The sequence below is a fragment of the Enterococcus sp. S53 genome (assembly GCF_016516865.1).
Taxonomy (GTDB): domain Bacteria; phylum Bacillota; class Bacilli; order Lactobacillales; family Enterococcaceae; genus Enterococcus_D; species Enterococcus_D innesii.
On the sequence record NZ_JACVUH010000021.1, the window covers coordinates 1 to 43,050 of the forward strand.

Annotated in this window: 37 protein-coding genes, 1 tRNA gene and 1 other RNA gene; 17 read left to right on the forward strand and 22 right to left on the reverse strand. The window is 41.1% G+C overall.

Annotated features, from left to right (window positions below; translation table 11 throughout):
• Positions 1–491: 491 nt before the first annotated feature.
• The 8 genes from IAE45_RS16885 to dnaE all read right to left on the reverse strand — a co-directional run bounded on the left by IAE45_RS16885 (position 492) and on the right by dnaE (position 11,737).
• Entirely contained in the window at positions 492–1,997 is a 1,506-nt protein-coding gene (locus IAE45_RS16885; protein WP_034872519.1) for a HAMP domain-containing sensor histidine kinase, read from the reverse strand.
• A 14-nt stretch (positions 1,998–2,011) separates the two neighbouring features.
• Positions 2,012–2,698 (reverse strand): response regulator transcription factor, encoded by a 687-nt coding sequence (locus tag IAE45_RS16890; RefSeq protein ID WP_005229193.1) that lies wholly within the window; start codon positions 2,696–2,698, stop codon positions 2,012–2,014.
• A gap of 139 nt (positions 2,699–2,837) precedes the next feature.
• Positions 2,838–4,259, reverse strand: coding sequence for an NADP-dependent phosphogluconate dehydrogenase (gndA, locus tag IAE45_RS16895; RefSeq protein ID WP_005229192.1), 1,422 nt, complete (start codon positions 4,257–4,259; stop codon positions 2,838–2,840).
• A gap of 183 nt (positions 4,260–4,442) precedes the next feature.
• Positions 4,443–4,622 (reverse strand): 50S ribosomal protein L32, encoded by a 180-nt coding sequence (rpmF, locus tag IAE45_RS16900; protein ID WP_005229191.1) that lies wholly within the window; start codon positions 4,620–4,622, stop codon positions 4,443–4,445.
• A gap of 56 nt (positions 4,623–4,678) precedes the next feature.
• Complete coding sequence (locus IAE45_RS16905) at positions 4,679–5,239, reverse strand: YceD family protein (RefSeq protein ID WP_010749661.1); 561 nt, start codon at positions 5,237–5,239, stop codon at positions 4,679–4,681.
• 195 nt (positions 5,240–5,434) lie between these two features.
• Positions 5,435–7,219, reverse strand: coding sequence for a pyruvate kinase (pyk, locus tag IAE45_RS16910; protein ID WP_077454197.1), 1,785 nt, complete (start codon positions 7,217–7,219; stop codon positions 5,435–5,437).
• Between the two features lie 82 nt (positions 7,220–7,301).
• Positions 7,302–8,264 (reverse strand): 6-phosphofructokinase, encoded by a 963-nt coding sequence (pfkA, locus tag IAE45_RS16915; RefSeq protein WP_005229169.1) that lies wholly within the window; start codon positions 8,262–8,264, stop codon positions 7,302–7,304.
• 161 nt (positions 8,265–8,425) lie between these two features.
• Positions 8,426–11,737, reverse strand: coding sequence for a DNA polymerase III subunit alpha (dnaE, locus tag IAE45_RS16920; protein WP_200127442.1), 3,312 nt, complete (start codon positions 11,735–11,737; stop codon positions 8,426–8,428).
• Positions 11,738–11,884: 147 nt separating this feature from the next.
• On the opposite strand from dnaE, the gene IAE45_RS16925 reads away from it, so the two are divergent.
• Entirely contained in the window at positions 11,885–12,067 is a 183-nt protein-coding gene (locus tag IAE45_RS16925; RefSeq protein ID WP_008377814.1) for a YjzD family protein, read from the forward strand.
• A gap of 48 nt (positions 12,068–12,115) precedes the next feature.
• On the opposite strand, the gene IAE45_RS16930 is transcribed toward IAE45_RS16925, so the two are convergent.
• The gene (locus IAE45_RS16930; RefSeq protein WP_005231893.1) at positions 12,116–13,321 is read right to left on the reverse strand and encodes a multidrug efflux MFS transporter; all 1,206 of its coding nucleotides are present in this window, start codon (positions 13,319–13,321) and stop codon (positions 12,116–12,118) included.
• Positions 13,322–13,421: 100 nt separating this feature from the next.
• Positions 13,422–14,861, reverse strand: a complete 1,440-nt coding sequence (locus tag IAE45_RS16935; RefSeq protein WP_200127440.1) for an NCS2 family permease — start codon at positions 14,859–14,861, stop codon at positions 13,422–13,424.
• Between the two features lie 261 nt (positions 14,862–15,122).
• On the opposite strand from IAE45_RS16935, the gene IAE45_RS16940 reads away from it, so the two are divergent.
• On the forward strand, positions 15,123–15,926 hold the full coding sequence (locus IAE45_RS16940) for a Cof-type HAD-IIB family hydrolase (protein ID WP_200127438.1): 804 nt from the start codon (positions 15,123–15,125) through the stop codon (positions 15,924–15,926).
• A 51-nt stretch (positions 15,927–15,977) separates the two neighbouring features.
• On the opposite strand, the gene asnB is transcribed toward IAE45_RS16940, so the two are convergent.
• Positions 15,978–17,873: an asparagine synthase (glutamine-hydrolyzing) gene (gene asnB, locus IAE45_RS16945; protein ID WP_142425447.1), complete on the reverse strand. Its 1,896-nt coding sequence runs from the start codon at positions 17,871–17,873 to the stop codon at positions 15,978–15,980.
• Between the two features lie 465 nt (positions 17,874–18,338).
• Here asnB and IAE45_RS16950 point away from each other — a divergent pair, with 465 nt between their 5' ends.
• Together IAE45_RS16950 and IAE45_RS16955 are read left to right on the forward strand one after the other, a co-directional pair.
• The gene (locus tag IAE45_RS16950; protein WP_005229155.1) at positions 18,339–18,488 is read left to right on the forward strand and encodes a hypothetical protein; all 150 of its coding nucleotides are present in this window, start codon (positions 18,339–18,341) and stop codon (positions 18,486–18,488) included.
• Positions 18,489–18,965: 477 nt separating this feature from the next.
• Positions 18,966–19,625 (forward strand): Ltp family lipoprotein, encoded by a 660-nt coding sequence (locus tag IAE45_RS16955; RefSeq protein ID WP_200127436.1) that lies wholly within the window; start codon positions 18,966–18,968, stop codon positions 19,623–19,625.
• A 203-nt stretch (positions 19,626–19,828) separates the two neighbouring features.
• Here IAE45_RS16955 and IAE45_RS16960 read toward each other — a convergent pair.
• Both IAE45_RS16960 and IAE45_RS16965 read right to left on the reverse strand, forming a co-directional pair.
• Positions 19,829–19,916, reverse strand: a tRNA-Ser gene (locus IAE45_RS16960).
• Between the two features lie 84 nt (positions 19,917–20,000).
• Positions 20,001–20,567 carry a TetR/AcrR family transcriptional regulator gene (locus IAE45_RS16965; protein ID WP_005237185.1) on the reverse strand — a complete coding sequence of 189 codons (567 nt, stop codon included), beginning with the start codon at positions 20,565–20,567 and terminating at the stop codon, positions 20,001–20,003.
• A gap of 278 nt (positions 20,568–20,845) precedes the next feature.
• On the opposite strand from IAE45_RS16965, the gene IAE45_RS16970 reads away from it, so the two are divergent.
• From IAE45_RS16970 to IAE45_RS16985, 4 genes are all read left to right on the forward strand, one after another.
• The gene (locus tag IAE45_RS16970) at positions 20,846–21,604 is read left to right on the forward strand and encodes a threonine/serine exporter family protein (RefSeq protein ID WP_077454202.1); all 759 of its coding nucleotides are present in this window, start codon (positions 20,846–20,848) and stop codon (positions 21,602–21,604) included.
• Entirely contained in the window at positions 21,601–22,071 is a 471-nt protein-coding gene (locus tag IAE45_RS16975) for a threonine/serine exporter family protein (RefSeq protein WP_200127434.1), read from the forward strand. The genes IAE45_RS16970 and IAE45_RS16975 overlap by 4 nt, the downstream gene beginning before the upstream one ends.
• Positions 22,072–22,259: 188 nt before the next feature.
• Positions 22,260–22,859 (forward strand): TVP38/TMEM64 family protein, encoded by a 600-nt coding sequence (locus IAE45_RS16980; protein ID WP_200127432.1) that lies wholly within the window; start codon positions 22,260–22,262, stop codon positions 22,857–22,859.
• A gap of 170 nt (positions 22,860–23,029) precedes the next feature.
• Positions 23,030–24,832, forward strand: coding sequence for a glycerophosphoryl diester phosphodiesterase membrane domain-containing protein (locus IAE45_RS16985; protein WP_200127430.1), 1,803 nt, complete (start codon positions 23,030–23,032; stop codon positions 24,830–24,832).
• 60 nt (positions 24,833–24,892) lie between these two features.
• Here the strand turns inward: IAE45_RS16985 and IAE45_RS16990 are convergent, their stop codons facing one another.
• The 3 genes from IAE45_RS16990 to gdhA all read right to left on the reverse strand — a co-directional run bounded on the left by IAE45_RS16990 (position 24,893) and on the right by gdhA (position 28,253).
• Complete coding sequence (locus IAE45_RS16990) at positions 24,893–25,102, reverse strand: hypothetical protein (protein ID WP_086292927.1); 210 nt, start codon at positions 25,100–25,102, stop codon at positions 24,893–24,895.
• A 352-nt stretch (positions 25,103–25,454) separates the two neighbouring features.
• Positions 25,455–26,801 (reverse strand): glucose-6-phosphate isomerase, encoded by a 1,347-nt coding sequence (locus IAE45_RS16995; RefSeq protein ID WP_005229134.1) that lies wholly within the window; start codon positions 26,799–26,801, stop codon positions 25,455–25,457.
• A 102-nt stretch (positions 26,802–26,903) separates the two neighbouring features.
• Positions 26,904–28,253: an NADP-specific glutamate dehydrogenase gene (gene gdhA / locus IAE45_RS17000; RefSeq protein WP_077454207.1), complete on the reverse strand. Its 1,350-nt coding sequence runs from the start codon at positions 28,251–28,253 to the stop codon at positions 26,904–26,906.
• A 160-nt stretch (positions 28,254–28,413) separates the two neighbouring features.
• On the opposite strand from gdhA, the gene IAE45_RS17005 reads away from it, so the two are divergent.
• Together IAE45_RS17005 and IAE45_RS17010 are read left to right on the forward strand one after the other, a co-directional pair.
• Positions 28,414–29,676 carry an NAD(P)/FAD-dependent oxidoreductase gene (locus IAE45_RS17005; RefSeq protein ID WP_200127428.1) on the forward strand — a complete coding sequence of 421 codons (1,263 nt, stop codon included), beginning with the start codon at positions 28,414–28,416 and terminating at the stop codon, positions 29,674–29,676.
• A gap of 139 nt (positions 29,677–29,815) precedes the next feature.
• Positions 29,816–30,853 carry a tagatose 1,6-diphosphate aldolase gene (locus IAE45_RS17010; RefSeq protein ID WP_200127426.1) on the forward strand — a complete coding sequence of 346 codons (1,038 nt, stop codon included), beginning with the start codon at positions 29,816–29,818 and terminating at the stop codon, positions 30,851–30,853.
• A gap of 55 nt (positions 30,854–30,908) precedes the next feature.
• On the opposite strand, the gene ybaK is transcribed toward IAE45_RS17010, so the two are convergent.
• From ybaK to IAE45_RS17025, 3 genes are read right to left on the reverse strand one after another with little or no spacing between them, the layout of a single operon-like run.
• Positions 30,909–31,400, reverse strand: coding sequence for a Cys-tRNA(Pro) deacylase (gene ybaK / locus IAE45_RS17015; RefSeq protein ID WP_016608676.1), 492 nt, complete (start codon positions 31,398–31,400; stop codon positions 30,909–30,911).
• 50 nt (positions 31,401–31,450) lie between these two features.
• Entirely contained in the window at positions 31,451–32,203 is a 753-nt protein-coding gene (gene aroD / locus IAE45_RS17020) for a type I 3-dehydroquinate dehydratase (protein WP_081119498.1), read from the reverse strand.
• 5 nt (positions 32,204–32,208) lie between these two features.
• Positions 32,209–33,378 (reverse strand): class I SAM-dependent rRNA methyltransferase, encoded by a 1,170-nt coding sequence (locus tag IAE45_RS17025; RefSeq protein ID WP_281201985.1) that lies wholly within the window; start codon positions 33,376–33,378, stop codon positions 32,209–32,211.
• Positions 33,379–33,615: 237 nt separating this feature from the next.
• Between IAE45_RS17025 and IAE45_RS17030 the strand changes: the two genes are divergently transcribed.
• From IAE45_RS17030 to IAE45_RS17040, 3 genes are all read left to right on the forward strand, one after another.
• A complete protein-coding gene (locus tag IAE45_RS17030; RefSeq protein ID WP_325123435.1) occupies positions 33,616–35,700 on the forward strand; it encodes an LTA synthase family protein in 2,085 nt (694 codons plus the stop codon).
• Between the two features lie 180 nt (positions 35,701–35,880).
• The gene (locus IAE45_RS17035; RefSeq protein ID WP_200127422.1) at positions 35,881–36,618 is read left to right on the forward strand and encodes a hypothetical protein; all 738 of its coding nucleotides are present in this window, start codon (positions 35,881–35,883) and stop codon (positions 36,616–36,618) included.
• A complete protein-coding gene (locus tag IAE45_RS17040) occupies positions 36,597–37,070 on the forward strand; it encodes a hypothetical protein (RefSeq protein WP_200127420.1) in 474 nt (157 codons plus the stop codon). Before IAE45_RS17035 ends, IAE45_RS17040 begins: the two co-directional genes overlap by 22 nt.
• A gap of 117 nt (positions 37,071–37,187) precedes the next feature.
• Here IAE45_RS17040 and IAE45_RS17045 read toward each other — a convergent pair whose 3' ends face one another.
• From IAE45_RS17045 to IAE45_RS17055, 3 genes are read right to left on the reverse strand one after another with little or no spacing between them, the layout of a single operon-like run.
• The gene (locus tag IAE45_RS17045) at positions 37,188–38,648 is read right to left on the reverse strand and encodes a sensor histidine kinase (RefSeq protein ID WP_200127418.1); all 1,461 of its coding nucleotides are present in this window, start codon (positions 38,646–38,648) and stop codon (positions 37,188–37,190) included.
• Positions 38,648–39,361, reverse strand: coding sequence for a response regulator transcription factor (locus tag IAE45_RS17050; protein ID WP_142425101.1), 714 nt, complete (start codon positions 39,359–39,361; stop codon positions 38,648–38,650). The genes IAE45_RS17045 and IAE45_RS17050 overlap by 1 nt, the downstream gene beginning before the upstream one ends.
• The gene (locus IAE45_RS17055) at positions 39,342–39,692 is read right to left on the reverse strand and encodes an SdpI family protein (protein ID WP_081119493.1); all 351 of its coding nucleotides are present in this window, start codon (positions 39,690–39,692) and stop codon (positions 39,342–39,344) included. Before IAE45_RS17055 ends, IAE45_RS17050 begins: the two co-directional genes overlap by 20 nt.
• Positions 39,693–39,837: 145 nt before the next feature.
• On the opposite strand from IAE45_RS17055, the gene IAE45_RS17060 reads away from it, so the two are divergent.
• The 4 genes from IAE45_RS17060 (at position 39,838) to IAE45_RS17075 (ending at position 42,039) form a co-directional block, all read left to right on the forward strand.
• Complete coding sequence (locus IAE45_RS17060; RefSeq protein WP_081119492.1) at positions 39,838–40,608, forward strand: Cof-type HAD-IIB family hydrolase; 771 nt, start codon at positions 39,838–39,840, stop codon at positions 40,606–40,608.
• A gap of 62 nt (positions 40,609–40,670) precedes the next feature.
• Positions 40,671–41,034, forward strand: a transfer-messenger RNA (tmRNA) gene (ssrA, locus tag IAE45_RS17065).
• A gap of 268 nt (positions 41,035–41,302) precedes the next feature.
• Positions 41,303–41,593 carry a DUF5960 family protein gene (locus IAE45_RS17070; RefSeq protein WP_200127416.1) on the forward strand — a complete coding sequence of 97 codons (291 nt, stop codon included), beginning with the start codon at positions 41,303–41,305 and terminating at the stop codon, positions 41,591–41,593.
• A 188-nt stretch (positions 41,594–41,781) separates the two neighbouring features.
• Positions 41,782–42,039 carry a hypothetical protein gene (locus tag IAE45_RS17075; RefSeq protein ID WP_200127414.1) on the forward strand — a complete coding sequence of 86 codons (258 nt, stop codon included), beginning with the start codon at positions 41,782–41,784 and terminating at the stop codon, positions 42,037–42,039.
• Positions 42,040–43,050 lie beyond the last annotated feature (1,011 nt).

Consider the following 43,050-nt stretch of genomic DNA (forward strand, 5'->3'; position numbering starts at 1 on the left):
GTTTTCAAAGGTCTACCGTGCTGTGTTAGCAACTTTTATATCATATCAGAGCGACGCTTGATTGTCAACTCTTTTTTTAAAGTTTCTTTCAAGAAGTTGTTATTTAACTTCTTTCTTAACCTCAGCGACTTTTTTATCTTACCATCTCAAACGTTATATGTCAAACACTTTTTTTGAAAAGTTTTTTTGATTTATCAGGTTTTTCAGAGATGATATTTTTTCGACTTTGTTATAATAACACTTGTAAATTGTTTCGTCAACAACTATTTTAAAAATAGATCAATCAGTGATTGTTACAAATATCTTAACAAGGACAAGTAATAATATAGCAATTCTTAAAGGAAAAATCAACTAAAAAAATAGGCTTTTTGACAACTATTTTTATAAGCGAATTATTCATTACCAAACGTTTCGAACGTTCGTTTATAAGCAGTGTTTCGTCACTAAATCTATCATTTAAGAATGAAAAAAAGAGAACTTAAGCTTTTTGCTCAACGTTCTCTTTTCGTCCGATCTTCCGTTTGAAGGATCGGTATATAAATCCGAAAGATTGTTCCTTGGCCAATGACACTCTCCGCCGTGATTTTTCCTTTATAGCTTTCTAATAGTTGTTTTGCTATAGATAACCCCAAACCATTGCCACCTTTGGTTCTTGCACGGGCTTTATCTACTCGATAGAAACGATTAAAGATCTTATCGAGGTCTTCTTTGGAGATGCCTTCCCCGAAATCTTGGATGGCAATTTCAAAAGATTGACGATCCAATGAAATGGATAGATGAACCTCTTTTCGATCAGTGGAATATTTTACTGCGTTATCCAAGACAATAATTATGATCTGTTCAAAATGATTGCGATAGATTTTCAGCTTCAACTCATGATACAAATCATCATCCAATGTAAAGACAAAATCCGGATACAGTATTTTAAAGTTATTGAACACTTGATAGACAACTTCTTTTGCATTAGTTGTTTCATTTGCATAATGAACATCCACTTGTTCCGCTCTTGAGAGATCCAACATTTCCTGTACGAGCGTCTTCATTCGACTGATCTCTTGCATGCTGGCTGCGAGGGACTCATCCAAGATCTCTGGATCATCTTTTCCCCAACGCTGCAACAAATTCATATGTCCTTCAATGATTGCTACAGGTGTTCGCAATTCATGAGAAACATCTTCAACAAATCGCTCTTGCTGCTCAATGTATAGGCGCATGCGATCTAACATTTCATTGAATATATCTGCTAAATCAGATAACTCATCGTTGGTATTCAATTCTGGCATATGCACGGTTGACTGCGGGTTTTTCCGGACGGTTTCCATCGTATCCCGTAGTACCTTTAACGGCTGAAGGAAATACGCTGATAAAAAGAACCCAAGCACACTGCTGAGAATCAGAGAGACAACTTCTAAGATAATCAAAGTCAGCAGCAGTTTGCTGCGTATTTCATAAAAAGAAGTCAATTCATAAAATGTTTGAGCATAGCCAATCCGCTCTCTGGTGCCTTTTGAATAAATAGGTTGGATCGAAAGAAAGCCGGTGATGCCATCTAGTGTTACGATGGTTGGCGCTTTACGTTGTGTGTCGATCAAGGCTAAATCATTTTCATGAGTCTTAAACACAAGGTCCTCATTCAAATTATAAACAAACAGGCTCAATGGTGCTTGGCCTAATTCCGAAATAAAGGAGTCGATTTTCATTAAGTTGCCATCGATCGTTGAGGTTCGATCATAGATGCTCGTCGTCCCCGCATCATTTTTGGTTAAATTACGATACGTTCGAACGAGTGTTAATTCTTGGTCCGAATTGGCTAGACGGGAAGCAACTTCTGACATTGTCCGCTCAACATTGTTTTCTTCTTTAGCGACAATCAAATTTACGGAGGTCTTATAGGTGATCACCGCAAAGATCGTAAATACGACAAATATAAAGAAAGAACTTGCGAAGGCCCACTTTACAGTTAAAGAAGGCCCCTTCAGTTCTTTTAATTTTTTCATTCTTTTTTTAAGGTTCACGACCGCATCACATATCCTGTACCACGAACGGTTTGGATGTAGCTTTCCTCCCCTGGTACATCAATTTTATTACGTAAATAGCGGATGTAAACATCGACAACGTTGGTTTCCACTTCTGTCTCATAGCCCCAGACTTTGTTTAATAAAACATCTCTGGCTAAAACGACATTGACGTTTTCCATTAAAGTCAACAATAGCTCGTATTCGCGTTTCGTTAGTTCAATGACATCTGTTCCACGACGTACGACACGATTTTCTTTTTCAATCGTTAGATCGCGGTAAGTGATCGTAGTTTGTTTTGCGACGTTTTTGTCCCCTTCGATATCGATACGGCGAAGCAACGCACGTAAGCGTGCCAGCAATTCTTCAATTGCAAAAGGCTTCACAATATAATCATCAGCACCATGATCCAAACCTGATACTCGATCAATCACGGAATCTCTTGCGGTCATCATGATGATCGGGGTGTTCTTCGATTGACGCACGCGGCGGCAAACTTCTAACCCATTTAACTCAGGAAGCATTAGATCCAATAAGATCGCATCCCATTCATTATTCAGTGCCGCATCCAGTCCCGTCCGTCCGTTGTAATGAACTTCGGTATTGTACCCTTCATGCTTCAATTCTAATTCCACAAATCGAGCTAAGTTCTTTTCATCTTCAATGATTAGAATATTACTCATTATTGATAGCCCCTTTATTGATTATTCTGCCTTTAAATTAGACATTATCTGTCTTATTTTATCATGTATCTAAAAAATAAAAAAGAGATTGACCGAAAGTTCTCACTTTCGGCCTTTCTCTTTTGGATTCTCTTAAAGCTTACGCTTCGTCATACCATGAATAATGGAAAATTCCCTCTTTATCTGTCCGTTCATACGTATGCGCGCCGAAGTAATCCCGTTGTGCTTGGATCAAGTTCGCTGGCAAACGATCAGAACGATAAGAATCGAAGTACGCGATCGCAGATGAGAACGTCGGCACAGGTACTCCTGCTTGGACAGCTAGTGCAACTACTTCACGTACAGAAGATTGATAACGTTTCGTAATATCTTTGAAGTAGTCATCTAATAGTAAGTTTTCAATGTCGGCATTCTTGTCATAAGCATCCGTGATTTTTTGTAAAAATTGCGCACGGATGATACAGCCTGCACGCCAAATTTTGGCAATTTCACCAAAAGGAAGATCCCAATCATACTCTTTTGATGCAGTACGTAATTGCGCGAATCCTTGTGCATAGCTCATGATCTTACTGAAGTATAAGGCTTCGCGGATCTTATTGATAAACTCTTCTTTGTTTCCTTCAAAAGCAACTGCTTCTGGTTTTGGTAAGACTTTGCTGGCATTTACCCGTTCTTCTTTGTAAGCCGAAATATAACGGGCAAAAACAGATTCAGTGATCAATGGTAGTGGTACGCCTAAGTCTAAGGCACTTTGGCTTGTCCATTTCCCAGTTCCTTTATTACCAGCAGCATCTAAAATCACATCAACAATTGGTTTGCCTGTTCCTTGATCGTCTTTACGGGTCAAAATATCCGCTGTGATCTCAATTAGGTAGCTGTCTAATTCACCTTTGTTCCATTCAGCAAAAATATCAGCCATTTCATCAACAGATAGACCTAAAATGTTTTGCATTAAGTCATAAGACTCAGCAATCAGCTGCATGTCCCCATATTCGATCCCGTTGTGAACCATTTTTACGTAATGGCCTGCACCGTTTGGTCCAATATAAGTCACACAAGGTGTTCCATCTTCAGCTTTTGCAGAAATTTGCTCCAAGATTGGCGCAACCAATTCGTACGCTTCTTTTTGTCCTCCTGGCATAATTGAAGGACCTTTCAAGGCGCCTTCTTCCCCACCAGATACACCTGTACCGATAAAGTTGATTCCTGAGTTTGCCAACTCTTCGTTACGACGAACCGTATCTTTAAAGAAGGTATTTCCACCATCGATCAAAATATCGCCTTTGTCTAGATGAGGCAATAGTTCTTGGATCGTTGCATCTGTCGCAAACCCAGCTTTTACCATTAATAAAATACGACGTGGTTTTTCAATAGATTGAACAAATTCTTCTATCGTATAGGTTGCTTTAAAATTTTTATCTGGATGTTCTTTTACTACTTCTTCTGTCTTTGAACCAGTACGGTTAAATAAGGCAACTGAATAACCGCGGCTTTCGATGTTCAACGCTAAGTTTTTGCCCATAACAGCCATACCGACAACGCCGATTTGTTGTTTTGTCATCTTTCATCCTCCTAAGATTCAATTATCTTTTTCATTATAGCGCAAATGTACCTGCTTTTGAACTATTCTCTTTCGCTGGACAAAAATATTTCTGAAAAGTTCCATATTCGTCAAAAAAACAAAAAAACCTCAGGCTCCATGGTTAGCCTAAGGTTTTAGAATCCTCTTTCTGAAAAAAAGGAATTATGCTTCTTTTGTTGCTACGTCTTTGCCATCATAATGACCACAGTTTGAGCAGACATGGTGGCTTTTTTTCATTTCACCACAGTTTGCACATTCGTTCAAACCGTTGATTGTCAATTTGTAATGTGTACGACGTTTTGCTTTCTTCGCTTTCGAAGTTTTTCTAGCTGGTACTGCCATTTTGCTACACCTCCTTGTTAATGAACGCAACCTTGAGGCTGCAATTTATTCCAATCCTACGCGTTATCGTCATCTGATTCATTGAATAATTCGGATAATTTTGCAAGACGAGGATCAACTTGTTGAGCTTGCGCTTCTTTTTGATTTGCAAAGTCTTCTTCTGACAAAACAGCCCAATCGTTGCCAGATGGCATTGCTGAACCTTGCTTTTCTTCTTCTGTCAGGACTTGCAATGGAATCGCAAGTAATAGGTTATCAGCGACTGATTCATCTAAACTGATGGTTTGACCTTCAATGATCAAAACCTCTTCTTCGACGATCGTTTCATCGCGACGCTGAAATTGCTCTGGTGTCATGAATTGTTCGTCCACTGAAAAATCAAAAGGAATCGCTACAGGTGTCAAAGAACGAGTAGATGGCAATGTCATCGTCGTTTCTACTTGATAGTGCAGCAAGTATCCTTGCTTATCAACACTCATCAGCCCTTTTACTTTAACAGGAGACAAATCAATGATCTGTCCATCGCGTTTTATCAGTTGACTCTTTAAGTCAAGTGTTTCTTCAAACATCAGCGGTGTCTCTTGGTATTTTTTTAATTCCAATAAAGACCATTTCATTTTTATCACCCCTAAGCAACAAAAGCAATTATACAGGGCTTCTGAGGCTTTGTCAATGAAATTTTCTTGACACCTTTTTCATTTTTGATCGTGTCATTTTACTGCCCTTTCTTAAGGGATTTCGACTCTCTCAAAAAAACAACAGGAAGCGCACAACGTGCACTTGCCTGTTGCTTGATCAATCGTTAAAAATCATTAGATCGCTGTTGTTTCTCCACGATAAACGATACCGCGACGAGAATCAAGAGTAACCAATTCGCCATCTTTGATGGTAGTTGTTGCGTCTTTGGCACCAACGATGACTGGTAGATCTTTCGCGATTCCGACAACTGCTGCATGAGAAGTCAAGCCGCCATCTTCAACAACTAATGCTGCTGCTTTTTCGATTGCTGGCATATATTCTTTATCTGTTGTTGGTACAACTAAAATCATGCCATCTTTTGCTTTCGCAATTGCTTCTTCAGCACTGTGAGCGATCACGGCATTGGCAACAACTGATTTTTCACCAATCCCTTGCGCTTCAAGCAATTTTGAACCGATCAATTGGATCTTCATTACGTTGGTTGTTCCGCGTTCACCAACAGGAACACCGGCTGTAATCAAGATTAGATCGCCTTCTTTAGCAAAGCCTAAATCAACTGCTTGTTTTGCTGCTAATTCGAACATTTCATCGGTTGTTGATGGTTTATCAGCAACCGTTGGATAGACACCCCAGTTAAGCATCAAGCCACGTTTTGTCCGTTCGTCAAATGTGACAGCTAAAATGTCAGCATCTGGACGATATTTAGAGATCATTTTCGCAGTGTAACCAGATTCAGTTGCTGCAACGATTGTTTTAACCCCTAGGTTTTTCGCCGCACGAGCAACAGATAAACCGATTGTTTCTGTTACATCTGTCTTATCAAATTGGTTGATTTGGAATGTGCTGTTTTCTGATAAAGCTTTTTCAGCTTCAACGTCGATACGTGCCATTGTCGCTACTGCTTCTACAGGGTAGTCACCGTTTGCTGACTCACCAGAAAGCATTGTTGCATCAGTACCGTCAAAGACAGCATTGGCAACGTCAGAAGCTTCCGCACGAGTTGGACGTGGGTTTTGTTGCATTGATTCTAACATTTGTGTTGCTGTGATAACTGATTTACCAGCAGCGTTACATTTTTTGATGATGCTCTTTTGAACCATTGGTACTTCTTCAGCAGGGATCTCAACACCCATGTCACCACGAGCAACCATGATACCATCAGAAACTTTGATGATTTCATCGATATTGTCGATACCTTCTTGTGATTCGATTTTAGAGAAGATTTGCACATGAGTCATGTCTTTTTCTTCTAAAATTTCACGAATTTCTAAAACGTCTTGCGCTTTACGTACAAATGAAGCGGCAATGAAGTCGATATCGTTATCAAGACCAAAACGGATATCTTCTGCATCTTTTTCAGTAATACCAGGTAAGCTGATTGATACGCCAGGAGCATTGACCCCTTTACGTGATCCTAACATTCCAGCATTTTTAACAACAACCACTAATTCACGAGTTGCTTCGTCTTTTTCTTTGATTTCCATGTCGATCAAGCCATCATCAAACAAGATGTGTCCGCCCACATGAACATCTTCAAATAAACCAGGATAAGTTACAGCAATTTTTTCTTTTGTTCCTTTGTGTTCTGGATCCATTGAAATGCGTGTTTCATCGCCAACGTTGAATTGGATGTATCCAGCACGACCAAAGTCTGCTTCTGTCGTATTTTGTACAGTTGTACGGATTTCAGCACCTTTTGTATCTAAAAGGATACCGACATCTTTACCAGTTTTCTTTACGGCTTCACGAACCATTGTCATACGCGCTAATTGTTCTTCATGATCTCCATGAGAGAAGTTAAAGCGGAAGACATTCGCACCGGCTTCAATCAGTTGAGAAATAATTTCCACACTGTTACTTGCTGGTCCTAATGTACTTACGATCTTTGTTTTTTTCATTACTAAACGCTCCTATTCATTTATTTAAAATAGCTAATAAGCTTTTTTTACAAAATTACTGTTGCGTTGCTTAAAAATCTCTTTAGAATGAGATTTCTTTGTTCAAGTTATACAAGCTAAGATCTGGTTTGTGACGATTGTTTTCAAGGGTATCGATGATATCAGAAGCAATCATTTCATTGTTTTCGATACCGATACATAGACCGCCTTTGCCTTGTTGCAATAATTCAACAGCATATGAACCAAATTTACTTGCTAACACACGGTCACGAGCGCTTGGTGAACCACCACGGACAACGTGTCCTAGAATTGATACACGGGTATGGAAATCGCCGTATTCAGAAAGTTTGTCAGCAAAATCATTTCCGCCCATCACACCTTCGGCTAAAACGATCAAGCAATGTTTTTTCCCGCGGTCGCGTCCTTCACGGATACGATCAGCAACAACTTGCATGTCAAAATCATGTTCTGGAATGATGATTTCATCCGCACCACCGGCCACACCTGACCATAAAGCGATATCGCCAGCACCGCGACCCATTACTTCGATCACGAATGTGCGAACATGTGATGTCGCTGTATCACGGATACGGTCAATCGATTCCAAGACAGTATTAATTGCTGTATCAAAACCAATCGTGAAATCTGTTCCTGGAATGTCATTATCGATTGTTCCTGGAATCCCGATTGCTGGGAAACCGTGGCGAGTAAGTGCCATCGCACCATGGTAAGAACCATCTCCACCGATCACGACTAGCCCTTCAATGCCAAATTTCTTTAATTGTTCGATTCCTTTTAATTGTCCTTCTTGTGTCGCAAATTCTGGATAACGTGCTGAATATAAGAATGTTCCACCACGTTGAATTTTGTCACCAACATCAGCAACATCTAAGCGACGAATGTCGCCTGCGACTAGTCCGGCATAGCCATAGTTGATTCCGTATACTTCAAGTCCGTCAAAAATACCCTTTCTGACAACTGCGCGAATCGCTGCGTTCATTCCTGGTGCATCGCCGCCACTGGTTAGAATTCCAATGCGTTTCATTATTCTTTCACCTCATCAAAAGATTTTGTTTAGGGAAGCCCCTGTTTGCTAGTTTTCAAGTAATAACCACGAGACATATTCTACCATTATTCCATGAAAATGTCTTGAAATAGTGGGAAAAAGTTGAAAAAAGTGTAAGTTGAATTGCCGTTTTCGGAAAATTACTTGAAAATTACATTTCCATTTCCTAATAATGTCTTCAGTTGTGTGACAAAGTCTGGCTCATCCGTTACCCAGTTTTCTTCTGCTAACAACACTTTCTTGCCACTGCTCTCATAGAACATCACCACTGGAATATTTCCGTGATGCTGCTTCATTTCCTTCGACAATGCTTGCAGGTGCGACGTTTCAGCTTCAGCAGAAATCTTTAAGTAACAAGTTTGTGACGCAATTTTATTTTGAACGTTTTCTGCTAAGTCTATTTTATCAGCAATGAGTTGGATTTCACCATTGTAACGACTTACCTCGACCTTTCCTTCGATATAAAGAACAGCATTTTCTTCAATCAAGAAACGTACTTGTCGATAAACGATGGGAAAAATCGTTACTGACACTTCTTTGCTAGCATCTGTTCCTTCGACAAACGCCATTTGTTCGCCCTTTTTCGTTCGAATCTCTCGAATCTTGCGCACATATAAAAGGATACGCACCCGTTCATTCGGAACCAGATCGGCAATGTCGGTGATTTGTTTTAATTGGTGCAATTTTTGAAACTGTTCCACGGGATGGCCAGACAAATAAACACCTAAGTATTCTTCTTCCAAAGCCAGTTTTTCTTCTAGTTTGTAATCGGCAACGGCTTCTTCTTTTAGTGCCATAGTTTCTAAGAGATCCAAACTGCCGCCACTATAAGTAATGTTTTGGATCTTTCCTTCTAGCTGGATCAGTGCTTGTTTTCGATTGGGGGCGATCACATCGAATACGCCAATGCTCAAAAGCGGCAATAAATAATCCAATTTTAACCATTTGCTGTTACGCTGATTCAAGCGAAGCAAAAATTGATCCATTGACGTGAAATTGCCATGCTCTTTTCGTTCTGCCAAAATGTCTTGGATCATGTCGCGCCGAATCCCTTTGATACTGCTGAACCCAAAACGGATTTGTTTCTCGTTTTGCAGTTGAAAACTAAACCCACTGGTATTGATCGATGGTGGCAGCACTTCTACGCCGTAACGTGCGGCTTCATTTAAGTATTCTTTCATTTTGCTGGCAGTGTTGCGTACCGAATGTAGGATCGAAGCAAAAAATGGTGCCGGATAGTGCACTTTCAGGTACGCCATTTGAAAGCCGATAAAGGAATAAGCAAACGCATGGGATCGATTAAACCCATAGTTGGCGAAGCGTTCAATATAGTCATAGACCAAATTAGCGGTCTTTTCGTCATAATGATTGGCTAAGGCACCTTGCACAAAATGACGACGTTCCTCATCCAAGACGTCTTTTTTCTTTTTACTGATTGCTCGCCGCAAAATATCTGCCTGTCCTAGGCTAAAACCAGCCATTTTGGAAGCTACTTGCATGATCTGTTCTTGGTAAACAATGATTCCGTAGGTGTTTTGCAAGATTGGAATCAAGCTGTCATCCGGATAAGAGACCCGCTCTTGTCCTTTTTTCCGCTTGATAAAAGTATCGATATTTTGCATCGGTCCCGGGCGATACAAGGCATTGACTGCAGCAATGTCTTCGATACTTTCTGGCCCTAGCTTGCGCAAGACATTGCGTATTCCCGCTGATTCAAATTGGAAGATCCCTGCGGTCTCGCCTTTTTGAAACAAACGCAATGTTGCTGGATCATCAAGAGGAATCTCTTTTTGGGTTACAATTTGTTGGCTGATTCGTTTGATACCTTTCAAGGTATTATCAATAATCGACAAGTTTCTCAAGCCTAAAAAATCCATCTTCAATAGGCCGATGGCTTCTACGTCATTCATGGTAAATTGGGTCAGCCAGATCCCATCGCTGCCTTCTTGTAAGGGAACCAGATCAAGTAAATTCTTGTCACTGATCACCACACCAGCGGCATGAGTCGATACGTGACGTGGCAAGCCTTCTAAAATTTTGGCGACTTGAAACATTACTTGGTTGCGCTCATTAAACGACACCAATTCTCGCAGCTGATTGGATTGTTCATAAGCAAGATCTAAGGTCATTTTCAAGGCATTGGGGATGGCTTTTGACCAGCGATTGGCTTCACTTTGCGAAAGACCAAAGACACGAGAAACATCTCGCAGAACCATTTTGGCAGCCATGGTGCCAAACGTCGCAATCTGTGCCATATATTCTTGCCCGTATTTTTGGCGCACATACTGTAAAATCTCGTCTCTGCGATTGTCAGGAATGTCTAAATCGATATCAGGCATCGTGTAACGTTCTGGATTCAAGAATCGTTCAAACAAAAGATCGTATTTGATTGGATCCACGTCGGTGATCGATAAAACATACGCCACCAGTGCTCCGGCAGCAGATCCCCGTCCAGCTCCGGTAACAATTTCTTGTTGGTGGGCAAAGTCCATGACGTCCCAAATAATCAAGAAGTAATCATCAAAGCCCATCTTATGGATGACAGACAACTCATAATCCAAACGCTGTTCGTACGCCGATGTAACGTGGGCAACACGTTGAGGCAGACGTTCAAAACAAATTTTCCGCAAATAGTCTGCAGCATTTTCTTCTGCTGGTAACGGGTAATGAGGCAATAGCCGCTGATGCAGTGGCAGCTCGACGGCGCATTCAGCTGCAATCCGCTGATTATTCATCAATGCCTGCGACGCTTCGCCAAATGACGCAGTCAATTGGTCTGCCGGTTGTAAAAAAAACTGCGTAGTCGCTTGCTCTTTTGCCTGACGAAAGTCTTCAATTTGCGAGCCCTCTTTGATATGGGTCATCACTTTGACTGCAAAGGCTTCTTCTTGTGCTAAAGCCGCGATGGGTTGATACGCACATGGTGCAATGTTTTGCTCGTTAAACCAAGCGATCGTTTCTGGATCTAGCCCCTTGCTAGTAATGCCTAAAAACAAGCTCTCAGAATCAAATTTATGGCTGATTGCTTGCAGTACTTTTTGATTAGCTTCTAAATCATCGTGCTGAGACGGCAAAAAGCCTTCGCCTTCAGGCAGCAAACCAAAGAGATCCTGCAAAGAATCACAAGCAGCTAAATTCAACTGCTCGGTGATCATTTTTTCACTTGATAAACGCATCAAGGTTTGATAGCCCTTGAGGTTTTTTGCAAATACGTACAATGGAAAGGACATTGATTCCTCTCCGAAGGTACAGTCGAACAAAGCGCCAAAAATCGGCTTGATGCCCTGTGCTAGGCATTGTTGATAAAACTCGACCGCGCCATAGAGAACATTATGATCGGTCAGACCCAATGTCTGATAGCCCATCTTTTTGGCTTGCTCTATATAGTGAGGAATTTTGATCGTACTTTGCAGCAACGAATAGGCGCTTAAGGTGGTGAGCTGTGAATACATTGAAATCCCTCCAAAAATGAAAATTCTCTTTCTTTCTGCTAGTAAATAGATTTGAAAAACAAAATGAAAAAGTGAAAATCTTTACAATAAATATTTTTGTGATAAACTAAAGTCGAAATGGAAGATACGCAGAAAAGAGGTGTCGTCATGCGTTACCTAGTCACTTTATTTTGGACTTTTGTATTAGGTCAAGTCGTTGGCTATCTAGGCAGCTCACTTGCTGGAGCAACTTATGATTTTCAATTAACTTCAATCATCTCTTTGGTCACAGGTGTGGTGATCATTCTTGTTGGTATTATCGCACCAGCGCCTGAAAAGACAAGCCATTAAAAAAAAAACCAGTTACCTTTATTGTAACTGGTTTTTTTTTCTTTTCAACTATTCACTGATGTCCGTTTTGCGCAAGCTTTTACGGAAATTAAATCCTGAGATAAAAATATTGATCAGTACAAACCCACTAGTTACCCAAAAGACAGCGGGATAACCAAAACCAGCTGCTACCGTTGAGCCGACCATCGGACCCAACACTTGCCCAAAGTTAGAGAACATTTGGTTGTAGCTGTAGATGCGGCTGACCCCTTCCATCGGGGTGATCTTGCTGATCAGTGTGTTGATGGACGGCATCAACGCACCTGTCGAAAAACCAAGCAAGAAGCGCAGCACGCCCAACTGAAACGGTGTGGAGACAAAGCCCATCGGAATGAAACAGAAAAATGACAGCAATAAACCGCCTAACAATACCTTGTGATTGCCGTAACGATCACCGATTTTGCCTAAAAATGGCGAAGAGATGATTGCCGAAACACCAGCAACAGAGACGATCAATCCGCTGACAAACAAAATATTGCCACTGTTCCCGCTTAGATCACGAATATACAATGTAAGGATCGGGCTGATACTCGTTACACCTAGCTGTAAAATCAGTGACGTAATAAACAAACCGACAAGCAACTGCATATTTTTGATTTGACCAAAAATTTCTTTGATGGACAGCAAATCGCCCTTTTCAACCGGCTCAAAATCTTCTTGAACGAGAAAAATCGTGAGCAAGAGCGTAATTAGCAACACAACACCAGTAATGATAAAAACATTTTTCATGCCGAACCATTGCGCCAACGCCCCACCCATGGAAGGACCAATCAAATTCCCTGCGATGGCTCCTGTAGCCAATGTCCCAAGCGCCCAACCGCTTTTTTCTCGAGGCGCCTGCGAAGCGATCAACGCAGTCGCATTTGGAATATACCCCGATAAAATTCCGGTAAAGAAACGCATGATTAATAACCAATAGACATTCGGTACAAAAGCCAAAGAACCCATCGTCACTGTCATCCCCGCAGCCGCGCGAATCATCATTAAACGACGACCTTTTTGATCTGCTAGATTTCCCCATACTGGAGCAATGATAGCCGCCGCAAACGCCGTTACTGAGATTGCTAATCCAGAAAACAACTCAATTTGACTCTCTGGAGCGCCTAACTCTTCTATATATAAGGGAATGAATGGCATGACAAGACTAAAACTGGCACCCGTAAAAAAACAACCTACCCATGAAATCAGTAGATTTCGTTTCCAATCAATCTTCATTTACAAACCTTCTTTCACAAATACTATACCGTATCGTGAGTAATAATCAAATAAAAAATCTTTCTGCATTTAAAATACAGAAAGATTTTCTTCATTAAACTTAACTGATCAAAGCCAAAATGACAAAGTTTAGGATAAACAACGCATTGACGACCCAGATGATCGGAGACACTTCGTTGGCTTTTCCTTTCACTACTTTCACTAAGGCATAGAAAATGAAGCCAACAGCGATCCCGTTGGAAATACTGTAAGACAAGCCCATAAAAATAGACGCGAAGAAAGCGGGAACTGCTTCTTCTAGATCAGTCCACTTGATGTCTGCAAAAGAAGCCATCATCATTACCCCAACTAAGATCAACGCCGGTGCTGTCGCTTGTGCGGGAACGATTGAGATCAGTGGAGAAAAGATACTGCTGATCGCAAAGAGTGCTGCCACCACAACGGAAGTCAAGCCCGTGCGTCCACCAGCACCGATGCCAGCTGCTGATTCCACATAAGTCGTTGTATTTGAGGTCCCTACGATGGCCCCTACAGAAGTGGCTACGGCATCTGCAAAAAGAGCCTTATCCATCTTCGTATTCAACCCGTTACTATTTTCAACCGCTTCTTCATCTTTTTTCGAAAAGATCCCTGTACGACGTCCAGTCCCGATAAAGGTACCGATCGTATCGAAGACATCTGATAAGCTAAATGCTAAAATCGTCATGATTACTTGAGGGATTTTGGCAGAATCACTGAATAATGAGCCCATTCCTTCAGAGCCAAACGCAGCCCCAAAGGTGATGCCTAGTTCGCTGATCGAACTTCCTAATGAATTCCCGTGCCAATCAATGGCACTTAAATCCATCACACCCATCAAAATACCGATAATCGTCGTTCCTAAAATACCAAAAATAATTGCCCCACGAACATTTTTCACTACTAACAAAGTAGTGATTACTAAACCAATCACTGCTAACAAAACAGGTGCATTATTGAAATTCGCCAAAGCTGGGACGATCCCACCATTAAAATTGGCACTCACGATCGTCTCACCGTCAACAACTGAACCAGTCACTGCGGCAGTGTCTGCACTGAAGTTTAGCAAGTTGGCATTTTTGATCCCTACATAAGCCACAAAGATCCCGATCCCGCCACCGATTGCGTGCTGCATGCTTTCTGGAATCGCATGGATGATCATTTTTCTGATTCGAGTGACCGTGATAAAAATGTTGATCAAGCCGCAGATGAAAACCATCGCTAATGCTTGCTGCCACGTATAGCCCAAACCAAAAACAACGGTAAAAGTGAAGAATGCATTAAGTCCCATTCCAGGCGCTTGCGCGTAAGGCACATTTGCAAATAAGCCCATGATCAGGGTACCAATCACTGAAGCGATGATCGTTGCTAAGAAAACAGCTTGAAACGGCATGCCTGCAGCAGATAAAATCGTCGGATTCACAAACAAAATATAACTCATCGCGAAGAAGGTGGTGACCCCGGCCATCACTTCTGTTGAAACCGTCGTTTTATTCTCCTTTAATTTGAAAAACTTTTCCATGTTATGTTTCACTCCTGAACTTTAATCGTTTCTATGAAAAGAAATAATGAATAATTGCGCTTTTCATCGAACAATTACAAATTATAAGGGAATAATTTTCGCTTTTCAAACCTTTTTCCGAATAAAACGAACCAAAAACGTTTAATGTTCGTGTTTTGCTTTGCAACTATTATGAAAACTTATCGAAAACTTACTTGTATTGTGAAATGACAGAAATATGTTACACTTAAGCCACTAGTATAAGAGAATGGAGCGAGTCTTTTGAAACCAAAAATCATCGCCATTGATTTAGATGGCACAACCTTAAATACTGAATCCCAACTTTCCCCTCGCACACGTGAGGTACTGGTTCGCGCCACCAAAGCGGGACACTTTGTTACCATCGCTACCGGAAGACCTTTTCGGATGAGCGATCAATTCTATAAAGAATTGGCGCTCACAACACCAATGGTCAATTTTAACGGTGGGTTGGTCCATAAACCTCGACAAGTATGGGCAAATGAAATGGAGCATTCGATCTCTCGAGAAATTGCGTTTGAGCTCATGGCACAAAAAGAGCAGCTGGGGCTGACGTTTGTGGCAGCAGAAAATCGCGAAACCTTTTTCATTGATGACCTAAGTGGATTTGATCAACACTTTTTCTTTTCGGGCAATGCTTCCGAAAAAAATCTATTAGCAAATTTAAAAACGGATCCCACTTCATTACTGGTGAAAACCGAAAATGAATTAGCAGAATCTGTTTCTTTACGTATCAAGGATCAATTTGACGATGCAGTCGATGTTCGAACATGGGGCGGACCTCAAGCCATCTTAGAGATCGTACCAAAAGGAGTCCATAAAGCACTTGGTCTTTCGGTGATCGCGGATTCTTTGTCTTTGAATCGGCAAGATATCATCGCTTTTGGTGATGAACACAACGATTTGGAGATGCTGGATTATGCGGGTTGGGGCGTTGCCATGGCGAATGGCACGCAGCAATTAAAATCAATCGCCAATGATGTTACCGACAAAACCAATGCGGAAGATGGCATGGTCGATTACTTGGAAAAATATTTAGGTCTATAAAAAAGCCGATGCGGGATATCCGCATCAGCTTTTTTTGCTTCCATATTCAAATCAAAGTGTTTCATAAACGATTTCTTTGGCTTCGGGAATCGATTCATCAATAAAGAACACTTTGTACCAGGTCAAGAACGTAAAGATCGTCCAGATTTTTCGTTGAAGATTCGGTTTTCCTTGGCGATGGTCTTCTAGCATTTGCAAAATCGCTGTTTGATCGAAGAAGGTTGCCGCAAAGTCTGACTCAAAAAGTGCTTTGACTGCTTCATACCCGGTTCCTTCTTTCAGCCATGCCTTGATAGGTACAGGAAAGCCTAGTTTTTCACGGTTTGCCCATTCTTTTGGCAAATGACGGTTTGACGCTTGTCGGAACACATCTTTCGTGTTGTTTTGATTGATCAAATATTTCGTCGGGATCGTTTGCGCCAACTTTTGCATCTCGATATCCAATAAAGGAACCCGTAATTCCAAGGAACTCGCCATGGACATTTTGTCTGCTTTTAACAAGATATCCTTCGGCATCCACTGATGAAGATCCAAATATTGCATCTTATTGACCTCGTCTTTGAGACCATTGACTTTCTCATAATGAGGCGCAACGATTTCAGCAACAGATGGTCCTTTTTGATACGTTGGTTTTAAAAGCTGTAGTGCTTCCTCTTCTTCAAAGACCAGGGCTTGCCCGATAAAGAAGTCTTGGGCAGGTGCCGTTGCTTCATAAAGATGAATTCGACCATGGAAGTTTTTCATTTTGCCGATTTGACGCCCTAAACGAAAGCGGATGTTTTGCGGCAGTTTTTTCAAGCCTTGGGCAAAAACGCGAACCGCTTTAGAGTTTGTGTGGAAGCCATAGGCAGCATAACCAGCAAATAATTCATCTGCCCCTTCCCCAGATTGAACGACCCGCACTTGCTGTGCTGCCAGATTGGCTAAAAAGTACAAAGGGACACAGCTTGGGTTAGAATCCGGTTCGTCCAAGTGATACTGAATCAAAGGGAATGCCTCAAAGGACATTTCACCATCAATAACTGCTGCTGTGTTGTTCAAACCGAGTTTTTCCGTCAATTTGCGGGCTTCGATCGCTTCGTTATAGGTTTTGTCATCGAATCCGATTGAAAACGAGCGATCTGGTCGCAAGACCGAGGCCACATAACTTGAATCGACACCACTGGATAAAAATGAGCCGACTTCAACATCACTGATTTGATGAGCGGCAATCGATTCTTGGACTGCTTGATCGATTTTGTCGACCCATTCTTCTCTTGAATGATTTTCTTTCACTGAAAAATCTGCATCCCAATACTGCTTGATCGTCAATCCTTGTTCATTAAACAAATAATAATGCCCTTCTTGCAAACGATGAACGCCTTTAAAGAAGGTTTCTCCGTTCAAAGGCGAGTATTGGAAGGTCAAATAAGGTTTCAACGCCTCTTGGTTCAACTCTTTCTTGAAATCTGGATGAGGCAAAAAACTCTTGATTTCAGAACCAAACAGGAAACTGCCGTTCATTTGCGCATAGTAATACGGTTTGATGCCAAAGTGATCCCGCGCGCCGAAAAGCTCTTGTTTTTGAGTATCCCAGATGGCAAACGCAAACATTCCCCGCAGGCGCTGCAACACATCAATGCCCCACTCTTCATAGCCATGTAAGACTACTTCGGTATCCGCATGGGTAGAAAAGACATGGCCCGCTTGGATCAATTCTTCCCGCAACACTTGAAAGTTATAGATTTCCCCATTAAAAATAATGACTTTTGTTCGATCCTCATTAAAAATTGGTTGTGAGCCACCTTCTAAGTCGATGATCGATAAACGACGAAACCCTAATGCCACTCGGTCGTCGGTAAATTTCCCTGAACTGTTTGGTCCGCGATGAACGATCCGGTCCATCATGCGTTCAATAATGATTTCTTTTTGGTCTTTTGAATTGACAAAGCCGACAATTCCGCACATATTTTCACATCCGTTTTCATAATCCATTTTCATTTTTCTAAAGTAAATCATACCATAGAATTCAAGAGATACGATCTCTTTTTCAAAAAAATACAATCAATATATTTTTGCACAAAACACAATTTGAAGATAAACCTTATGATATCAAGGTTTCCAATCATCTCATACTCTCAATCTTACAAATTTGTTATCTAAGAAAATAGCTATCCTCAAAATTCTTAAGAAATTTTTTATGAATTCTCTTTTTCTGAAAATATACAAAGATACTTTTCCCGAATTTACTGACTCTAGCAAACTTCTTTTGCTTCCATTCTCAGCATTGATTTCCTGAAAATAATCAGTCAGATTTGTTCGTTTGATAGTTTTATTGGACTATTGTGAAAAAAAGTGTTATTCTAACTATGGAATTTCGTTATCAACTAACCGTTGCCTTTCAATGACAAGTTTTAAGAAAGGAGAATGACTATGACATTCTATAACACAGATCTACAATATCGTGTAACTCTGGATACCAAATTGAATTTATTTATCGTTTTCGATAAAAAAGATGCGAATCATTTTGCGACTGGAATTACGATCGAGCAAGCTGTACAAGAATTGAAAAAAACTGCATAAGGAGTTCATCCAAATGAAGGATACCGATTCGTACTGAAAGCACCTCGCTAAGGAAAAAATTAGCTAGGTGCTTTCTTGTTTTTTGGCTCGCTTTTGTCTTTTTTAGTATCCGTTTCTTGCTTTTGACCGCTTTGCTGTTCATCCAGCAGTAAGATTTCATCAACAAATCATTGCGTAATAAATTTGCTCAATCCCTGTGCCGCAATTTTTGTGTAACGCATAAAGTAATCTTTTTCTTCAAAATCCATCTTCTTCCCTCCTACTGATACAACTGTACTTTCATTTCGTTTACTAGCAATTTCACCAGTAATTCTTGAGCGTCACTTCTTTGATACATATGAATGATCCATTAATAGCATACACGTTACAGTTGTCAAATCATGCTTTTTCTCTACTTATGAAAAGACGAATCTGACTTCAGACCACCTCCATAGTATGATTAGTTTTTAGGAACTATTTATCTTAGGAGTGATATTTATGGCTACGCTTTTTGCCATCTCGTTTTTGCTTGGCGTGTTCTGTTTCATTTTTGGCATTATCTTATTTTATATTGGTCTTGTAAAACAAAATGCAAAACGAGATCGAAATGTTTTGATCATTGTCGCTTCCGCTTTTATTGCCTTGTTTTCTTATGGTGGCTTGTCCATCTATCAGGAGGTGACGTCTTTCGATAGCATCACTGCGCAAGTAAGCCTTTCTTTACGTAACGAATCAAAGAAAAATGAATCCTTTGGCGATGCCGCTGCTTCAAAGGAAAAACCACAAGGAGAACAAACAGCTGGCAAGAAAGAAGCAAGTAGCGCGCAACAAGAAGAACCCGCGAATAACGAGCAACATACACCTCAACTTTCTCGTGAAGAAAGAAATGCACTGAATCGTGCAGAAAGATACTTATCCAGCAGCGCGTTTTCTCAGTCGAGCGTGAAACGCCAACTACTCTATGAAGACTTTTCTGAGAGCGCCGCAGACTTTGCCGTAGCCACCGTGAATGCCGATTGGAATGAGCAAGCATTGAAAAAAGCGCTTCGCTACTCGCAAAATTTATCCTTATCAGATGAGCGTGTGAGGAACCAACTTTCCTATGAAGGCTTTACTTCTGAACAAATTGAATACGCCTTAACACGTTTGCCCGATTGATTCTTTTCGTTTGTTGTAGAGGACCACAAGCAAAAAGGGGTTCAGCGAATTAGTGTATTTCTGTTGATTTCCCGATTGAGTGTAAACTGAGGTTTTTTCAGATGGTTATCGATCAAGCTCGGCAGTCAATTATCTTCTCTGCCCATAACAAACAAAAAAGCCTATCTCGAAAGATAGGCTAAACGCTCTAAAGCGTTGGTATAAGGAGAGTACAGGATTTGAACCTGCGCGCCGGGATGAACCGGGTCGGCGGATTTCGAGTCCGCTGCATTACCACTCTGCCAACTCTCCATAACAGTTATTTTCGCTAGTTTCACAAAAAATGTCAAGAAAAATCTGCATCCAAAATAGAAATGGATACAGATTTTTTATTCTTTAATCGAAAATATAGTTTTCTTTCTTTTCGATTACGCCTTCGATCGTCTCGTTGATGATTTTGATGATTTGGTCATCGGTGGGTGTGATGATACCCGCCGACATTAAGGAAGCCAAACCAGTCACAACGATCCATGCGCCATTATGTAGTGCATTTATCGCATCTTCGGATAGATCTGCATATTTTTCTTCTGATTTGATCAAGGATTTGAAATAGGTGGATGAAAAATCATGCATCAATTTCCCACCGCCATAATCATCGATAAAAAGGGCGATGTAGAGATTGTGCTGCTCTTGCGCGAAGCGTATATAATTCAGGCCTAAATCAACAAGTTTGTCTCCTGTTCGAACAACTGGAAAAACATTTTCCGATAAATCTTTGAAAACAGCCTCTACCAAAGTATTTTTTAAGTCCTGCATATTTTCGAACTCAAGATAAATTGGTTGAGTAGAAATTCCCATGTGCTTAGCGATATTCCGTGCCGTAAAGTTGCCAAAACCTTCTCTATTGATCAGTTCATAAGCGGCCTTCAAAATGTGTTCTCTTGTATAGACCTTCCTTCGCATCAATAAATCCCCCTTTTTTTATTTATTTAATTGTAACCGAGTTATTCATTTTTTTAAAATAAAACACTCCATCCGTTATCTTATTTCTATTCACTTTGTTCATTAAACATGAATCTTTACGAATAAAGAGAAGTGCCTCTCCTTTCACTTATCACAAAAAATCCTGCGTAGAGGTTGCTAGTTATTTTTCAAATCTACTTTTCTTTCTTGTTGAAAACTCGCTGAAATTGTACACTAAGATTGTAGTGCGCAAATTTGATTGAAAAAGGGGTTTGGAAATGGCTGAATCAAAAGAGCTATTATTGGAGACCTGCTTATTAGCAGGAAAAATCATGATGGAAAACGGCTCGGAAGTCTATCGAGTAGAAGATACAATGAATCGAATTGCAGCCAACGCTGGGGAGCAAGGTAGTATTAGTTATGTAACAGCAACTGGTCTTTTTATGGGTTTGCGCAGCAGTCACTATGCGCAAGTAGAAAATGTCCATGATCGAGTCATCAATCTCGAAAAAATCGTTGCCGTTAACGGACTCTCTCGTGCTTATGCAGAAAAGAAAATTTCTTTAGCGGAACTGCACGAGGCATTAAAAAAGGTCAATCCGACAACACCAAGTTTCCCCTACTGGCTGCAGGTCCTTAGTGCTGGTGTAGTCAGCAGTACCTTAATGATTATTTTCGGCGGTGCTTGGTTTGACTTTCTACCGACCTTCATTATTGGCTGTCTGGGATTTTTATGCGCGTATTGGGTCAAGAAAGTGATCGATATCCGCTTTTTGGATATGTTTTGCGCCTCTTTACTAATCGGTACTTTGTCTGTCTTAGCGGTCTCCCTTCATGTCGCACAAAACGTCGATAATTTGATTATCGGTGCCGTCATGCCCTTAGTTCCTGGTGTAGCGATCACCAATTCCTTTCGCGATATCTTGGCGGGCCATCTCATCAGCGGAACCGCCCGAGGTACTGAAGCCATTTTCACAGCTGCCGCGATCGGTGTCGGCATCGCCACGGTCTTCACCTTATTTGGAGGGATCTCATGACGATTTTTATTCACCTTTCCTTCAGCTTTTTAAGCACCGTGACCTTTGGCATTTTGACTAATATTCCTAAAAGAGCTTTGGTTGCCACAGGCATTGCCGGAACCGTTGGCTGGATGATCTATTGGTCATTAAAAACGATTGGCTATGGTTTAGGTAGCGCCAACTTTTTAGCCGCATTTGCTGTCGGTTGCGTCAGCATCTTTTTTTCCCGCAGAAAAAAAATGCCTATGATCATTTTTAACATTCCTAGTCTCGTTCCCCTCGTACCGGGTGGATTTGCCTATAAAGCCGTTCGAGAATTTGCTTTAGGAGACAACTTTGTCGGCTTTGAAAATCTGATGATCGTGGTTATCACTGCTGGGGCGATCGCCGGAGGCTTCATGATGACGAGTGTGGTTGAAAAGATCGTCAATCGTTGGCAAGTGAAGCGCACAAAAAAACGTCACCCAGATAAAAAAGCCTCCTAAAACTAATGGCGTGCCGAAACTATAAATTTTTCTTATTTCAGACTTTGGTACAATGTTTTCTTTGCGGACTTCTCTTATAATAAAGGCATACCTTACAAAACTGTTTGACGTTTGTCATTTGTTTTACTGGATTTTTCTGGTCTCACCCCGTATAGTGAGATTATGAAACAAAAAGGAGATGAAGTCCTGTGAGCATAGCAACTTCTCGTCGTATCATTAATACGATTTCTATTATTGGCTTAGGTTTATCTATCGCATTAACGATCTATTTTATCAATCTAGGTGTTTTCAAAGACATTAATGCCTTACGAGGTCTAGTTGGAAATTCTGTTATCTTAGGACCAATCGTCTTTATCCTATTGCAGATCTTGCAAGTCGTGATCCCAATCATTCCCGGTGGTGTCTCCAGCGCTGCAGGTGTTTTGATTTTCGGTCCTTACCTAGGATTCGTTTATAACTATGTAGGAATCAGTATTGGTTCTGTCATTATTTTCCTGCTTGGCCGACGATACGGTAAACCATTCATTTTAAGTATGATCAGTGACAAAACTTACGATAAATACATTGGCTGGTTAGATAACCAAAGCCGATTTGAAAAACTTTTCGCCCTTGCGATCTTTCTACCGGTTGCCCCAGATGATGCCCTTTGTCTTATGGCTGGATTGACCAACGTGTCCGTTAAGAAGTTTACGTTGATTATTTTATTAGCAAAACCTGCCTCAATTTTCTTGTACAGTATGGCATTGATTTATGGTGGGACATTCTTAACTGGTTTGTTAGGCGGATAAGAATTAGAGTAAGAAAAGCGATCAATTTATTGAGCCGAAGGTGAAGGAGCTACGTTTGAGACAGGATCTATGCCTGTGACGAACTTGCTGCTAAACTGTTCGGCTTTTTTACCGCCTTTACCTTTATTACCCAGAGAACTAAAATACTTACTATTGTTAGGATGACAACCATGAATTATTTAAAAAACAGCTTCATCAACACTTGGGATTTTTTGAAAGACAGCAACGCCTACTTCCGTGATGTCTTATTGATGCACGGTGCCTTGTTGTTCTTAGTAATTCCCATATTAACTTCTTCCACCAAATTCGTTCTAAGACGGGGAGGCTTACCTTACCTTTCATTCGACAATATCGGGAGTATTTTTACAGATCATCCTGTCGTATTGCTTTCACTAACAGTGATTTTGCTTTTGATCTTATTAGCCGTCTTTTTTGAGTTTACATTCTTGTTGCTGAGTGTTTATTTTATCAAAAAGAAACAACCCATAAGCCTGCGCCAATTGTTACGGATGACTGTTTTGCAGTTGCGAAAATTACGGCCGATGACCTTTTTATTTTTCCTCTTTTACTTCTTACTGATTCTACCCATCGGTGGGTTGAGCTTTAATTCGGATTTACTCGCAAAAATCAAAATCCCTGCCTTTATCATGGATTTCATTTTTGCCAACCGTGTCGTAATCATCGGAGCAGTGCTCTTGATCTATGTCTTGTTGATCTATTTAGGAATTCGCGTGATTTTTGCCTTGCCAGAAATGATTTTGCGTGATTTGCCTTTTCGAAAAGCGATCAAAGAAAGCCTTCAAGTGACTAAACGCCGCTTTTTTGCTATCGTTGGTCAGTTTGTTTTTATTAGTGGTAGCATCTTATTGATCACGACACTTAGCTTTACTTTGCTGATCACGATTCAAGCAGTAATCGAAGCTGTTGCACCGAATTATGCCTTGTATAGTGCTGTTTTTATTATGACTTTCTTACAGTTTATTTTGTTACTGAATGTCATTTTATCGACCGTAGCTATTTTTTATATCATCGTTGATTTCATGGATGACGAAGGTTTTTTACCAGAGATTCCTTCCTGGTTCCACCAAGAACCATTGAACCAGCGTCATTTCTTAGGTCTAAAAAGTTCCTTGTTTACCTTGGTGACGGTGCTTTTCGGTGTCGGTGTTAGTCTATATAATATGAACTATCTGACTTCAGCTGCTTCGATTCATCCGGTAACGATCTCCCATCGAGGGGTAAGCGACGGACAAGGGGTCCAAAATTCTCTTGAAGCACTACGCTTTACTAGTGAGAAGTATCACCCGGATTATGTTGAAATGGACGTCCAGCAAACAAGTGATGGTCATTTTATTGTCTATCATGATTTTTCTTACCGCCAACTAACCGGCGGCAAAGGAAAACCAGAACAATTACCCTTGAGCTATGCCGAATCACTGACAGTTTCGGAAAACAACCAGACAGCCCGTATTCCAACTTTTGACGAGTACTTGGCGCTTGCCAACCAATTGGATCAAAAACTGCTGGTGGAGATCAAAACTCAGCAAAAAGATACTGCGCAGCTCGTAGATGACTTCTTAGAACGATACCAAGAGGATTTAGTTGCAAATGAGCATATTATGCAAAGCCTCTCCTATACAGTTGTTGAAGAATTAAAGGATAAAGCACCTGAATTGACGTCAGGATACATCATGCCCTTCAATGTCGTTGGCCCACCACTGACTAGTGCCGATTTTCTGACAATGGAATACAGTACGATCAACCGCAACTTCATCGCTTCTGCCCGGACTGACGGCAAGGAAGTGTTCGTTTGGACCCCCAATGATGCGGATACCATCAGCCGGATGCGTTTTTACGGTGTGGACGGGATCATTACCGACCAGATGGGGATTTTAAATGAAGAGTTGAGTGTGACGGAAGAAGACATGACTTATTCAGACAAACTATTGAACTTTGTGATCGGTGTTGGCTGATCTCACACGAAGAAAAATGCTGCTCACGGTAATCCGTGGAGCAGCATTTTTACTCTTTTGTTAAGCAACATTGGTTTGTGTAAAAATTTTATTGAAGCTGACGATCATCCGACGATTACAAGCTTCTACTTGTACTTGATCTTCTTCTTCACAACTTGAAACGACGATCAACGCCGTATTTACGTATAGTTTTTCCACCACACCGATCACAGGCTTACTCGCCCCTACTGGTCGGCAGACATATTTTTCACCAATCGTAATATTCTCCATATCCTCACCTCAACCGTTTTCTTTCTTAAAGATATAATAACAAAAAAGCATCAAAATGAAAACGGTTTATTTCCGTTCATCACGCATTTGTCACCAAGAAATGACAGTTTCGTTCGTTGAAACCCACTGCTTTGTTCGTGCCACTGAATAGAATTCATTTTATACTAAAGAAAATCAAAAGGAGATGAGTCAAATGCCAATTATTCAAACCTGTATCTTTGGACTATTGTCTGCTGCGTTGCTTTGGGGATTAAAAGAAGACCGCTGATTTTTTGGATTACTGATTTGTTATTAAATAAAATAAAAACGCCTTGAGCCACTCAGAACTGGCTCGAGGCGTTTCTTTATCTCATTATAGACGTTCGTTCAATTCTTTTGCAAGATCTTCAAAACCTGGTTTGCCAAGTAAGGCGAACATGTTTTTCTTGTAAGCTTCAACTCCTGGTTGGTCAAATGGGTTCACGCCATTTAAGTAGCCAGAAATTCCTACAGCGATCTCAAAGAAGTACATCGTGTACCCTAACGTGTAAGCATCCATTGTAGGGATTTTTACTAACAGATTTGGTACATCTCCATCTGTATGGGCAAGTAACGTTCCTTCAAAGGCTTTCGTATTAACAAAATCAACTTCTTTTCCTTCTAAGTAGCCAAGACCATCAAGATCGGCTTCTTGTGTAGGGATCGCGATTGATTTGCGTGGTTTTTCAACTTTTACGACGGTTTCAAAGATATTGCGACGGCCTTCTTGGATGTATTGACCAAGAGAATGCAAATCTGTTGAGAAGTTTGCACTTGAAGGATAGATCCCTTTTTGGTCTTTTCCTTCAGACTCGCCGAATAATTGTTTCCACCATTCTGAGAAGTATTGCATGCCTGGTTCGTAGTTGATCAGCAATTCGGTTACTTTGCCTTTGCGATAAAGGATGTTACGCATTGCTGCATATTGATACGCTTCATTTTTTTCAAGGTCGTCACTTGCGTAAGCATCGCTAGCATCTGCTGCCCCTTGCATCAAGGCATCGATATCCGCTCCGCTGGCAGCGATTGGCAATAAACCAACAGCAGTCAATACAGAGAAACGGCCGCCGACGTCATCTGGAATCACAAAAGTTTCCCAGTTTTCAGCATCTGCTTCAACTTTTACTGCACCTTTCGCTTTATCCGTTGTTGCGTAGATCCGTTTGTTGGCTTCTTCTTTGCCGTATTTTTCAATCAAACGTTCTTTGAAAACACGGAAAGCGATCGCTGGTTCAGTAGTAGTTCCTGATTTTGAGATCACATTCACAGAGAAGTCACGGTCACCAATGATTTCGATCAAATCTGCTAAGTAAGTTGAAGAAATTGAATTACCGGCAAAAAAGATTTGTGGTGCTTTGCGTTCTTCATTTGGTAACAAGTTAAAGAAAGAATGATTTAAGAAATCAATCGCTGCTTTCGCTCCTAAATAAGATCCGCCGATCCCGATCACGACTAGTACTTCAGAATCAGATTGAATTTTTTCAGCCGCTTTTTTGATACGCGCAAATTCATCTTTGTCATAATTTTTAGGAAGGTCGATCCAACCTAGAAAGTCGCTACCAGCACCTGTTCCTTCGCGTAATTGTTTGTCTGCTGCTGTAACTTGACTTTGCATGTAGCTCAATTCGTATTCGTTTACGAATGGTGCTACTTTCGAATAGTCAAACTTGATGTGTGACATGATTTGTCCTCCTTGAAAAAATAGTTTTTCATACACTACCTACTTTACGTTTTTTTTCAACTTTTTTCAAGTAATTCCTGATAGGTAGCCTGTTGGGTGATTTTAGACAAGTCCTTGAGCAAACATTGCTTTAGCAACTTTTTCAAAGCCTGCGACGTTCGCACCTAACATAAAATTATTTTTTTGATCGAAGGTTTCAGCAGTATCACGGCATGCTTCATAGATCGACTTCATGATATCGTCCAATTTGGCATCGACTTCAGCTTTTTCCCATTGCAGTCGTTGGGAGTTTTGACTCATTTCTAACGCAGAAACGGCTACGCCGCCAGCATTGGCTGCTTTTCCTGGACAGTAGAAAATTCCTTCTTCAATAAAATATTCTGCTGCTTCTAATGAGCTAGGCATATTCGCGCCTTCAGAAACGACCCGAACACCATTGGCTTTTGCACGTTTGGCTTGTGAGAGATTAATCTCGTTTTGGGTCGCGCAAGGAAAGGCTAATTCCGCTGGTGTATCAAAATCCCAGACAGATGCCCCTTCATGATATTCTGCTGATGGACGTTCTTTCGCATAAGCCGTCAGACGTTCGCGCTTCACTTCTTTGATTTCTTTTAATAAGGCCAGATCAATGCCGTCTTTGTCATAAATAAAACCAGAGGAATCAGAACAGGTGACAGGGATCGCACCTAATTCTTGCAACTTCTCAATTGCATAAATCGCAACATTGCCGCTTCCAGAAACGATCGCTTTTTTGCCTTCAAAGGTTTCACCTAGGTCTGTCAATAAATGCTTAACGAAATAAACAGCACCATAACCCGTTGCTTCTGTGCGGTTTTTACTGCCCCAAAAGTCTAATGGCTTACCAGTTAAAATACCGGCATCGTATTGTTTCAATCGTTTGTAGGCACCAAATAAATAGCCGATTTCCCGTCCTCCGACACCAATGTCGCCAGCAGGAACATCTAAGTCAGGTCCGATATGTTTTGACAGCTCCGTCATAAAGCTTTGGCAAAAACGCATCACTTCGGCATCTGATTTGCCTTTTGGATCAAAATCACTTCCGCCTTTGCCGCCGCCGATCGGCAGACCTGTCAAGCTGTTTTTGAAGATTTGCTCAAACGCCAAAAACTTCAAGATACTCAAGTTGACACTTGGGTGAAAACGCAAGCCGCCTTTGTAAGGCCCCATTGCCGAGTTGAATTGAATCCGATAGCCACGGTTTACTTGCCAGTTGCCTTGATCGTCTTGCCATGGGACTCTGAATTGGATAAAACGTTCTGGTTCAGTTAAGAGTGCAAGGATATTTGATTCAATATATTCTGGATGCTCCTCTAAAAAGGGAACGATCGTAGGCAAAAATTCGTCAATTGCTTGAAGAAATTCCGGTTGGTGTTGGTCTTTCTCGTGAATCTTCGCTTGAATTTCTTTCACGTAAGCTGAAGCTTTGGTCATAGTGCATTACCTCCTTTAAGATATTTTCTATTTTAAAGAAATTTTCTGAAATTGCACGCTTTTTTTTAGAATTGTCAGAATTTTTTATCATTCGAAAAAAATCGACCAATCCTTTCAGCAGTCGTAGCCGATGTGTTACAATCCCAAAGAGGTGAAAAGAATGGAAAAAACCTATGATGTCATTGTTGTGGGTGCAGGTACGAGCGGCATGATGGCTGCGATCACTGCTGCCAAACAAGGTGCTAGGGTCTTAATAATCGAAAAAAACAAAAAAATCGGCAAGAAATTATTGATGACTGGCGGCGGACGCTGCAATGTAACCAATAATCGGCCGGTAGATGATTTAGTTGCTCATATTCCGGGAAACGGCAAATTTTTGTATAGCACGTTTTCCCAATTCAATAACTATGATGTAATGGCGTTTTTCGCTGACTTGGGGGTCGTCTTAAAAGAAGAAGACCACGGAAGGATGTTCCCTGTGACGAACAAATCAAAAACGATCGTCGAAGCGTTATTTCAAGCAATCAACGATCATCACGTCACCCTGTTGACGAACACGGTCGTAACCAAGTTGATCCATGACGGCAGTCAAATTCGCGGTGTGCGAACCGAAACCGATGAGTTCTCTGCCCCTAGTGTGATTCTGACGACAGGAGGCCGCACCTATCCTTCCACGGGCGCAACGGGGGACGGCTATAAGATGGCAAAAAAAGTCGGCCATACCATTACGCCGCTTTATCCAACCGAATCGCCGCTTGTTTCAGAAGAATCCTTTATTCAAGAGCGGACGTTGCAAGGCATTTCCTTGCAAGACATCACGTTGAGTGTCTTGGATCAAAAAGGAAAGCCTATTGTCGCCCATACGATGGATCTTTTGTTTACCCACTTTGGATTATCTGGTCCAGCTGCTTTGCGCTGTTCCTCCTTCGTAAATCAAGAATTGAAAAAGCAACAACCCGTAACGGTTGCTCTGGATTGTCTGCCAGCAAAATCTCATGAAGCCTTGACCCAAGAATTGATTCAGTCTGCGGCTTCGAAAAAACAATTGCCGAATGCTTTAGCTGGCTTTTTGCCTGAGCGCTTGATGACCTTCTTTTTGCAGCAGCTAGACCTGCATGAGCTGGTTGCTGAAAAAGCCTCACCAGAACAGTTGGCGGCGCTCGCTTCCTTGATCAAAGGCTTTTCAATCACCATTGTCCGCACGTTCCCATTAGAAAAATCCTTCGTGACGGGCGGCGGGGTCCATCTGAAAGAAATCAATCCAAAAACCATGGAGAGCAAGAAAATCAATGGCTTGTATTTTGCCGGTGAATTGCTGGATATCAATGGGTATACAGGTGGTTTCAACATTACAGCAGCGTTTTGTACTGGACATGTCTCCGGAAAAAATGCAGCAGAAACAGCGAGTTATTTCAGTTATTGATCGATGACCCAGGTGTTGGCAGCAATATCCTTGCCCGTTGCTGTCAACACCTGGGTCTCCCCCTCTTTTTGCTTATTAGTTGGGTTTTTCTCAAAGTAGGCGTAGACTAAAGATAGCAAGATCGAGGGAGGTTTTTTTAATGAAACGAATTTCAAGAGGTAAATTTGAACGAATGCAAAAACTTTCAAATGAGGATGGTGTGATTGCTGCACTAGCGATCGACCAACGTGGTTCCATGAAAAAAATGATGAAGGCAGCAACTGGACCGGATGACTTTACGATGGAACACATTTATGAGTTCAAGCAGTTGGTTTCCCAAGAATTGACCAAATATGTCAGCAGTATTTTGTTAGATGAGGAATATGGCTTCTTAGGGATCGAAGCAAAGAATCCCAATGCTGGCTTGATCCTTTCCTATGAAAAAACAGGCTATGATGTCAACACGCCGGGTCGTTTGCCTGAGATTTTACCCAATGAATCGTTGCAGCGCCTGGTGAAAAAAGGGGCAGATGCTGCGAAAGTCTTGGTTTATTATAATCCAGATGAACCGCAAGAGATTTTAGATACCAAACATGCGTTTTTGGAGCGTTTAGGTACGGAGGCGCAGGCGGCCGATATTCCGTTATTTGTGGAACCAATCTTCTATGATGATGAGATCATAGATGACAAATCACCTGCTTTTGCCAAGATCAAACCGAGCAAGGTCATCCGAACCATTCAGGAATTGACGAAAGATCACTACCATATCGATATTTTGAAAGTCGAAGTACCGGTTCAGTTCGACTTAGTTGAAGGCTTCCAAAAAGAAGGCTTAGAGGCCGTTTATACGCAAGAAGAAGCCGCCGATTACTTCAAAGAAGCCAGTGACGCCGCGACGCGACCATTCATCTATTTGAGTGCGGGAGTTCCAGCGAATGTCTTTCGCGATGAATTGACCTTTGCTGGTCAACATGGTGCCAAATTCTCAGGAATCTTAGGTGGTCGAGCAACTTGGCGCGATAGTGTCGAAATTTATGGGAAACAAGGGGCCAAAGCATTATTGGAATGGCTGGACACCCAAGGAAAAGAAAATGTTGAAGAATTAAACGCCATTCTAAAACAATATGCCACTCCGTGGTTTGACTTTTATGGTGGTTTAGAAAATATCGAGGTTTTCGATATTGAGGTCATGGAATAAAACAGCACAAAAAAATCCCCGTGAGCGTCATCTCTAGATGGTTCACGGGGACTTTTTATTCGTGTTCAGGTGCCAACAAATCGGCAAAGACCGCCCTTGTCAATTGTTGCAACGCTTGTGGGGCAAGCCCCATCTGCAACCCGCGCTTTCCTGCAGAAACCACGATTTCTTCCAGTGTCTGCGCCCCACGATCAATATAAGTAGGAAAGAGCTTTTTCATCCCGATCGGCGAACAGCCGCCGCGAATATAGCCAGTCGTCTCTTCTAAATCTCTCAGATGCAGCATCTCTACTTTTTTGTTTCCACTGACTTTGGCTAACTTTTTCAGATCCACTTCTCTATTTCCAGGAATCACAGCCACCAGCGGTCCTGTTTTGTTCCCCACTGCCACCAGCGTTTTGTAGATAGCTTGCGGGCGTGCTAGTTGCGCAGCGACGGATTGCGCATCGAGATGATCTTCCGACCACTCATAGGTGTATTCGTTATAGGCGATTTTCTGTTGTTCTACTTGACGGATCGCATTGGTTTTTTGTTTCTTCTTCGCCATTTTATCCCTCTTTTGTTTTGGTTTCTTCTAAGAGAAGGCCTTGGCTGGTCTTACTCATTGAGTGAAAATTCTTGTAAGTAGTTGGTCATTCGTTCGATCGGTATTTGTCCAGGTGCTGATGCCCCTTGCAACGAAGCAAAAGTAAAGACCGAACCAGTCAATGCCCCACTAACACGGCTGATTTTCCCCAGCTCCCCCATCGACATGATCGCCAACGGCAGTTGGTTGAAGCCACGAGCTTTAGTAATGATCCCCATTAAACGTAAAACGTCTTGGACTTGCTTGGGCATCATCGCTAACTTGCCAACATCGGCACCAAATTGATTCATTACGCCGATTTTTAAAATCAACACAGCATCTTCTGGCGTTTTCTCAAAATCATGATTGCTCAGTATCAGCTTTACCTGTGCCTTTTTGATTTCTTGAATAAAGCCGCGACCTAAAAATTCAGCTTTCTCTAATTCGATATCGATCCAATCGATCAAGCCTGAATCAGCAGCAGCTAAACACAATTCTTTGTATTGGGTCAACGTGAACGGCCGCTCGCCCCCTTCTTCTATGGTTCGAAAAGTAAAAAGTAGCTCTTTTGATTTTAAAGTCGTGCGAATATGAGACAATGCATCTAAGACCGCTTGTTGATCGTCTGCATGTTTGTAATGGTCAACGCGCCATTCAATGATCTGTGCTTCTGATTCCTCAGCAGCAAGGGCTTGTTTTAAAATTTCCTCATTGGTTTTTCCAATCAATGGGACACAAATCAGGGGTGTTTTCCCATCTAACGTTACTGGTTTTGATCGGCTCATCTCCTTCACTCCTTTTTCATTTGATAAAAGAATACTTTCAGATAATTACCTTCTGGAAAGTGCTTATCAACCGCAAAATCAGCTGGTAGACGATAACTTTGAATACATTCATAAGGAACATGTGCTTTCTCTAATGACGCTTCGATCATTTCTTGAAACTTCTTCGAGGACAGATTGGCCGCATTCGTTGAGGCGATCAATAAACCATCTGGCGCTAAAATCTCCAAGCTATCTGTGACTAAATCGCCATAGTTTTTTGCAACCGAGAAGACTTTTTTCTTGTTGCGGGCAAAACTCGGCGGATCTAAGACGATCACATCAAAGCGCAAGTCTTTTTTGCGGGCATAATTGAAGTAATTGAAGACATCCATGACATGGATACGCTGGGTATCTGGATCAATGCCATTAACTGAAAATTGTTCGCGGGTCTTTTCCAAACTGCGTTTTGCCAAATCAACACTCGTGGTCTGAGTAGCCCCACCGACAGCAGCAGCGACAGAAAACGCCCCCGTATAACTGAACATATTTAAAACAGACTTGCCAGCTGCCAAACCATCGACGAGTTGGCCACGAACTTCTTTTTGATCCAAAAAGATGCCCGTCATTAGTCCTTCGTTCAAATACGTCGCATACGTGACGCCATTTTCTTTCACCAGTAAGGGTTCAGGCGCCGTTTCCCCATAGACCCATGCTGATTCAGGCAGTTCAGACGCAAAGCGGATTTTTTCATAAGCCCCTTTGATTTCGGGAAAGATTTGACGAAAAGCCGCCACGATCGCTTTTTTATGTTGATAAAGGGTGGCATTGTACCAAGAAAAAACGACATACTCGCCATACAAATCTACGGTAAGTCCCCCCAATTGATCCCCCTCGCCATTAAAAAGACGAAACGCATCTGTCAGTTCATCTTGATAATACGCACTACGCTTGCCTTTTGCTTTTGCAAAGCGTTGCGCAAAGAATGCTTGGTCGATCACTGTTTCTTCAAAGGATACGACCCATCCGATCCCTTTGTTTTGTTCACCTAGATAGCCGATACCTAAAAATTGGTTGGCCTGATCAGTAAAGGTGACCCACTCCTTTGTCTCGATTGCTTGTTGAAGGTCTTCTCGTTGGATCAACGGATTCTTTTTGCGAAGCTTCGCTGATCCTTGCTTCGTTAGTTTTATTTTCATGTTCATCTGCTCCATTCATTCTCCTTTTTAGTATAGCAAAAAGCGACTGTATTGTCTGTATCCTTGAAAGTAAAGAAATACTTAATTCCGCGTCATGACAAGGAATTCATTTGACACGTCTTTCCCAGCCTAGTAAAATGTACTGTGATGTAAAATCGTAATGTACCGGTTATACTGGAAAAAGAGAGGACGATTCCTTTGAAAAAAAATAAAGTATCCACCTTTGTGAATACAAGAATGGGCTTTTTTTTCCTATTAGCCCTATTATTTTGGCTAAAAAATATCTTTGCCTATATGGTGGACTTCCACCTAGGGATTGAAAGCAGCATTCAGTACTTCATCTTATTCATCAATCCGATCGCAACGACCTTATTACTGCTGTCGATCGCATTGTACGTAAGAAGAACCAAAGCAGCTTATATCACGATGCTTGTGATTTATTTCTTGATGACCTTGCTTTTGTTCTCCAATGTTTCATACTATCGAGAATTCACTGACTTTATCACCATCAACACGATGCTTGGTGTTGGAAAAGTGGCAAGTGGTCTAGGAGAAAGCGCGATTCGCTTGTTCCGTCCCTACGATGTGTTGTATTTCATTGACTTTATCGTGCTGATTGCAGCCTTTTCAATGAAGAAAATCAAAATGGACACTCGTCCTGTGCGGGCACGGATGGCTTTTGCGATCTCAACCTTAGCTGTTATGGTCTTTTCTGCCAATCTTTTCTTAGCAGAAGCGGATCGTCCTGAATTGCTTACTCGAACGTTTTCTCGTGACTATTTAGTCAAATATCTTGGGATCAATGCCTTTACAGTTTATGATGGCGTACAAACTTATCAAGCTTCGCAAGTACGTGCCGAAGCGAGTCCCAACGACATGAACGAAGTAGAGAGCTATGTTAAAGAGCATTACGCAGAACCAAATGATGATCTGTTTGGTATCGCAAAAGGCAAGAATGTCATTTATATTCACTTAGAAAGTGTTCAGCAATTCTTGATCGATTATAAATTGAAAGATGAAGATGGAGTGGAACATGAAGTCATGCCGTTTATCAATAGTTTATACCATAGCGATAGTACCTTTAGTTTTGATAATTTCTTCCACCAAGTAAAAGCTGGGAAGACCAGTGATGCCGAAACATTATTCGAAAATTCCCTGTTTGGATTGAATCAAGGAGCGTTATTCACTCAACTGGGTGGGAAAAACACCTTTGAAGCAGCACCAGATATTTTAGGTCAAACGCAAGGCTATACCAGTGCCGTTTTCCACGGAAATACTGGTACCTTCTGGAACCGAAATGAAACTTACAAACGGTTTGGCTATGATTATTTCTTTGACGCTTCTTATTATGATGTCAATGATGAAAATTCATTCCAATACGGGTTGCATGACAAACCGTTCTTTGAACAATCGGTACAATACTTAGAACGTCTGCAACAACCGTTCTATTCAAAATTCATTGCGGTTTCTAACCACTACCCTTATTCTGAATTTACCAATGAAGAAGGCGGCTTCCCGCTAGCGAACACATCTGATCAAACGATCAATGGCTATTTCGCAACCGCCAATTATTTGGATAGAGCCGTGGAAGAGTTCTTCAATTACTTGAAAGAAAGTGGCTTGTACGAAAACTCAGTCATCGTTTTATATGGTGACCATTACGGAATTTCCAATTCTCGTAACCGTAACTTAGCAGAATTGCTTGGAAAAACAAGTTCTACGTGGACAAACTTTGACAATGCGTCGTTACAACGTGTCCCTTATATGATTCATATTCCAGGACAATCAAATGGCGGCATCAATCATACGTATGGCGGTCAAGTTGATGCATTGCCAACCCTATTGCACTTACTGGGTGTGGATACATCGAACTATATTCAACTGGGACAAGATTTATTCTCTGATCAAAATGAACAACTGGTTGCCTTCCGTGATGGCGACTTTGTGACACCAGACTACACTTACTATAGCAGTACATTGTATGACAATCGTACCGGCATGCCGATCAACGATCCATCCGATGAATTGCAAGCCAAAGTCGATGAATGGAAAGCCAAAGTCGACAAACAGCTTTCGGTTTCTGATCAGATCAACAATGGTGATCTCTTACGTTTCTACGCGAAGAGCGGTCTAGAAGAAGTTGATCCTTCGACCTATAATTACAAAGATGCCCTTCAGCAAATGATGGATATCGAAAAGAATCTAGGCAGTGATTCAACCAGTGTCTTTTCTCAAAACGGGAATCAATCGACCGTCGATCTGTACCAAACAAAAACCTTCCAAGAATACCAGCAGATGATGGAACAAGATAGCGGCGAGTAAAGTAAGAACAACCAATGATCAATCCAGTAAGGCGCCTGCCTTGCTGGATTTTTTTGCGCTATTTGTTAGGAAAACGTCGAACTTTCTCGCCACTTTTTTAGCTTCGATATTTTACTACAAGAACTTCATACTTTATTCAAACTCCCCTTTTATACTATGTACTAGGATGAGGTGAATTAGATGAAAACTATACATTTTGCGATTGCTAGCATTTTTTATCATAAAAAAGCCATGGTGCTTTATACGCTTGTATCCTTCTTTGCCGTAATTGGCTTGATCGTGACGTTTGCCTTGATCTACTCGATGGATCAAGTGATCGCTCAGACAAGAGATCTCTTAGCGACAGAAGATCTGCAAACGAAAGTAGCCGAAGAGATCCAACCGGTTACGACGATCTATCATCAACTGTTCTATTTGATTTTCAGCGCCTTTACGCTGGTCTTTATCGGCTTTCAAGTTTACTACCAACTATATAAACGCTCGGAATACACTGCTTGGTTAGCAAGTGGCGCTACCACCAGACAATGGGTAGCAATGCAGATCATAGAAATGCTCTTACCGCTCTTAGCAGCCGCTGTGATCGCCTTTGTGTTATTGCTACTCTTCCAGCCTTATTTCCAGCGGGAATTACTTAGTGGGCATATCGTTGCCCTTGATCGAGAGCGTGCTTCTGATAACTTTTGGGAGGCTGTCCAAAGTCTTCCTGGACAAGAATTCGCCATTACGATTCCGCAAAATAGTCAAATTCTGGTCCAAAATGTCGATTTGAACAGCACCACTTGGCTTGCTATTTTATTTGAAAGCACACGCCACACACTTGTCGTCTTACTTGCCGCTGTGACCGGTTTTACTGGTTTGATTGCCAGTGGACATAGTCTGTATTGGAGGAAAAAACAATGGAAAAACCAACTCAGCTAACGAAATCAATTGGTTTCTATTATGTTTCGAAAGACAATGAAACAAAAACTTCTGAATTAAGTTTGCTGCTTTCACAAAAAAAAGCAATCTTGATTCGTGCTCAATGGCCCTTCGTTCCCTTTTTATCCGTGATGGACAATGTATCTCTTGCAAATAAAAAAGGGGACGATTTAGAGAGTGTACTGCCTTATGTTCAGCTTCCCTTATCCGCTTTAAAAAAAGAGCGGACAGAGTTAACCCCCTTTGAGGAAATCAAAATTCAACTGCTCTTAGCGTTACTTTCAGAAAGAGAAACCCTTTTAATCGAAAATGTCTTGAGCACGTTAACAACAGAAGAGGTCCAAATCCTGCTGCCTTTGTGCCAAGAAATCGCCGAACAATTTGCTGTTGCCATCTATTTGATCCATGAAGACGAATGCTTTGCCCATACGCCCTATACCACTTATCTATAGTTTACATAGCCCTCAAACAAAAAGGCTTGCTTGCAAAAGCAAGTCTTTTTGTTTGAGGTGCTGCCAATGAAACGCAAAAAAATCGACCGGCTAAGCAAATTGCTGCCGGTCGATTCCTTATTCTTCATTTAAGTCGATATCTGGAAAAGAGATTTTAAAGGTCGTGCCTTTGCCAAGTTCACTTTCTACACTGATCTTTCCTTTGTGCAGACGTACGAGCTGTTCAACGATCGATAGTCCCAGACCAGATTCACCAAATTGACGGTTTTTGCGGGAAGGATCAACTTTGTAGTAACGATCCCAAATATTCTTGACTTGTTCCTCAGACATGCCAATTCCCGTATCACTGATTTCGATGATCGTTTCCAAGTAGCCTTTTTCGATTCGAACCCGAATTTCTCCATCTTCCGTAAACTGGATCGCATTTTGTAAAATATTGACCATGATTTGGACAAACCGATCATAATCCGCGTAAACATCAATTGGCTCTGTTGTTTCTAAAACCAACACATCTTTGGCGATTTCTGCCTTGCTCTCCAGTTGCGTCAACAGATTATTGATGGTTTGCGTCGCATCAAATTTTTTGATAACCATCGAGATTTGATTGGTTCTGATTTTTTCGTAGTCAAGGTTTTCGTTGACTAACCGAATCAAGCGATTGGTTTCATTTTTCATCAAGCGGATCGCATTGTCTTTTTGATTCTCAGGAATTGCGTTGTACTCTAAGCCTTCCAATAAGCCATTGATGGTCGTCAATGGGGTACGCATCTCATGAGAAGCATCGGCCATAAATTGCCGACGACGTTCTTCTTGCCGTTCAATCTCTTCTTGGGATTCTTTTAAGGATTTCGTCATTAAATTAAAATCTTCGGCTAATTCATCAAATTCATCCCGATTATGCACCGGCAAGAAAATATCAAAATTGCCATTAGTAATTTCTTTGGTTGCCCGTTTCATGCGATTGATCCGCCTTACTTGGAACGTAGCAAAAAGGTAACTGATCAATAATGAGACAACGATCGAGATCAAACAAACTTTAAACAAGTTTTGATTAAAGGCACTGACAAGATTCAAAATACTGCTTGCCGATTGCGAAACCACCATTACCCCGTAAAAATCCGTGCGATTGACAGAAAAAGGTATCAACACATAGGAAGTCAGTTCTTTTTCCCCGTATAAATTTGTGGCGGAGGTCAGTTGTAGACGCGCCCCATTTTCTAAGGATTGCCAGTCTTTTTCAGAGATCGGAAAATCAACAGCATGAGCGGTATCTAGTGGATAAATAATATCATCAGGACTTTTAAAGAAAGCAAAGGAGATATCTTGGTTGCTCAAAATATTCTCAGCCAAACGCAAGGAATACTGTAGATAGCCATCCCGGGTCATATTTTGCTGTAAATATTCTGAGTCACTGATTTGCGAAATCGTCGCGACCGACGAAGCATACCCCATTAACTGCTCATAATTCCGTTCTTGTAACGTTTGGCGTGTCATTTGAGTAAACGCAATACCAATCGTCATCAAGATCACGAAGATCACCACAAAAAATGCAATCAGCTGTTGATACAGGTAGCGCATTAAGCAGCACCCGCATCATCAAATTTGTACCCAACGCCCCAGACGGTTTGAATGATCTGTGGCCCCACTTTTTCAATTTTTTGTCTTAGTTTTTTGATATGTGCATCGACGGTCCGTTCATCGCCAAAGTATTGGTAATCCCAAACCAGTTCTAACAGCTGTTCTCTCGAAAATACTTGTCGCGGTTTTTTCGCTAACGTATAAAGCAAATCAAATTCTTTCGGCGTCAACCCATCGATGGGTTGACCATTTAAATAGGCTTCCCTTGTTTTTGTGTTCATTTTGAAATGATCGGTGACGATATCAAAGGTGGCATCGGAAGCTTCAGGTGTTGTTTTTTCAACCAATTCACTGCGGCGGTGTAATGCCTTGATCCGTGCAATCAAGGTCAATGGACTAAAGGGTTTCGTCACATAGTCGTCCGCCCCCATCTCTAATCCAATGACTTGATCGCTTTCTGAGTCACGGGCCGTCAACATAATAATAGGGACTGTACTAGAGATTTTACGAATTTCGCGCGCCACCATCATGCCGTCCATGGAAGGAAGATTCAGATCAAGGGTGATCATATCCCATTTTTCTGGTTCAGCAGCAAAGGCCTCAAGTCCTTCTTTGCCATCGTACATAAACACTGCTTCCCATCCTTCATTCAAGAAAAACATTTGCATCATTTCAGAAACAGATTCGTTGTCTTCAATCATTAATATATTCATTTTCTTCACCTCTATGTTCTTTATCAAATCGTTGCAGATTCTCTTCGATCAGGCCAAAGATCGGCACGATGAACCAAGGGATCGCGATCATTTCAATTAGAAAAAAGTTGGTCCATTCTTGCCATTTCAAGACAAACCCAATGAGCGCCATGATTCCGCCGAAAAGCAGAAAGAATCGGGCAGATAGTTTTTGGGCCTGTCGCCAATTTCGTTCATTTTGTTTTGCCAGATAGGAACGGTAGCCATAAATAAGGTTCATTTTTTTTGATGGAAAAAGAAAAAAAGTGAGACCAATCAAGAAAAAAATGCTGCCAATTACTAAAAAAATCATCGTTTCACTCCATTCTTCCTATAGTATACTCGAATTTCTTTCTTCTACCAACAACTTCACCGATTATTCATAAAGGTTTGCCTTTTTTTCAATCTTTGATAAGATTGTGAGTGGACTATGACTATAAACCTTAGGAGTAAGATACATGACCTATAAAGCATTAACTTTTTTTGATCTTGATGGTACGCTTTTAGATGAGCACTCGCAAATCACTTCGGAAATTGCTGAAGCGATGGCGATGTTGCGAAAAAACGAAGTACTGCCGATCATTGCAACGGGAAGAACCGAACCTGAAGTTACCGCCATTCGTGAAGCAGCCGGGATCACCTCAAACATCGTCATGAACGGGGCTTTTATTCGCATTGACGGCAAAGAAGTTTTTTCTGATACTTTAGAACCTGAGCTTTGCGCACGAATGTACCAAGCCGTCAAAGACAATGGTGATGAACTGTGTTATTACAATGAGAAAGGCTATTGGGCAACTGGTCACACCGAGGAAATGGTCGGTGCATACAACTACGTTCGTAGCCCTCTCCCAGAAATCGATCCTCTACATTATGAAACGGACCGGACCAATATGTTGTTGGTTTTAGGTGTCGGCAACGATGCTTATTATCATGAGCGTTTTCCCGAATTAACTTTCTATCGTAATACGCCTTTTTCGATCGATGTCGTAAAATCCGGCACCTCTAAAGGAACTGGCGTGAAAACCTTGGTAGAATTGTTAGGTCTAGAAGATGTACCTACCTTCGGGTTCGGAGACGGTAGCAACGATTTCGCCCTTTTAGAAGCCTGTGACCACAAAATTGCCATGGGAAATGGGATTCAAGAGTTGAAAGAGCTGGCAGATTTCGTTACCTTGAAAAATACCGAAGGCGGAATCGTGCACGCCCTGAAACACTTTGACTTGATCTGATCCTTTGCACATGAACAAAAATATGGTATACTAGTGAATGGTAGCGATACCCCTTTTATCGAGGGGATGTTACGGATTCGACAGGCATAGTTGAGCCTGAATTGCGCTTCGTAGGTTACGTCTACGTTAAAACGTTACAGTTAAATATAACTGCTAAAAACGAAAACTCTTACGCTTTAGCTGCCTAAAAACAGTTAGCGTAGATCCTCTCGGCATCGCCCATGTGCTCGAGTAAGGGTCCTATTCTAAGTGGGATACGTTTTATCTTTCCGTCTGTAAGATAAAAAAGAGCTCATCAGACTAGCGATACAGACTGCCTGTCACTCGGCAAGCTGTAAAGCGAACCTTCAAATGAGTTGACTATGAGCGTAGATTTTTAGGTAGCAATATGTTTGGACGCGGGTTCGACTCCCGCCATCTCCATAAGCTTAAATCGATTAGATTTTCGTAGTTTTTCCTAAGTGTTCAAAACCTTGTTTTAAAGAGGTTTTGAGCGCTTTTTTTGTATTTTTAGTTCCCCAATGTTTTTCGTAGTTTTTCTTGTTTGGTAGTCATTTGGTAGTCAAATGGTGGTCAAATTTTACCTTCGCATCGATGTGCTTTTCCTCGCTTTTCGTAAATCGTATATCTTAATCTAATGTTCGCTTTACAACGGGAACGTTCGTTCGTATAATTTCGGTAAGGAGTGATTGATATGCAAATACCATTAGCGCATCAAAGAACCTACGCACTAGAAAGATATTATTATGAGTTTATTGAACGGATGGGCCCAGCTCACCTACTATACGATCAATTTGTTAGGACCATGGATAACACTGGAAAACCATTTTTTACCGTTCCTTCAAGCTATTCAAAATATTCTGAGGTGCTAGCTTTTGTTTTTAAGAAGGACGGAGAAAACTACCTATTTGATCACGTTAGGACTCAAGATAAGATTCTTCGAAAATACGCCCCTAACACAAAGTATAAACCCGGTGGCAATTGATATGAATCTTATTACTCAATATGAGCAAGGCTACCTATCTCTTTCTGATTTTATAAATGAAATCCCGAACTCGATTTCTGAATCTCAGGAAGCTTTGTACGGCTCAAAATGTGTCGAGTTTTACGTCGCTGTCACTTTAGGTAAAACGGATTGTCGCTATTATGTACAAGCCTACGGAGGCGATTGTTATGAAAATGATGAAAGGCTATGTATCGAAAATACGAGTGTTGAAGTTGACCAAGACCCCTTTGGTGCGGTTCTCTTTGGATAATGAGAATTGTTTGATTGCTGCACACAGTTTGAACTTCTTAGCCGATGTGGATGAGGGAATGCAAATTGTGGTTGCTGGTGAGTTTAATATTAGGAAACAATTTGTTGTTAGGAAGTACTCTGTGATTGGCAAGACCAAGATTATGATTGAATTTGAAGCAATGAATGTTCGCTAAGCGTTTTACTTTGCCTATTCAGTAAATTACTATATGATTATTATGATGACGGAACATAGTTCCACTTGCACGGCATATGAGAATATGCTGTGCTATTTTTTTACAAAAAAACAACCACTCCCGGGGAGGAGTGGCACAATTAGATAAAAAGTTTTTTTATATGGAAAATTAATTATATGAGCAATCTAAAATTTATTCAACCCTTTTGCTCAAAAAAGAGCCACCCAGCATAAAGAGTGGCTACACAGAAAGAATTAGAGATGATAGCCTCGGATTAGGCTATAATTCATTCTAGAATCTCAATCAAAAAAACTCAAGTCATTTGCTTTTTTAACCCAAAATTCTCAAGCTTTATTTATATCTATTTGAATTTTTTAGTGCTACAATCAAAAAAGAGCAATGGTCAAAAGAAGACTTCCCCAAGCCGCTTTTTCCATTGCTCCATATGTTACAGAGAGATCATACTTAGATGGTATAGTATTTATGATAGCATTTCAATTAAGTAGCTCTCATAACAGGATATTCTATATTTTTATATAGAATAAATAGAAGAGTACTAGGCCAAGTCTCGAAATTCCCCAATTTCTGCCTAGTACTCTATTTTAGTGCATTAGCACCAATAATATAATATTCGATTGATAATTTTTTTTCAATAAAAAAAATCCACTCTAGGTATTCTAAAGTAGATCTCGAAAGTGTAAACGAAAAATAAACACTTTGGGTATGAGTATAAGATACATCTTTTATTAATAAAACTCAACCAATTTATGACGGTTTTCTGAACAATAATATCTATTACATAAAAATGATGATAAAATAAATAAGAAGAGTAGCAGGCACACTTCCCCAAGCTTCCCCCACCTGATACTCTTCATTGACGATTTAATGTCGTCTTAAAAATTTTACAGTAGATGCATTTTAACAGCAAGCAAGAAGATTATCTTCGTTGATCATATGTACGGGGGCGTGACATAAGTTAACTAGTTACGCTCTCCAAAATATAAGGAGCAC

What these genes read in the sequence shown, in the direction of transcription:
- IAE45_RS16965 (WP_005237185.1), bottom strand. Translation starts at nt 20,567, where the DNA reads ATGCGAAGGAAGGTCTATACAAGAGAACACATTTTGAAGGCCGCTTAT.
- IAE45_RS16930 (WP_005231893.1), bottom strand. Translation starts at nt 13,321, where the DNA reads ATGAAGATTGATTGGAAACGAAATCTACTGATTTCATGGGTAGGTTGT.
- IAE45_RS17005 (WP_200127428.1), top strand. Translation starts at nt 28,414, where the DNA reads ATGGAAAAAACCTATGATGTCATTGTTGTGGGTGCAGGTACGAGCGGC.
- IAE45_RS16885 (WP_034872519.1), bottom strand. Translation starts at nt 1,997, where the DNA reads ATGAAAAAATTAAAAGAACTGAAGGGGCCTTCTTTAACTGTAAAGTGG.
- IAE45_RS17040 (WP_200127420.1), top strand. Translation starts at nt 36,597, where the DNA reads ATGGAAAAACCAACTCAGCTAACGAAATCAATTGGTTTCTATTATGTT.
- pyk (WP_077454197.1), bottom strand. Translation starts at nt 7,219, where the DNA reads ATGAAAAAAACAAAGATCGTAAGTACATTAGGACCAGCAAGTAACAGT.
- IAE45_RS17010 (WP_200127426.1), top strand. Translation starts at nt 29,816, where the DNA reads ATGAAACGAATTTCAAGAGGTAAATTTGAACGAATGCAAAAACTTTCA.
- IAE45_RS16975 (WP_200127434.1), top strand. Translation starts at nt 21,601, where the DNA reads ATGACGATTTTTATTCACCTTTCCTTCAGCTTTTTAAGCACCGTGACC.
- IAE45_RS17025 (WP_281201985.1), bottom strand. Translation starts at nt 33,378, where the DNA reads ATGAAAATAAAACTAACGAAGCAAGGATCAGCGAAGCTTCGCAAAAAG.
- pfkA (WP_005229169.1), bottom strand. Translation starts at nt 8,264, where the DNA reads ATGAAACGCATTGGAATTCTAACCAGTGGCGGCGATGCACCAGGAATG.
- IAE45_RS16925 (WP_008377814.1), top strand. Translation starts at nt 11,885, where the DNA reads ATGCGTTACCTAGTCACTTTATTTTGGACTTTTGTATTAGGTCAAGTC.
- IAE45_RS17055 (WP_081119493.1), bottom strand. Translation starts at nt 39,692, where the DNA reads ATGATTTTTTTAGTAATTGGCAGCATTTTTTTCTTGATTGGTCTCACT.
- IAE45_RS17030 (WP_325123435.1), top strand. Translation starts at nt 33,616, where the DNA reads ATGGGCTTTTTTTTCCTATTAGCCCTATTATTTTGGCTAAAAAATATC.
- aroD (WP_081119498.1), bottom strand. Translation starts at nt 32,203, where the DNA reads ATGAGCCGATCAAAACCAGTAACGTTAGATGGGAAAACACCCCTGATT.
- gndA (WP_005229192.1), bottom strand. Translation starts at nt 4,259, where the DNA reads ATGACAAAACAACAAATCGGCGTTGTCGGTATGGCTGTTATGGGCAAA.
- IAE45_RS17050 (WP_142425101.1), bottom strand. Translation starts at nt 39,361, where the DNA reads ATGAATATATTAATGATTGAAGACAACGAATCTGTTTCTGAAATGATG.
- IAE45_RS17035 (WP_200127422.1), top strand. Translation starts at nt 35,881, where the DNA reads ATGAAAACTATACATTTTGCGATTGCTAGCATTTTTTATCATAAAAAA.
- IAE45_RS17060 (WP_081119492.1), top strand. Translation starts at nt 39,838, where the DNA reads ATGACCTATAAAGCATTAACTTTTTTTGATCTTGATGGTACGCTTTTA.
- IAE45_RS17070 (WP_200127416.1), top strand. Translation starts at nt 41,303, where the DNA reads ATGCAAATACCATTAGCGCATCAAAGAACCTACGCACTAGAAAGATAT.
- IAE45_RS16995 (WP_005229134.1), bottom strand. Translation starts at nt 26,801, where the DNA reads ATGTCACACATCAAGTTTGACTATTCGAAAGTAGCACCATTCGTAAAC.
- IAE45_RS16950 (WP_005229155.1), top strand. Translation starts at nt 18,339, where the DNA reads ATGACATTCTATAACACAGATCTACAATATCGTGTAACTCTGGATACC.
- IAE45_RS16970 (WP_077454202.1), top strand. Translation starts at nt 20,846, where the DNA reads ATGGCTGAATCAAAAGAGCTATTATTGGAGACCTGCTTATTAGCAGGA.
- dnaE (WP_200127442.1), bottom strand. Translation starts at nt 11,737, where the DNA reads ATGTATTCACAGCTCACCACCTTAAGCGCCTATTCGTTGCTGCAAAGT.
- IAE45_RS16935 (WP_200127440.1), bottom strand. Translation starts at nt 14,861, where the DNA reads ATGGAAAAGTTTTTCAAATTAAAGGAGAATAAAACGACGGTTTCAACA.
- ybaK (WP_016608676.1), bottom strand. Translation starts at nt 31,400, where the DNA reads ATGGCGAAGAAGAAACAAAAAACCAATGCGATCCGTCAAGTAGAACAA.
- IAE45_RS16990 (WP_086292927.1), bottom strand. Translation starts at nt 25,102, where the DNA reads ATGGAGAATATTACGATTGGTGAAAAATATGTCTGCCGACCAGTAGGG.
- IAE45_RS16890 (WP_005229193.1), bottom strand. Translation starts at nt 2,698, where the DNA reads ATGAGTAATATTCTAATCATTGAAGATGAAAAGAACTTAGCTCGATTT.
- IAE45_RS17045 (WP_200127418.1), bottom strand. Translation starts at nt 38,648, where the DNA reads ATGCGCTACCTGTATCAACAGCTGATTGCATTTTTTGTGGTGATCTTC.
- asnB (WP_142425447.1), bottom strand. Translation starts at nt 17,873, where the DNA reads ATGTGCGGAATTGTCGGCTTTGTCAATTCAAAAGACCAAAAAGAAATC.
- IAE45_RS16955 (WP_200127436.1), top strand. Translation starts at nt 18,966, where the DNA reads ATGGCTACGCTTTTTGCCATCTCGTTTTTGCTTGGCGTGTTCTGTTTC.
- IAE45_RS16985 (WP_200127430.1), top strand. Translation starts at nt 23,030, where the DNA reads ATGAATTATTTAAAAAACAGCTTCATCAACACTTGGGATTTTTTGAAA.
- IAE45_RS16905 (WP_010749661.1), bottom strand. Translation starts at nt 5,239, where the DNA reads ATGAAATGGTCTTTATTGGAATTAAAAAAATACCAAGAGACACCGCTG.
- IAE45_RS17075 (WP_200127414.1), top strand. Translation starts at nt 41,782, where the DNA reads ATGAAAATGATGAAAGGCTATGTATCGAAAATACGAGTGTTGAAGTTG.
- rpmF (WP_005229191.1), bottom strand. Translation starts at nt 4,622, where the DNA reads ATGGCAGTACCAGCTAGAAAAACTTCGAAAGCGAAGAAAGCAAAACGT.
- gdhA (WP_077454207.1), bottom strand. Translation starts at nt 28,253, where the DNA reads ATGACCAAAGCTTCAGCTTACGTGAAAGAAATTCAAGCGAAGATTCAC.